Here is a 57,671-nt window from a genome sequence, read left to right on the forward strand (position 1 = left end):
GTCTTTACCTACGAAATCGCAGAAACCAAAGTTAACCAGGTCATGGACCTGGCCCGCCAGAATCAGCATCCGCTGCAGTGTACCTTAGAGAAGGAGTGACATATGCTATCGCGCAATCTTGAGGAAAGCCTGCACCGTGCGCTCGCATATGCGTCGGAGCGTCGGCACGAATATGCCACTCTTGAACATCTTTTGTTGTCACTGACAGAAGATCAGGATGCCCTGGCGGTACTGAAGGCCTGCCGGGTCGATATTGATCGTCTGCGGTCTGACTTGCTGGAATTCGCCGATAGCGAACTTTCCGGCCTGATCAGTGCGCGTCTGGTGGATCCCAAGCCGACCGCCGGTTTCCAGCGCGTTATCCAACGCGCTGCCATCCACGTGCAATCATCCGGACGCGAAGAAGTCACAGGCGCCAATGTTCTTGTTGCCCTGTTCTCGGAGCGGGAGTCGCATGCTGTCTATTACCTGCAGCTGCAGGATATGACGCGTCTGGATGCGGTGAACTACATTTCACATGGTATTGCCAAAGCGTCCGAGATGAATGAGCGTCGCATCCCGCGTGGTGCTGACGAGGAACCGGTTTCGGGCATGTCGCCAGAAGGCGAAGAAAGCGGCCCGGCCGAGGGCGAGGCGCTCAAGGCCTATTGTGTGAACCTCAATGTCAAAGCCCAGAGCGGCAAGATTGATCCGCTGATCGGGCGTCAAAGCGAAATTGACCGCACCATTCAGGTGCTGTGCCGCCGGACCAAGAATAACCCGCTTTACGTTGGGGATCCGGGTGTTGGTAAAACCGCCATCGCCGAAGGTCTTGCGCGCCGGATCAATGATGGTGACGTGCCTGAGGTCCTGGAAAATGCCACGATCTTTGCGCTTGATATGGGCGCACTTCTCGCCGGTACGCGTTATCGCGGCGATTTCGAAGAACGCCTGAAGGCAGTCGTCAAGGAACTCGAAGAGTATGAAGGTGCTGTTCTGTTCATTGACGAAATCCACACCGTGATCGGTGCAGGTGCGACGTCGGGCGGGGCCATGGATGCCTCGAACCTGCTCAAGCCGGCACTGGCAAGCGGATCGCTGCGGTGCATCGGGTCGACGACCTATAAGGAATTCCGGGGGCACTTTGAAAAGGACCGCGCCCTTGTCCGTCGTTTCCAGAAAATCGATGTCGAGGAGCCGTCCGAAGCAGATACCGTCAAGATCCTCAAGGGGCTCAAGCCCTATTACGAGGAGCATCACCAGGTCAAATACACCAACGAAGCATTGCGTTCCGCTGTTGAGTTGGCGTCGCGTTACATAAGTGACCGCAAGCGGCCTGACAGTGCGATTGACGTGATTGACGAGGTTGGTGCATCCCGCATGCTGATCGCGCCAAGCAAGCGCAAGCGGACTGTTGGTAAGCGTGATGTCGAGGAAATCGTCGCCAAGATTGCCCGCATCCCACCAAAATCGGTGTCGACCGACGACCGCAAAACGCTCGCCAATCTTGAGCGTGACCTTAAAACGGTTGTGTTTGGTCAGGACGGCGCGATCGAGGCACTTTCCAGTGCGATCAAGCTTGCCCGGGCAGGTTTGCGTGAGCCTGAAAAGCCGATTGGCAGTTATCTGTTCTCGGGCCCGACCGGTGTCGGTAAGACCGAGGTGACCAAGCAACTGGCAACCGTCATGGGGATCGAGTTCATCCGCTTTGACATGTCCGAATATATGGAACGTCACAGCGTCTCGCGTCTGATTGGGGCACCGCCCGGCTATGTCGGGTTTGATCAGGGTGGTCTGCTGACTGATGCTGTCGATCAGCACCCCCACGCAGTTGTGCTGCTCGATGAAATTGAAAAGGCCCATCCGGACCTGTTCAATATTCTTCTACAGGTCATGGATCACGGCAAGCTGACCGACAATAACGGCAAGACGGTCGATTTCCGCAATGTTGTGCTGGTGATGACGACCAATGCCGGCGCGTCGGATATGGCCAAGCCGCCAATCGGCTTCAAGCGGGAAATGCGCACCGGCGAAGATGAAGAGGCAATCAAACGCACCTTCACACCGGAATTCCGCAACCGTCTGGATGCGGTCATTCCGTTCGCCAACCTTAAGCCGGAAGTCGTCAAAATGGTTGTCGACAAGTTCATCCTGCAGCTTGAGGTGCAGCTGGCTGATCGCAATGTTTCGATCGAGCTCACCGAAGCGGCGCGGAGCTGGATGGCTGAACGCGGTTACGATGTGGCCTTTGGGGCACGTCCGTTGGGACGTGTCATTCAGGAGCATGTCAAAAAGCCGCTTGCCGAAGAGTTGCTGTTTGGCAAGCTGTCCAAAGGCGGTGCTGTGCTGGTTGATATTGAAGACGACGCGGTCATCTTCCGCTATCCGGAAGATGACAACGGCGAAAAACAACAGAAAAAAGATCCCGAGATGGCAGGCTAACAGAAGCCTTTTGCTGTTCTCAGGTTGTTGTTAATGATTGGCAGTATAGATTGGTGCCCGGAGACTCAGTTTCCGGGCACCGTCATTTGAAGAATGCCAGAATGTTATGAGCCAAGCAGCACAACGAAAATACAGAAACGAGGTCGAGGAGTTTCTCTCCCGGCTGGAATTGCGTGCGCGCAAGCTGATTGTGCTTGCCGAAGTGCTCGAAAAGAATGCCGACAAGTCCGACGTGACCGGCTACCGCCCGTTTCGCGAAGAAGTCGACAACTTCAAGGCGTTGTCGCTGGTGATTATGGAGCGGCTGAACAAGCTCGAAAGTCATCCCAAGAAAGAAGAACTCGAAGAGCAGTTTCACAAGCTGCAGGTCCTGATGCTGCGTATTGTGATCAAAACCAGTCTAAAGTTCTTCTTTATCATGAGTGCCAAGGAAAACCTGCCGCTTGGCGCCCGTGAGATGTTTCAGAGCGAGTTGCGTACCCTCTATGAGGCAGAACGCATGATTTCTGACCCGCGCTATATCCGTCAGCTTGACGACTCCGCCAAGGAAGATCTCGATACGGCCAAAGACATCCTCGAAGAAATCATCGAAAAGGCGCCAGCGTTGCTGAATCTCGGTGCTAGCAAGAAAAAGAAAAAGCGCAGCAGCTAGGCGCATTAAGTTGCGTGAAAATAACTCAATGTTCTAAATTAGAAGTATATATTTGCGAATTGCAAAGCGCAATCTTTGCAATTTGCAATCTTTGCATTTTGAAATGCAAAGATTATGGGAAAATATTTCTGTGTTCACCGAAAAGCGTGTTCACAATCCCCAAAAACATAGGGTTTCCGGGGATTTATAAAGTTGGCACGTTTCCTGCTTAGTCTAGGGTGGACAGTTGTTCTTTGCAGGGGCGCGTCTCGCGTCTGGAACAACGTAATCTTCTGCAGTTTGCTCGTGTCCCAACCAAACTCAGCGGCGGTTTTATACCGCCGCTTTTTTCTTGCCTGAATTTCGGGTTTCCCGTTTCCCCAACTTCTGTTGATCGCACTGTTGTTTTAGGGCGCGCAATCCACATATGGAAAATGTGGAAGTTCCTCTCATACGGCTCCACGTTTCCTTGGATTCTAAAAAAGGTTGTATTCGAATTATATCCTTTGTATAAGTCATTATACTAAGAGATAGTCCACTTTAGCCGTCGGCATAGACTAAGGGAGTAAAACGAATGAAATCCAAGTGTTGTGTGGCTTTGGCCGGGATGCTAGCAGCAGCAGTGCTTGCTGTGCCGCATGTCGCGTTTGCCAAGGCAGAGTTGCCGGGAGATCCCAACGCACTCATTACAGATCAGTTCATCCGCGATATCCGGGAATGGCTTGCCAATCCGGTTGTGGCGCTGTCCATCACGTCGCAGAACAAGCTACGCAAGGATATGGCGCAGGTTCAGATTGATGCTGCAGACCAACAATGGCGTGCTGAACGTGAAGCCGAGGACCAGCCGCTGGTTGCGGCGATCCTGACCAACCCGCTGTCGAGCTACCTCACCCAGGTGCAGGCGCGCTCCGGCGGGATGTATGCCGAAATCTTTGTGATGGATGCAGTCGGTCTCAACGTTGGGCAAAGCTCCATCACGTCGGATTTCTGGCAGGGGGATGAGGCGAAGTTTCAGAACACCTATCCGAATGGCCCTGATGCTGTTTTCATCGATGAAGCCGAATACAACGAAAATTCTGACGCCTGGCTGTCGCAGCTCAACATGACCATGAGCGATGCTGATCGTCAGCCGATTGGTGCCGTGACCATCGAGGTCAATCTCAATGAACTTGCACGTCGTCGTGGCCTGTAGGGAGAATAGCTATGAAATTTTTTGAAAACCTTTCTATCCCGGCAAAGCTGATGACCTGTTTTGCCATCATGATCGTGGTGATTTTGATGGTGGCTGGTGCAGGCATCTTCGCGACGATGAAGGTTAACAGCGCAAATGTTGACCGCGAATATCTCTCTGAATTCGAACGTGATTACCATGAACTTGACCGCTCATATCTTTTGGCACGTCAAGGGCTTATATACTTCCTTACGACCGGCGACCGTACTGGCCTGAAAAGCTATCAGGAGTCGCTTGAGCACATTGACGTCGAAACCGACAAGCTCAAGACTTACGAGTCAATCAACTCGGAAGTTGCGGCCCTAATCGAAGAGATGGACGCGGCGATTGATCGTTGGGAAGAAATAGCAGCACAGCAGGCGCAACTGATGCGTCACTACCTGACTGTCAATCATGCTCGCGCAATTGAGGCCTCCGGCGAGCCGCGTGAGCTCTCTGATCGGGTTACAATGATTGCCGGAGAACTGGCAAAAAACATTGATCAACTAGTGGCTGAGGTTAAGGCAGACGTTGATCAGGCGATGACGATCTTCCAAGTGACACTGGGGATAGGTGTTGTTTTGCTTATTGCGATGGCGGCTCTGTTTGGGGGTACCCTGTCGCGCATGATTGCAACCCCGATCCGCAAGATGACGGAAGCGATGGGTAACCTAGCGGCCGGTAACCTTGATATCGAAACGCTTGATATGAAGCGTGCAGATGAAGTCGGCGCGATGGCCAAATCGCTTGAAATCTTCCGCGAAAATGCCCGAGAACGAGCCCGCATGGCAGAGCAGGAAAAAGTCGAAGCCCAGCGTCAGGTTGAACGCAGCCAGCGCATGGGTAGGTTGACCGAGGGCTTTGATGCGAAAATCCACGACGTTCTGCAGGCGGTGAATGCTGCACTTGATGATGTCCGCTCGGCCTCCGAGACACTGACCTCACACGCGCAGCGCGCCAACCAGGACGCACAGAATGTGGCCGAACAGGCCCACGAATCCTCGACCAACATCGAAACGGTTGCATCTGCAACCGCACAGTTGTCGGCCTCGATTTCGGAAATCTCGTCGCAGATTGCCCGCGTGACCGAAATTACGCAGGTCGCGGTTGGCGAGACCGAACGGACCAACGAACGTGTCGAGAAACTCAATGATGCCGCGCAAAGCGTTGGCGAGGTTGTCAACCTGATCAGCGACATCGCCGATCAGACCAACCTTCTGGCGCTCAACGCAACCATTGAATCGGCCCGTGCGGGTGAAGCTGGTAAAGGTTTTGCGGTGGTGGCTGGTGAGGTTAAAAACCTTGCTTCCCAGACGGTCAAGGCGACCGAGCAGATCACTGCCAAGATTGCTGAGATGCAAAGCGAAAGCGGCGCTGCTGCCGAGGCCGTGCGTGGCTTTGCCGACACCATTACCAAGATTGATGAGCTGATGTCGGTCGTTGCAAGCGCCGTCGAAGAGCAGGGCGCTGCAACCGAGGAAATCTCGCGCAGTGTCGAGGGGGCGGCCAACGGTAACGTTGCCATCACCAGTGCTGTGAAAAACGTCGCGGACGCAACGACGGAAAGTGGCGACCTGTCAAATGGCCAGCTCGATAGCGTCGGTCGACTGGCGGCAGCCAATGACGAGTTGCGCATCCATGTTAATGGCTTTCTTGACGACGTTCGTACCGTCTGACGCATCCGATATCTTAAATGAAAAGGCGCGGGGAAATCCCCGCGCCTTTTCTTTTTGTCTTGTGTCTGAGGATCAGCTTTTCGGGTTGGGCTGATCCTGGCGATAGGGGCTGTGTTCCGACAGGATATAATCGCGATCCTGATCAATATGATCGCGTTCCTGTGCCAGAAACTGCGCAACAGCACGCTTGAGACCCGGATCGGCAATCAAATGGGCTGAGTGGGTAATCACCGGCTCGTAGCCGCGCTGAATCTTGTGTTCGCCCTGTGCCCCGGCCTCGACCGTTTTAAGGCTATGCTCAATCGCAATATCAATGGCCTGATAGTAACAGGTCTCGAAATGCAAAAGCGGGGTGCGATCATTCGTGCCCCAGTTGCGGCCATAAAGCGTTTCCGACCCGATCATGTTAAGCGCCCCGGCCACCATTTCCCCGTTATTGAAGGCGCAGACCAGAACCGTACGGTCGCGCATGCGTTCATGAAGCAGGTCAAAAAATTCGCGCGTTAAATAGGCCTGCCCCCATTTGCGGTCCGATGTATCGCGATAGAAATGATAAAATCGGTCCCAATGATGGGGTTTCAGATCATCTCCGCGCAGTGCCTCAAAACTGTACCCGGCTTCAAGAATCTGTTTGCGTTCCTTGCGTAGGTTTTTGCGTTTGCGCGAATTAAGCGCGCCGAGAAAATCATCGAACTTCTGATAATCACGGTTCAGCCAATGGTACTGCATGCTGGTGCGTGGCAAAAATCCGGCCTGCTGCATCTGCCTGCTTTCATCACCACTGCAGAACGTCACATGCAATGTCGCCATGCCAAGCTTTTCTGGCAGGATCGTCATGCCATTGATAAGCGCGCCACGAACACCATCGGGATCTGGATGACCCTTGGCAACAAGTAGCCTCGGGCCGGGGACCGGGGAAAACGGCACGGCTGATTGCAGTTTCGGGTAATAGCGCCCACCAGCGCGTTCATAGGCATCTGCCCATGCCCAGTCGAAAATATATTCGCCGTACGAATGGGCTTTGACATAAAGCGGCACAATGCCGATCACAGAACCTGTTTCGTCTTCGGCCACCAGATGAAAGGGCTGCCAGCCGGTTTCGGCCGTGGCCGAGCCGCTGTCTTCCATGGCTGAAAGAAAGGCAAAACTGACAAACGGGTTGTCGTCCCCCGTACAGTTGTCCCAGTTCTGTTGTCCGATTTGATGGATATCGGTGACGGTTCTGATTTCGACAGGCAAAGCAAGTTCCCCGAAGCGGGTCCCCAAAGGTGATAACGGCCCGTTGGAGGGGCCTGGTTTTCATACGCATTAGCCGGTATATGCGTTCAGAAGATAGGCGCAATGCACATTTACGCAAGGGAAAGCCTTTGACGGACGTGCCGTGAAGTCCTATTTCATTGTGCCACAGGCCGTTTTAAACGGTTTGAAAAAACGGCTCGGGGATTTTCCCGTGTCGCCCTCGCGAAGAAAAGGATGGTGCGCCGTGAACAGCAAACTTTCGTTGGAGAAGGACAAGATCAAGGTTGTCCTGCTCGAAGGAATCCATGAAAACGCTGTAAAGATGTTCAAAGAGGCCGGCTACTCAAATGTCGACCATTACCCTGCTGCGCTCGACGCGGACGAACTGAAGTCCGTTGTCTCCGAAGCGCACTTTTTGGGCATTCGTTCCCGTACCAAACTCACCGAAGAAGTCATTGATGCCGCATCCAAGCTGACCTCGATCGGCTGTTTCTGCATCGGCACCAATCAGGTCGATCTGCAGGCCGCTGCCATGCGCGGCATTCCGGTGTTTAATGCACCGTATTCCAACACCCGTTCGGTTGCCGAACTGGTGCTGGGCCAGATTATCATGCTTCTGCGTGGCATCCCGCAGCGTAATGCGGCTGCCCATGAAGGTGGCTGGCTGAAAAACGCCCATGGTTCCTATGAGGCACGTGGCAAGACGCTGGGTATTATCGGCTATGGCCATATCGGCTCGCAGCTTTCGGTGCTGGCGGAATCACTTGGCATGAATGTGATTTACTTCGACGTGGTCAACAAGCTTGCCATGGGTAATGCCAATTCCTGCTCGTCGATGGATGAACTTCTGGAAAAGTCTGACGTCGTATCGCTGCATGTTCCGGCCAACGAGCAGACCAAGAACATGATCACCGCTGCCGAAATCGCCAAGATGAAAAAGGGCGCGCATCTGATCAATGCCGCACGCGGTAATGTGATCGTGATCGACGACTTGGCAGCCGCCCTTGAAAGCGGTCATCTGGCCGGTGCGGCGCTTGACGTGTTCCCGGTCGAGCCGGCCGGCAAGGATGAGCAGTTCGAAAGCCCGCTGCGCGGCATGAGCAACGTTATCCTGACCCCGCATATCGGTGGTTCCACCCAGGAAGCGCAGGAAAATATCGGGATCGAGGTCGCGGACAAGCTGATCACCTATTCCGATAACGGTTCGACGCTTGGGGCAGTGAACTTCCCGGAAGTGTCGCTTCCGGTCAAGGACCGCAGTCATACTCGCTTCATGCACATTCATCGCAACGTTCCGGGCGTGCTGCTTAAGATCAACGACGTGTTCGCCCGTCGTGGCATCAACATCAGCGGCCAGTACCTGCGTTCCGAAGGTGGCGTTGGTTATGTGGTTGTCGAAGTCGACAAGGAAATCAAACCGGGCGAGGGCGTTCGCAAGGAACTCTCCGCCATTGACGGCACGCTTCGCGTCCGCTTCCTGTTCTGATCCGAACAGATTGCTTTGAAACAGAAAAAGGGCGGGGACCATATGGCTCCCGCCCTTTTTGTTTTCGGGAAGCCGCCAGACTTAAAGTTTGCGATACATCACCAAGGCGTCGGTCTCGCCAAGCGTCGGATGCATGAAGGCACCGGGCAGGCGTCCAACCACCTCAAAGCCAAGCTTCGGCCAAAGGTGAACAGCGGCTGCATTGCTGGCGATCACGAAATTGAACTGCATGGCGCGATATCCCAGATCCTTGGCGCGCACCAGTGAATCTTCACACATGCGCCGCGCAATGCCCCGGCCACTGGCCGCGGGCGAGGTCATATAACCGCAATTACACACATGCGATCCACCGCCGCCCTGGTTCTGGCGGATGTAATAGGTGCCAACGACCTTGCCGTCTTCCTCGGCCACCAGGGTGACCTTGTCCTTTCCCATCCAGTAGCCAATGACTTCGTCGTCGGTCATGTCGCTATCGATGGCATAAGTGTCACCGGCCCTAAGGATCGGGGCGACGATATCAAGAATGGCGGGAATGTCTTGTTCGGTGGCGGGGCGAATGTTCATGTGGAACTCGTCTTGGTGTCGTAGGGGTGGTGGCAATCACGACGGCAGAATTCAGGATCGCGGATGTGCCTCACTATCGCCGCCTGTCAGCGTTTCTTCAAGGATTTCCGGCTCAACCTCAAACGGAAGGTTGGCGCGTCCTGTCAGGGCCTTGGCCAGTTCGTTGCGATATCGTTCGCGTGGGATTTCCTCGACCCCGAACTGTTTGAGGTGATCATTGACAAACTGGGTATCAAGCAGGCTGTAGCCGCCCTGACGCATCAGCGCGACCAGATAGACCAGAGCCACCTTTGACGCGTTTGTTGCGCGCGAAAACATGCTTTCACCAAAGAACGCTTTGCCGAGGCTAACACCATAAAGCCCACCAACCAGTTCACCGTCTTTCCAGGCTTCGATCGAATGGGCGCAGCCCATCTTGTGAAGCGCGCAATAGGCATCAAGGATGTTTTCGTTGATCCAGGTGTCATCGCGGGTGTCGGTCGGTTCTGCACAGGCACGAATGACGTCGGGAAAGGCCCGGTCGACATGGATTTTATAGGTGCCCTTGCGCACGGCCTTGCGCAGGCTGCGCGGAACATGAAACCCGTCAAGCGGCAAGATGCCGCGCCATTCCGGATCAATCCAGTACAGGGTCGGATCATCGTGGCTTTCGGCCATGGGGAACAGGCCGACGGAATAGGCTCGGATCAAAAGATCAGGGGTCAGCTGGTTTGACATGATCGCAGTGATAATTGCTTCGGTCCTGTTTTCTGGTGTCTGTTTACATATGAGATACCCGGTCGGTAACGACAAGGTCATCACATCACCCAGTTTGTACCGGACTTTGATAATAGGGAAGCTTGATTAACGCTTTGATGTGGATCGCAGATAAAAAAACGGGAACCCGAAGGTTCCCGTTTGAAATTGATTTAAGCGCTGATCACAGCGTTTTTTTCATGCCCATGAACTTTTCCAGCCAGTGGATGTCATAATCCCCTTTCTGGATGTCCGGGTTGGCAAGAAGTGTCTGATGCAGCGGAATGGTGGTTTTGATGCCGCCAATCGCATATTCCGCCAGCGCACGGCGTAGACGCATCATGCATTCTTCACGGTCACGACCATGAACAATCAGCTTTGCGATCATGCTGTCATAATAGGGCGGGATCGAATAACCGGCATAGATGCCACTATCAACGCGCACGCCCAAGCCGCCCGGTGCATGATATTCCTTGATCTTGCCCGGTGACGGAACAAAGGTTTCCGGGTCTTCGGCATTGATGCGGCATTCAATGGCATGACCATGAATTTCAAGGTCTTCCTGCTTGAATGACAGCTCAAGACCGGCAGCAACGCGGATCTGTTCACGCACAAGGTCAACACCGGAAATCATTTCCGTAACCGGGTGTTCCACCTGCAGGCGGGTGTTCATTTCAATGAAATAGAACTCGCCATTTTCATACAGGAACTCGATGGTGCCGGCATTGCGATAGCCCATACCAATCATGGCATTGGCAACCGTGGAGCCGATCCGTTGGCGTTCTTCCGGTGTCAGGGTCGGAGACGGGGCTTCTTCAAGCACCTTCTGGTGACGACGCTGCAAGGAGCAATCGCGTTCAAACAAGTGAACGGCGTTGCCATGCATGTCGCCAATGACCTGCAATTCGATATGGCGCGGTTTGCCAAGGTACTTTTCCATGTAAACGGCGGCATTGCCAAAGTTCTGCAATGCTTCCTTACGGGTCATGGAAAATGCTTCGGCGAGATCTTCTTCGCGATCAACGACTTTCATGCCACGACCGCCGCCGCCGCCAGATGCCTTGATCAGGACTGGATAGCCGATCTCCTTGGCGCATTTGCGGGCTTCGTCAACGGTGGTGATTTCACCATCAGACCCCGGAACACACGGAATACCGAGCTTTTCGGCCGTCTGTTTCGCCGTGATCTTGTCACCCATGGTGCGGATATGTTGCGGCGTCGGGCCGATGAAGGCAAAGCCGTGTTCTTCGACTATGGATGCGAAATCAGCACTTTCCGACAGGAAGCCGTATCCCGGATGGATGGCCTCTGCCCCGGTGATTTCAGCAGCCGAAAGGATGGCCGGAATATTCAGATAGCTGTCTTTGGATGCTGCCGGGCCGATGCAGACCGATTCGTCGGCCAGACGCACATGCATGGCGTCCGCGTCAGCAGTGGAATGCACCGCGACAGTTTTGATGCCCATTTCGCGGCAGGCGCGCTGGATACGAAGCGCGATTTCACCACGGTTGGCAATCAGGATTTTGTCGAACATGCGGTTGATACCCCGACTTATTCAATAATGACCAGCGGCTCGTCATATTCGACCGGGTGGCCGTCGGTCGCGATAATCTGGGTGACCTTGCCCGATTTCGGGGCGCGGATCGGGTTGAAGGTTTTCATTGCCTCAATCAGCATCAGGGTCTGGCCTTCGGAAACCGATGCGCCAACCGAGATGAACGGTGCTGCACCCGGTTCCGGTGCGAAGTAAACAACGCCGACCATCGGCGATTTGACAGCACCCGGATGGGAACCTGCATCTGCCGGTGCGGCAGGGACCGGCGCCGCAGCAGCGGGTGCCGTAGCCGGGGCAGCCGCCGGAGCGGCAGCAACCATGGTGCCCTGACGGGCTACACGAATACGGTTGTCACCTGCGGCAACTTCAATTTCGGTCAGATTGGTGTCGTCCAGCAGCTCTGCGAGCTGGCGAATGGCGTCATTGTCGATGTTGAACTTGCTCATTTCGATATCTTTATGATGGTGTGTGGATCAATCCGCGCATGGCATCCAGGGCGTTTTTGTTGCTCCGGGAGCCAAAGCCATAGATCATGCCGTGTAAAGCTTTCGAGACGTATGGATCGTGTCTAAATGCATTCCGCTTTTGAATGTTGGACAGATGAATCCCGAATTTCGCCATGGTCGATGCGGCGAAAGCTTCAAGGATCGCAACCGATGTGTGCGTATATGCCTTAGCATTACCAAGAATGCCAGAGTCTTCTTGTCGGTTTTGTCTAAAACCAGTCAACCCGTTCACTTCCATTCTTGTTTCGAAGCATCCGTCGCTTGTCTGCCCGCGATGTTTGTCGATCGTCACGCAAACGTCCGAACCGCGCAGCAGCAGCGATCTGCATGCCCAACATTTGGAGTTGCGTTTATAACACGACTAAAGTCTGACGCAACTTTGCAGTGGCCTTTGCAACGCTGCCTTGATGCTTAGCCTGCATGGCAAATCTAGGCTCAATTCGTCAGCCAATGCGACCAAACCTAAAAAGCCGCGTAACACGGCTTGCCTCAGGCAAAGGTGCTGCGCATACTGCGCGGCAATTGTGAAGATTTTGATACCACAGGGATGAAGCAAAAAGATGCGTCTGACGATCAACGGTGAAGACCGCACAATCGAAAATGCCGGAAACGTTGCCGACCTTCTTGGCGAACTTGGAATCGCCCAGACCAAGGTCGCAGTCGAACGTAATCTGGAAATCGTTCCCAAGACGGCCTACGGCGAAACCGCGCTTGCGGATGGCGACAAACTTGAAATCGTTCACTTCATCGGTGGCGGTTCGCAGGAAGCTAATCTGGCGGCGGCCGATGATGACGGCTTTGTGGTTGCGGGCAAGAAATTCTCGTCGCGTCTGCTGGTCGGGACCGGCAAATACAAGGACTTCGAAGAAACCAAAATCGCGATCGAGGCATCCGGGGCCGAAATCGTCACCGTTGCCGTACGCCGTGTGAACCTGACCGACCCGAACCAGCCGATGCTGGTCGATTATGTCGACCCAAAAAAATACACCTATCTGCCCAACACGGCGGGGTGCTTTACCGCCGATGATGCGGTGCGCACGCTTCGTCTTGCGCGCGAAGCCGGTGGCTGGAACCTGGTGAAGCTTGAAGTACTGGGCGATCAGGCGACGCTTTATCCCAATATGCCTGAAACGCTTGTCGCGGCCGAGGCGCTCATCAAGGATGGCTTTGATGTCATGGTCTACTGCAGTGACGACCCCATTCAGGCCAAGATGCTCGAAGACATGGGCTGTTGCGCGATCATGCCGCTGGGCTCGCTCATCGGATCGGGTATGGGGATTTTGAACCCCGTTAATATCGCGCTGATCAAGGAAAACGCCAATGTGCCGGTGCTGGTCGATGCCGGGGTTGGCAGCGCATCGGATGCGGCGGTGGCCATGGAGCTTGGCTGTGACGGTGTCTTGATGAATACGGCGATTGCCGGGGCAAAGGATCCGATCCGTATGGCGCGTGCGATGAAACACGCGATCATTGCCGGGCGTGAATCCTTCCTCGCTGGCCGGATGTCGAAAAAGAAATACGCTGATCCGTCCTCGCCACTGGCCGGGATCATCTAGGCACTATTACCTGCCAAAATCCGCAATACAAAAGGGCCGTTTCGCAAATGAAACGGCCCTTTTGATGTTTTGTTGAGATGTCGAAACCATCAAACTGCAGATGTAGGCAGCTTGAGGGTCAACAGGCTTTCCGGATCAGGATGCGTCCTTCAGACCCGCATCAACCAGTGCGTTGACGCGGTCCATATCCGCACCCGAGACCATGGTGCCATTGATCAGGAAGGCCGGGGTGCCGGAAATACCAACCGCACGCGCCATCGAGGAATACTGTGCCAGCATGCCGCTGATTTCCGGTGACTTCATGTCGGCCAACATCTGGTCGACATCAACACCCGCACCGGCGGCCAAATCATTGATGGTGTCCTGATCAAGAACACCACGGCTACTCATAAAGGCTTCGTGCACTGCCATATATTTGTCTTGCTTGGCCGCGGCCAGTGCAGCGCGCGCGGCAAGGCCGCTTTCTTCACGCAAGATCGGGAATTCGACAAAGATGGTCCGCACCTTGCCATCACTGTTTTCGGCGATTTCCTTTACGCCATCAAAGGCGCGCTTGCAGTACCCGCAGTGATAATCAAAAAACTCGATCACGGTCACCGGCGCATCAAGCGGGCCGACGGACGGAACGGAACTGTCGGCAACCAGTGCATCCCAGACCGGGGTGATTGCCTCTGCCTGCTGGCGGGCTTGTTCCGATGCTTGCCAGGTCTGAACATTCTGAATGGCGCGCAAAAGAACGTCCGGATTTTCAAGCAGGTACTGTTCGATAACGCCTTCGATTTCAGCTTTCTGGTCGGTGCTGAGCGCATCCTGCGCCATCGCAGTCTGCGACCCAAGCAGCATGCCAAAACCAAGTGCCGTACCGGCAAGAAAGCGCTTTGCGATCTGGGAAGTCATAGGGCGTCCTTTTGTCTTTGGTGAGTCGATGACGTCTTGGTCCTGACCCTGATTACATGTGATGGTTTTTGATACGTGATCAGGCTGCTAACGGGAAAGTAAAATATGCGTTAGATGTGTGACACTGTTCTCGCTTGCGACGTGATCTTTGCCTGAAACAAGCCCGATCCAGACAAGCCGAACTTCATCGGCTGCCGTTTCGGGCCAATAGCGGCGATAAAGCGTTGCCAGGTCGAAATATTCGCGCTGCCATTCGCCGTAGCGCACCGAATATTGCCCAACGGCAATCCGTACTTCCTGATCCATTGTCGGTTTGCCCGACCCAAGATCACTTTCCGTCCAGCTTCCTTGACCCTGACGCCGGAAGCCAAGAACCAGCTCAACGTCTCCGACCTGGGCGGCGCTGTTGAACTGCCAGTCAAACGACAGGAATGGCGAGGCCAGCACAATCACATTGGTCCTGCGCCCGATTTCAAATGCGCCTAACCCCGGGCGCGCGGCAAGCGCGATGCGCCCGTCCTTGTCTTCCCAGGCCAGCGGGGCTGGTGTGGTGTTTTGTGCTTGGTGAACCTGCCAATAGCGCGGCGGCTTGCTAAGCGAAAACGGCGCATAAAGCAGTTTCAGATCACCACTGACATCCACGCCCGCATCGGGCAGGGTGCAGCCCGCCAACCCCAGAGACCCGATGACCATCATCAAAGACGCGACACGCCGTGCTTTTGTGAGAGTCCGGGTCGGACACAAACGTGCGCGCAGGGCGGCCTGCGTCCTCAATTGGGTTTATCCTTACCTGGCACCCCATCAGGATTGGTGGCCTGCAGGATATCTTGTGCCCGAAGCCACGCGGCCGTTCCTTTTTCAAGTTTCCGGTCCGCCTGAACCGCGTGATAGCTTGCGGCCTGCCTATCCCCGGTCAAAAGGCTGTATTCCGCCTGTGAAAGCGATGCTTCGCCTTCATTGCCCAAACGACTTTCGACAATCGCACGGAATCGCCATGCCGACGCATTGCTGCGTTCGCGTGACAATACACCGATCAGGTTTTCTTTGGCGGGTGCAAGATAGGCCTCATCACCGGTTTCGATCATCGCATGCGCCAGAAGCAACCGAATCAACGGCGCACCGTTGGAAAGATCAGTTGCCTGCTGTAACGGCGGGATGGCTTCGCGGGCACGGCCGAATTCCAGAAGAATCTGGCCTTTCAGTTCTTCGAAATAGGCGTTCGACGGTTCCTCGGCGATCAGGCCTTCGATGATTTCAAGGGCCGGATCAAGCTGGGAATCGCGATAATAGGCGATGGAACGGGCATAGCGCGCCGGAATGCTGGTATCGCTTTCCGGGTAGGTGCGCATCGTGTTCTGGATATGATTGGTAAAGGCAAACAGCTTGGCGCGCATGCGGGCATGGCGTTCGTAAAGCTCCGGGCTGACTTTGGCATCCTTGAGCGGCGAGTTGGCCACATAATTCTCAAGAAAATCGACACGCTCAACGGTGAGCGGGTGGCTTCGCAGATACGGGTCCTGGCTGGCGGTGCTCAGCAATTCCTGACCTTCGAGCGTCTCCATGAATTCCATCATGCCGCGCGCGGAAATACCGGCTTCTGTCAGATACTTCACACCGGCCTGGTCGGCACTGCTTTCCTGGGTCCGCGAATAGGCAAGGAAGTTACGGGTCGCAACGCTCTGACCGCCCAGAATGGCGGCGGTGCCAACGTCAGATCGGCCCGCAGCAACACCTGCGGCGACGCCGGCAATGGTCGACAGAATCGAGATCGCAGACGCGTTGCGCAACTGGTCATGAACACGCGAAAGGTGGCCGCCCGAAATGTGACCGGTCTCGTGGGCCATGACGCCGATAACCTGTTCGGGAGTCTCTGCTTTTAACAACAGCCCAGTATTGATAAAAAGCTTTTGGCCCCCGGCAACAAATGCGTTCAAGCTGTTGTCGGATACGATATAAACTGACACGCCATTCGGATCGAGGCCCGCCGCCCTGAAAATGGGCGTGGCATACATCCGGAGGGTTTCCTCGATCTCTGTATCGCGGATAAAAGAACGACCCTGTGCGAAAACCGTGCTAGGCAGGGCAACAAGGAAAATGGCAGTGAGAGTAATAATGCGTCTGAGCAAAATGTGCGTTCCATATTTTCGTTCGACTGATGTCGGTTCCATGCCGACGCGCAAGCCATCATGGCGGATCGCGTTCGCAATCGCAATGACTGCCGGTCTTGCTGCATGTAGTGCTAATAAAACAGAAAATATTGGTCAAATAGGGGCAGTTTCTGGCTATTTCGGCGGCGTTGTTGCCGATGAGCCGCGCGCGGTGCGCAATGCGCGCGATGTTCTGTCGGCCGGCGGGACGGCGGCGGACGCGGCTGTGGCACTTTATGCCACCATGACCGTGACCAAGCCATCGGTTGCCGGGATCGGCGGGGGCGGTGTTTGTGTGGTGCATGATCGCGCGACGCAAAAGGTCGAAGTTCTTGATTTCTGGCCACGTCCGGGGACCCGTACCGGTTCCGATCAGACCGCAACTACCATTCCGACTGTGCCGCGCGGCCTTTATGCACTCAGTGCACGTTATGGCCGTTTGCAGTGGGGCTCTTTGATCAGTGCCGCTGAGCAATATGCACGCCTTGGCGTGCCGGTTTCACGCTCGCTGGTCAAGGATATCGAGGCAAACCGTGCCCGGATCGAAGCCAGCCCGGCGCTGCGCGCAACCTTCATGCCGGATGGCAAAATGCTTGAGGTCGGCGATCGTATTCGCGCGGTTAACCTGGCAGCCCTTCTGACCTCGCTTCGCGTCAAGGGACCGGGCGAGTTTTATAACGGTGTATTGGGGGCGGATATCGCCAATGCGGTGACGGCAGCCGGTGGTACGTTGACCGCCGAAGACATGCGCAGCTATCGCCCGCAATGGAAAACCGCGGCCGAGGTCAAGGTGGGCAACGAGACGCTGTATCTGGCCTATCCGCCGCGATCTGATTCCGGTGCGTCCGTGATTGCGGGGGGCAGTGAGCTTGCCGATATCCTCAACCGTTATCTGGCCGATATCGCATCAGGGACGGAGGCCGCACAAGCCAATGCCGGACGCAGCGGCTTTGTTGTCGTTGACCGTGCGGCCAATGCGGTTGCCTGTGTCACCACTATGAACACGCCGTTTGGTGCGGGGCTGGGGGTTGATGCCTTTGGCCTTAACCTTGCTGCGGGCGATGCCGCCATGGTCTCGACACCTCTGATGGGGCCGGCCCTGGTGGTGAACCCGTTTGTCTGGGAATATTATTACGGTATTGCCGGTACAGGTACGCCAGCTGGTGCGACCAAACAGATCACCACCATGGCCGAAGACCTGATTGGCAATGGTGCGGCATCCGGTGTGGCGCTTAATTCCGATGGGGCGTCATCGGTCAATGTGATCAAGTGCCTCGAAGGTACGCCACCCCATCCGGAAAGCTGCCAGTTCCTCGCCGATCCGGCAGGCGGCGGTATGGCCGGAACCCGGTAATCAAAGACCAACCAACAGGGCAGGGAACAACCTGCCCTGTTGTTCTTGAACCCATGTCAGGACCCCACAAATGGCATTGAAACAATCCCTTCGCGGCGCAATTTCGCCCTTTATCGTGATGGACGTCATGCGCGCGGCCAATGCCCGCGAAACGGAAGGCAAGGCTGTCTATCACCTCGAAGTCGGTCAGCCCGGAACCCCCGCCCCGCGCAAGGTGCGCGAAGCCGCCGCCAAGGCGCTCGAAAGCGATCTGATTGGCTATACCAACGCCATGGGCATAGATCCACTGCGCGACGCCATTGCCGGGCACTATAAAATCAAATTTGGCGTTTCGGTCGATCCAGCACGCGTCTGTGTCGCCAGTGGGTCGTCTTCGATCTTTGTGCTGGCGTTTCTGGCGGCCTTTGATGCGGGTGATCGTGTTGCGATGGCAGCGCCCGGTTATCCGGCCTATCACAACATTCTAAGCGCGCTTGGCATTGATACGGTCAACTTGCCAGCAGCGCCGGAAACCCATTATCAGCCGACCGTACAGATGCTGCGTGATCTGGATGAGCCGGTTGATGGCCTGATCGTTGCCAGCCCGTCCAACCCGGCAGGCAGCATGATTGATGTTGAAACCTATCGGGAACTGGCAACCTATTGCCGCGACAATGGCATTCGCCTGATCAGTGACGAGATCTATCAGGGCATTTCATTTGGTGATGTTGCCGAATGCACCGCTCTTGAATTCGGCGATGAAGCGATCATCATCAACAGTTTCTCGAAATACTTTTCCATGACCGGCTGGCGTCTGGGCTGGGCGATTGTGCCGCCCGATTTGATGCGGGCGGTCGAATGTCTGCAGCAGAACCTGTTTATCTCAGCCCCTGCATTGTCGCAGTTGGCTGCGGTGGTGGCCTTTGATTGCGAGGACGAGCTGCAGGCCAATATCGCGGCCTATGCGCGCAATCGTGAAATCCTGCTTGATGGTCTGCCCAAGGCAGGCTTCACCAATTTTGCCCCGGCCGATGGCGCGTTTTACCTTTATGCCGATGTCCGCGAACTGACCACTGACAGCGAAGCCTTCTGCAAACAGATGCTCGAAGAAACCGGTGTTGCGACCACGCCGGGTACTGATTTCGACCGTCTGCGCGGCAAGGGCTATGTCCGCTTCTCATTCGCGCATAGCGAAGAAACCATGATTGGTGCAATCAAGGCGCTTCAGAACTGGAAGCGATAAGTTTTCTAGTGTCCGTCGCAGTCACATGAGCCGTAGTACCCTGGAGGTATGTCTCTAAAAAGTCTGGGCATGGGTAGTTCGCGGCAGTTGTCGTGTGTGATCTCAATTGTAACAGTACCATCAATATTGGTCGCGACGATGTCGCCGCAGTACCCTCTTCTTGCATTCCCAAAGTCACGGATGAGCTTTACATGAGGCACGGTACATTCCTCGCGTTATTTAAGGCTTTCTTGCGTGAGCTGCATAAGTGCTGCATAACCCTCGAGTTGCGCGGCGATGCGATCATATACCGCATTTTTATCTGCGCTGCCGGGCAGCTCGAGGATGGCTTTTTGAATATCAAGCTCGATTGCTGTTCGAATTTTGCTGCGTAAAGGCGTCAGCTCGGCAATTCTTGCTCTTCGAATTGTTATGGAATCAGAGGACTCGGTTTGTGCAGTAGGCTTGGTATCGCTTGAGGCAGAGGTTGGTGGCAAAGACAAATTAACACCAGTCGCCGCACTTAAGACTTGGGTTGTTGCATTGGCAATGGACCGGCTAATTTCAAGCTGCCCCTGCACCAGTGCAGCCGGATTATTGGTTCCACGTTGAACCCGGAAATGTCCGGGACGGTCACGAATGATAACGATATCGGAATCACCTTCAGCGTAGAAATAAGTTCGCGAAAAGGTGGTTCGCCAATTATTTTCATTTTCCGGCATTAATATCTCATCCCATGCCGGGTCCGCAGGGTTCTGAAGGCGGTCAACCTGTTCAAAATAGAAGCCCTGCCCAATTGCCAGATTGCGGATGTCTGTTCGTGCACTTAGCCCTGCCTTTATACTTTTTGGCTGTTCAAACAGGCTGGTTAAAGCAGCGTCAAGGCTCCGCGCATATTCGCTGGCTGATTGGCTTAAGTCCGCGTTAGAATCACTTGATACGCTGTTGAAGGATTCCTTGGTTGATGGAGCTATATCTATGCAGGTAGCAAAAAGTCTCGTGAATGATGCGCCTACTTCGAACGACTTGGTATTGAAATTTTGAAGTTCTGTGGCTAACGATCTCTTTTCGCTGTCTTTAAGGCTTTTAATCGCATTTTCCGCTTTATCAAGAAATGTTTTTGAAGCATTTGCACCATTTGCGTACGTTATTGCATTGGGGTCGGATAGTGATTTTCTGTCTGTTCGCCAAACGTCAGCAAACACCTCCATTGATTGATTAATATCAGATAAGTTTTGTTTGAGGTGATGCTTTGCTTCGATCAGTTCCATTTGCTGTTTTGGTGACAGAGCTGATGCCTTATCAGACAATGCTACGATTTTTTCCAAGTTATTAAGTGCTGTTTCCGAAGTTTCCGTAATATCCTGTACATAGGTGTCAAGTACATCCTTGAAATGGGTATTGTCTGGCGCCGTTCTAGTGCTTGTCCCGCCGGTTACAGATGTTGCGATCTTGTCGTATATGACATCAAGTTCATAAATTTTCTTTGTGGCGGCTATCGTCTGGTCTCGGCAAATAGGTGCCGTGTCCCGGATCGCAAAAACCTCTGTTGCAATATCATTAAACTTCGCGTCAATCACCGCTCCAGATTCTGCTATCACCTCCCCCTTGTAGAGGTCAGTTTCAACTTGCAAGCTGGCGGAAGCACAAGCAGAGAGAAGTAAAGGAGCAATCAGAGTCACAAGATTCTTTATCATTGTGCTGCTCCGATCATGGTCGACAGTTGGTTCAGCAGTGCAATTGCAACGTCGTCATCGGCGGGGTGCTCTTTTAGAGCCTCCGCAGTCGCGATCATTTGATCAGCAAAAAGTTTGTCCGTCAGCACTGCAACATCAACCTTGGCGAGGTCTTCCGCGGCGCGTGTTTTGAAGCTTTCCGCTACTATTGCGGAGAACTGCTGGATGGATGCCTTTGTTTCGTTGTCATTGGCGACGCGATTAATTGACTGGATCACTTCGTTTGGGTTGGCAGCTAGTACAAAAATCAGTTTTTGACCAGAACGCTGTGTTTGGATCGATTTGCCAGGGTCATACTCGGATACAACTGCACCATCGATCTTGCTATCAGAAAAGCCCGGCATATAACGTGCCCGTGCCCACCGCAGCAGTGCATTCTGGACTTCTTCTGGTTTGGCATTTTGGTCCAACGCTGCTGCCAGATAATCTTGCTGTGCTTTTTTCAGTGCTGCGATAAGGGCATTTTTCATCTCATTGCGGGCAGCTTGGGTCATACCATTGGCGTCTGCTGAAACATTGCCGAATGCGACATCGACAGCGTCACCATCAAACCACCCACTGTGATACTTCGCATCGTTTAGGGCAGTATGTGCTTTTACCCGAATACGCAAATAGTTTGTATAGTTCCCGTCTGTGACCTTGAGATAGTAAGTTTCGTCAACCTTCATTGTCCCGGAAGAGCAGGCTGCCAAAAACAGCAAGCTTGCCGCAAGTACAGTGGTTCTCAACATTTGCATAGCAACTTCCCCTTGTCGCATATATGCGACACCGTTTGAGCTGAGAGCAGTAAAACTATGGGGCGTTGATCAGTTGGCGTGATTTAGAATTGCCTTATTTTAAATATAAATCAATCATAAATTGCAACGGATCATTTGACCTGATATGTGGAAAAAAAGAAAAGCCGCTGATTGTTCAGCGGCTTTTTCAGATTTGAAATTTGGCTAGAAGCTTAACGACCAAGGCTCCACCAGCCGCGTTTTTTCGGCTTCGGCTTTTCATCCTTTGCCGGCTCGGGCGCAGGAGCTGCTTCCGGTGCCGGTTCGGATTTCTCGGTTTTGACCGGTTCAGCTGCTTTCGGCTCAGTCGGTTTTTCTGCCGGGGCCTCTGCCTTTGGAGCTTCCGGTTGCGCAGCCGGGGCACTGACTTCTGCCGGGGCAGGGGCCGGAGCGCTTGCTGCTTCCGGTTTGGCTTCGCTCGGTGCTTCCGACGGTGCTTCCGGGGCCGGACCAGACTGGATCGGGATGTTTTTCACATCGCGCTCGTTGCTACCGTCATTGTCGCCGTCACGATTGTTCGGGCGGTTGTTACGGTCGCGACGATTGCGGCGGTTGTCATTGCGATCACGGCGCGGACGGGCCGGTGCCGGGGCAGTCGTGCTGCGCGAACGACCCGCACGAACACCTTCCTGATCGAAGCTATCGGCATCCTGACCTTCGCTATCGGCGTCGATCACGGTGTCTTCATCCGTGCCGTCCGGTGCTTCGTGATCGCGGTTGCGGCGTGCTGCCGTCAGGGCCGGATCATCCGCAGGCGGACGGGTACGGTTGCCATCAAAGTCCTGACGGCGCGAACGACGGCGACCACCACGCTTGCCACGACGGCGGCGCTTGCGGTTGCTGTCATCATCATCGTCGTCATTGTTGTTGTTACGATCATTGTTGTCAGACGCATCCTCGCTGTCGCCCGATGCATCCTGCTGCTGATCGTTGTTGCGATCATCGCGGTCATCGTTGCGGCCACGGCGACGACGACGGCGACGACGGCGCTTACCGCCCTGATCGTCATCTTCGTTACGCTCAGTTTCGTCTTCGTCATCCGTATCAACCGGATTTTCAATCGCGGTCAACGAGACGCTATCGGTATTGAGAACCGGTGCGGCATCGTCGGATTCGTCACCCTTTTTCGCGCGGGTCCGCTCGATGCGGTGATCAGGCGAAATCAGGCTGTCATCACCAAAGATCATGACGCTGAAGCCATAACGGCTTTCGATCTCGCCAAGCGAATCACGCTTGCGGTTCAGGATATAGAGCGCAACTTCACTGGCAACATGGACGGTCAGCGCGCCGGAACGGCGACGCATGCCTTCTTCCTCGATGACGCGTAGCAGATGAAGGGCTGCACTTTCAATCGAACGGACAAGGCCGACACCACGGCAGTGGGTGCAAACTTCAAACGCGCTTTCCACCAGCGACGGGCGCAGGCGCTGACGCGACATTTCAAGCAGGCCAAACGGGCTGATGCGACCGATCTGCAGACGGGCACGGTCGTTGCGCATCGCTTCTTTGAGCTTGCGTTCGACGGATGCCTGATTGCGGTGGTCTTCCATGTCGATAAAGTCGACAACGATCAGACCGGCAAGGTCACGCAGGCGCAGCTGGCGTGCGAGTTCTTCGGCTGCTTCAAGGTTGGTCTTGTAAGCGGTTTCTTCGATGTTGCGTTCACGGGTCGAACGGCCGGAGTTCACGTCAACCGCGACCAGTGCTTCGGTCGGGTTGATGACAAGATAACCACCGGATTTAAGCTGTACGACCGGGTTGAGCATCGCATCAAGCTGGCTTTCCACCTGGAAACGGTGGAACAGCGGCACGCCCTGATCCTTGTAGGGTTGCACACGCTTGGCATGCGACGGCATCAGCATCTTCATGAAGTCTTTGGCAACGCGATACCCTTCGTCACCTTCGACCAGAACTTCATCAACATCACGTGCATAAAGATCACGGATGGAACGTTTGATCAGATCGGCTTCTTCGTAAATCAGGCACGGTGCCTGGCTCTGAAGGGTGGTTTCGCGGATACGATCCCACAGACGCATCAGATAATCGAAGTCGCGCTTGATCTCTGCCTTGGTCCGTTCGGCACCGGCCGTACGAACGATAACTGCCATGCCATCGGGAATCTCAAGCTCTGCCAGAATGGATTTCAGGCGCTTGCGGTCCTTGGCATTGGTGATCTTGCGCGAAATGCCGCCACCACGCGGGGTGTTTGGCATCAGAACGCAATAACGCCCGGCCAGCGACAGGAAGGTCGAAAGCGCTGCGCCCTTGTTCCCGCGCTCTTCCTTGACGACCTGAACCAGAATGATCTGGCGGCGTTTGATGACTTCCTGAATTTTGTAGCGTTTCTGAAGCTGACGGCTGTGCGATTCGACGAACTCGTCACTGTCATCGCCACCAAGGTCTTCGATGTCTTCTTCGACGTCGGCATTGGTATCAAGGGCGGTGACTTCGGTGTCGGTGTCGACATCAACGTCCAGCTCGGCGACTTCCGCGGCCATTGCGGCATTGCCACCGGTTGGCGTGTCATCACCGTTAGAACCGGTGTCGTCATTGCCTTCGGAAGAGGTACTTACATCTGCATCCGAACCGGCTGCTTCGACCTCATCGCTTTTCTTGCGACGGTTGCGCGGGCGACGGCGACGCGGCTTTGCGTCTTCTTCTTCGCCGGAACCGGTGTTCTCGGATGCCGCATCAGCCGTGGCAGCGGCATCGGTCGATGCGTCTGCTTCCGTGGTTTCTGCTTCTGGCGTGTCGGATGTTTCGTCCTTTTCCTTGGCGCGCGGTTTGCGGCGCGAACGGGAATGTGACGGTTTCTTTTCTTTTTTCGGGCTGTCTTCGCCGTCGCCGATATTGTCTTCGACGATTTCGGCGTCCTTGACCTGCGTATTGGCCTGGGCATTGCCCTGCGCAATCGCTTCGCGGTCAGCAACCGGAATTTGATAATAGTCGGAGTGGATTTCGCTAAAGGCAAGGAAACCGTGACGGTTTCCGCCATAGTCAACAAAGGCCGCCTGAAGCGACGGTTCTACCCGCGTGACTTTCGCGAGATAGATATTACCCTTGATCTGTTTTTTCGTCGATGTTTCGACGTCGTATTCTTCTAGGCGATTTCCATTAATAACAACGACGCGGCTTTCTTCCGCGTGCGTTGCATCGATAAGCATGCGTTTGACCATTCGGAACCTGTTCCTATGGGCCCCGCCAGTTCAATGCTATGGGCGCAATTGCGCTGATATGCAAACAAACCGGCATGTCCGGAGGCGCCGCCCATAAAGGTCGCGATATGTCCTGTATGTGTCTGGGTCATCGCGTGTCGGCTGCTCTTCCGGTTGGACCTGGTTTTGGTGTTGAAACAAAAGAATTAGATTGCGTGTCTTTCGAGCGCGCCAAGACAGCCTTTTTGAGGAGGGCTCTATCGGGAGCGGGAATTGCCGCGTCACCGAGACACCGACCGTAAGAACTGCACTCGTCGCGTCCTCAGCCTGGTGGTATTTTGGTTGCTTACCACAAAGCTATTAGGAATCTCGGGTGCAACATATCCCTTTTATGCGTTTGCTACAAACAGTTTTGTTGCTGGATGTGACGACTTTCTGACAGACCTGTTCAAAAACACAACGAAATCCGCGTGAATTTGCGCCGGGCGATTAATTTCGGGCAAATATATGAAAAGACACTGTTTTTATCCGGTCGACAATTTGACCTGCCGTCGCGGAAAGTTGATGATGGGGACTGACAAGTTCCGGCTTTGGTCAATTGCCCGTTAACCAACGCGTTGCTATAAGCGGTTTATAGATGCTCTTGCAGGGTAACAGGCGCCGAAACGACAGATGATTTCACAGCAGGCAATTTCACGTTCCATGACGAAAAACGCCCCGCCGCGGTCGATCTTTACCAAGATTGCCAAAACGGTGATGGTGCTGTTTGCGCTGCTGTTCACATCCCAGATGATGACGTCGACCGCATCCGCCGAACCGGCCAAGGTGCTTGGTGCGCGTTTAGGTGTTTATCCTGATTACACGCGTTTTGTGATCGATCTCGATCAGGACGTCGATTTCACCTATTTCCTGCTGCCTGACCCATACCGCATCATCATTGATATGCCCGAAATTGACTGGAATGCCCCACCGGGCAAGGTGACTTCGGGTGGTGGGCTGATTTCCGGTCTGCGCTATGGCCTGTTTAAACCGGGCACGTTCCGTGTCGTGCTTGATGTTGCACAGCCATCGCTGGTGTCGAAGATTTTCTCACTCCCGCCCGGTGGCGGCAAACCCAACCGTCTGGTGGTTGACCTCAAACCGACGCAGCGTGACGCCTTCCTGACGGCATCGCGCCAAAGCATGGAAGCCTATTCCGCGCGCAGCCGAAATGACACCAGTGCCACCGAACAAAGCGTTGATGTCGCTGTGAAGTCCGGCCGTGGTGGTGATGAAAAACCGTTGATCGCCATCGATGCGGGCCATGGCGGGGTTGATCCCGGCGCAATCGGGGTTGGCAATGTCTATGAAAAGGACCTTACCCTTGCCGCGGCCCGCCAGTTGGCCGAGACCCTGACGGCATCGGGGCGTTATCGCGTGCTGCTGACACGGGACAAGGACGTGTTTCTGAAACTGCGTCAGCGCGTCGAAATCGCGCGCAAGAATGGCGCGGACCTGTTTATTTCCCTACATGCAGACTCGATTGCCAACCCGAAACATCGCGGCGCATCGGTCTATACCCTGTCTGAAAACGCATCGGATAAAGAGGCCGCCGCCCTGGCATCGAAGGAAAACAAGGCCGACGTCATTGCTGGGATTGATCTTTCTGATGAAAACACACTGGTGCAAAGCATCCTGATCGATCTGGCCCAGCGTGAAACCATGAACCTGTCGGCCACCTTGGCGGCCAACATGGTCACCCAGCTGGCCCAAAGCATCGAGCTTCAGCGCCGCACCCATCGCTTTGCCGGGTTTGCGGTTCTCAAAGCGCCCGATATCCCGTCTGCCCTGTTTGAAATGGGATATCTTTCAAATGCGACGGACGCCAAGCTGTTGCAAAGCCCGGCCCATCGCAAAAAGATTGCCGAGGCCGTCATGCGGGCAATTGATATCTATTTCGAGAAGCACAAGTTTTAAAAGCTGGGCGGCGCGTTTGCGGCCTTTGGGATCAATCCGGCCTTTGCGGCGTTGATTGATGGTGGTTGTGCGCCGCTTTTGGAATAAAACCTGCCGGGCGTGGCGGCTGTCACAACCTCGTCATTATTTTGCCGCTATAATGCGGGCAAATCCGGGTTTTCGGCACAGACGGGCGAAATGTCTGCCCGGACATTGCATTTCCGATAAGAGTGCATGAATATGCCCCTGATCGGATCAGGCCAACAAAATGAAAAAGACCTGCTTACATGCGCATTTTACTTAGTATTTTCGGCTTTCTGTTCTTGATGGCGGTTGCGGGCGGTGCCGGTATGCTGGCGATCTTCTGGCATTTTGGTCAGGGACTTCCCGATTACACCCAGCTTGAAAATTACGAGCCCGAGGTCATGACACGTGTGCATGCATCTGACGGGGCCCTGATTGCTGAATATGCCCGCGAAAAGCGTGTCTTTGTGCCGATTTCGGCCATCCCGCACAAAGTGATCGACGCCTTTGTCGCGGCTGAGGACAAAAACTTCTTCTCCCACCCGGGGATCGATTTTGCCTCTGTCCTGCGCGCAGCGGTGACCAACGTGGTCAATTTGGGCACGGGCAAACGCCCGGTTGGCGCGTCAACCATCACCCAGCAGGTCGCCAAGAACTTCCTTTTGACCAACGAAGTGTCTTATGAGCGTAAGATCAAGGAAGCCATTCTGTCCTTCCGCATCGAACGCGCCTTTTCCAAGGAACACATCCTTGAGCTTTACTTAAACGAGATTTACCTCGGCAGTGGCAGCTATGGTGTGGCTGCGGCCGCCTTGCGCTATTTTGACAAGTCACTTGATGAGCTTGATGTCGAAGAGGCCGCCTATCTTGCCGCCTTGCCAAAGGCACCCTCTAACTATCATCCGGTCCGCAACCATGACGAGGCCAAGGCACGCCGGAACTGGGTGATTGGCCGGATGCTGGAAGAAAAATACATTACCGAGGCCGAAGCACAGGCCGCATGGGCGTCTCCGCTTGAAGGCAAAACCCGTGAATCGGTTGATACCTATCAGGCCGACTTCTTTGCCGAGGAAGTCCGTCGCCAGCTTGTCGACCGTTACGGTGAAGGCATGCTGTATGACGGTGGCCTTTCGGTGCGCTCCACCGTGGTGCCAAATTTGCAGGATATCGCCGACAAGGCCCTGTTTGACGGGCTGGTCGAATATGACCGTCGTCACGGATGGCGCGGTCCGATCACCAGTATCGATCTTTCCGGCAACTGGCAGCAGACCCTGCGCGAAGTTGAAACACCAGCCGACATCCCGTGGGATCGTGCGGTGGTATTGGATACTGATGCCGATGAGGCAAAACTTGGCCTGATGAATGGTGAGCAGGGCCGTATTCCGCTGCGCTTCCTGACATGGGCACGCCCGTGGCAAAAGGGCCAGACATTGGGGGCGGTGGTGAACCGCCCGTCGGATGTCCTTTCACCTGGGGATGTCATTTACGTCAAACATTTTGCCGAGCTTGATGGTGAACAGCTGCCGCCAAACACCTATGGCCTGCGTCAGATCCCCAATGTGAATGGCGGTCTGGTGGCGATGGACCCGCATACCGGGCGTGTCTTGGCGATGTCGGGTGGTTTTTCCCATGACCTGTCGAAATTCAACCGTGCGACACAGGCCCGCCGTCAGCCAGGCTCGGCCTTCAAGCCGTTTGTCTATCTCGCCGCCCTTGATCAGGGCTTTACCCCCTCGACACTGGTTCTTGATGCACCGTTCGTGATTGATCAGGGACCGGGGCTGGGCAAGTGGAAGCCGGGCAACTATAGCGGCAAGTTCTATGGTCCTTCGACCATGCGCCTCGGCATTGAAAAGTCACGTAACCTGATGACGGTGCGTCTGGCGCAAACCATCGGCATGCCGACCGTGGTTGATTATGCCGAACGCTTTGGCGTTGTCGATGAAATGCCCGATGTTCTGTCGATGTCGCTGGGGGCCGCGGAAACAACCGTGATGCGCCTGACCGCGGCCTATGCCGAGCTGGTCAATGGTGGCAAGAAAATCACCCCGACCCTGATCGACCGCATTCAGGACCGTCGCGGCAATGTCATTTACCGCCGCGATGAGCGCGAATGCGCCCAATGTCAGGACGTGGCGTTTCGTAATCAGATGCCGCCGGACCTGCCTGACACCCGCGAACAGCTGACCGATCCGGCCAGCGCCTTCCAAATGGTGCACATCATGGAAGGTGTTATTACGCGCGGGACCGGTCGCCGCATTGCAGAGCTTGGCTATCCGCTGGCGGGAAAAACCGGAACGACCAATGATTCCCGCGATGCGTGGTTTGTTGGCTTCTCACCGGATTTGGCGGTTGGTGTCTATGTCGGCTTTGATGACAACCGATCCCTTGGTGACAAGGAACAGGGTGCGAGTGCAGCAGCCCCGATCTGGAAGGAGTTCATGCGCGGTGCGCTTGCGGGTACAAAGGCCATTCCGTTCCGAACCCCGCCGGGTATCCGCATGGTGCGCGTTGAAGCGCGCACCGGTCTTCCGGCCCGCCCGGGCGATCAGGACGTGATCTGGGAGGCCTTCAAACCCGGCACCATTCCGGCCTCAAATGACAATGTCATTGATGGTGGGTATAGCGGGTCTGGTGGATCAGACAGCGGGGGTGGCTCTGTCGCAGGGCCGGGTGGTATCTATTAGAGTTATCAGTTTTCCCTCATGAAAAACGTATGAACCCGGCGCATCAATCGCGCCGGGTTTTTGCATGGTTGCGGGGGTTTCAAGTGTGGCAAAAACTGTTATAAGCCACGCCGACATTGCCGCGTCATCCATGCGGCGAAACAGATTTTCAGACGAATAACGGAGACATCAATGCGCGCCGAAGCACAGGCATTGGTCGATGAAATCAAGCAGTCGATGGCACTGCTGAGGAGGCATCTTTGACTGGGATAACGCTCTTAGACGCCTCGACGAACTGAACGCACTTGCCGAAGACCCAACCCTTTGGGATGACGCGGCAAATGCGCAGAAAGTCATGCGTGAACGTACCCAGCTTGATGACGCCATCAATGGTTATAAAAAGCTTGCCCAGGAACTCGAAGACAGTGTCGAACTGATCGAGCTTGGCGAAGCAGAAGGTGATGGAGAAACGGTCGAGGAGGGCGAAGAAGCCCTGCGTTCGATCCGCGAAATCGCCGCGAAGCGTGAACTTGAAAGCCTGCTTTCGGGCGAAGCCGATTCCAATGACGCCTATCTTGAAGTCCATGCCGGTGCCGGCGGGACCGAGGCGCAGGATTGGGCATCCATGCTGGCGCGCATGTATTACCGTTGGGCAGAGTCCAAGGGTTACAAGCTCGAGATGCTTGAAGAAAGTGACGGCGAGGAAGCCGGTATCAAATCGGTGACCTACAAGATCACCGGTCATAATGCCTATGGCTGGCTCAAGAACGAAGTGGGCGTGCATCGTCTGGTGCGTATTTCGCCCTATGACAGTTCCGCGCGTCGCCATACCAGCTTCTCGTCGGTCTGGGTGTATCCGGTGATTGATGACGATATCGAAATCGAAATCCTTGATAAGGATCTTCGTATTGATACCTATCGTGCATCGGGTGCCGGTGGTCAGCACGTTAACAGAACCGATTCTGCGGTGCGTATGACCCATATTCCGACCGGTATTGTTGCCCAGTGTCAGAACGACCGTTCACAGCACAAAAACCGTGAAACGGCGATGAAGATGCTCAAAGCCCGCCTTTATGAGGCAGAGCTGCAAAAACGCGAAGCCGAGGCACAGGCGGTCGAAGACAGCAAAACCGATATCGGTTGGGGCCATCAGATCAGATCCTATGTCCTGCAGCCCTATCAGATGATCAAGGATCTGCGTACCGGCACGGAAACGTCTGATACCCAAGGCGTTCTGAACGGCGATCTTGATGCCTTCATGGCTGCCGCCCTTGCCGCCAAGGTCACGGGTTCTGCCGGTGAAATCGAAGATATCGATTGATTTCCTGCGGGTAGCTGCCTGATTTTACAAACACCCCGCTTGCAAACAAGCGGGGTGTTTTTCTTTGCCCGCGTCAAAAAGACAAGAAAAACGCCCCAGGTCTGTAAAAATCCCATTTCTGTCACAGAATTGCCGGATAGCTTTGCAACAGTGAGATCAAGCGCGGCCTGTCAAAAACAACAAAGCACCGGCACAGCACGGGGCACTGGCAGGGCGTGTGGAGCAAACATCCATACTCTCACGGGAAGATCCAAATGGCCCATCAGTCCCATGGTCCGGTCGCGGTTGGCGACCAGTTCAAACTCGCGACACCCAACGGTCCGATTTTCGAAGTCATCAAGATCCGCGAAATGGCGCCGGTCGATCATGCGCTGATCACCAAGGTGCGCGATACCAAATCACCAACCCTGATTTCGATCTCGACATTGCTTGACCGTGATTTTTACATTCCGGTTCCGCCGGAAAGCCGTCAGATGCCTGATAATGATGGCATATTGCGCGGCCTTTGATTGTAAAGCCTATCGATAGGCTGTTTTGCGTATTGGAAGACGAAAAACAGGTTGGCTTGGCGGCCCGGACGCGATGAAATGGCCTGATGTGAATTCACCGCCATCCGGGGCCGCCAACATGTCCGATACCAAAACCGATCAACAAATCCTCGAGCGCCTGTTTTCCGTGCTGGAAGACAATATTCTGCCAAAAACGCGTGCCGGGGTGTCGGGCGGAAACAAGCTGTTCGGGGCGGCAATCCTGCGCAAGGATGACCTGTCACTGGTCATTGCCGAAACCAACAATGAAACCGAAAACCCGCTTTGGCATGGTGAGGTTCATTGTCTGAAGCGCTTCTATGAAATCCCCGCTGATCAGCGCCCGGCAACCTCGGAGCTGATCTTCCTTTCGACTCATGAGCCATGCTCGATGTGCCTTTCCGCCATCACCTGGGCCGGGTTTGATAATTTCTATTATTTCTTTTCCTATGAAGATTCGCGCGATGCCTTTGCCATCCCCCATGATCTGAAAATCATGAAAGAGGTCTTCACGCTTGAAGACGGCGAATACAACAAATCCAACGCGTTCTGGGACAGCCATTCCATGATGGGCATGGTCGCAGAGATGCCGGGCGACGAAAAAGAAGCCTATGTCGCCCGGGCCAAGGCGATCTCGGATGAATATGACGCGCTTTCTGCGCAGTATCAGGACAGCAAGGCAGATAACGATATCCCGCTAAGCTAAACCCAGCGCAGGTCCGGTTTCGAAACCAAAAAAACGTGCCCCGTTATGAAACGGAGCACGTTTTGGCTTGGGCGAGAGATTTGATCAGGCGGCTCGCACTGTTGCGATGAAGCTATCGACTTCCTTGCCAAGCCGGGTTGCAGATTGTGAAAGCTCTTGTGCGCTGGCAAGAACCTGCGCTGCGGAATGGCTTCCTTCGGTTGCGGCCTTTGTAACATCGGTAATCGCGGTGACTACTTCCTGTGTGCCATTGGCGGCAAGGGCAATGTTATGGGTGATTTCGTTCGTGGTCGCGTCTTGTTGCTCCACAGCCGCGGAAATCACAGTCGAGCTTTGCTTGTTGTTTTCAATAACGTCACTGATCTCATCGACGGCGGTTACCATGGTGTTGGTGATGCGCTGTACCTTTTCGATCTGTCCTGTGATGTTTTCGGTTGCACGGGCGGTCTGGCTTGCAAGGTTTTTGACTTCCTGTGCAACAACCACAAACCCCTTGCCCGCATCGCCTGCGCGCGCCGCCTCAATCGTGGCATTGAGCGCGAGAAGGTTGGTTTGTTCAGCGATGCCCTGGATCAATTCCACCACGCTGGAAATCTCCCGAACAGATTCAGCAAGCCCGGTCGCGGTTTCACGGGTCGAGCTGGCGGTTTCGGTGGCACGGGTCGTGATATGGGTGGCGTTTTGAACCTGCGCACTGATTTCGCGAATAGATGTCGCCATCTCTTCGCAGGCAGATGCCACTGTTTCGACATTGGCACTGGCAAGGCCCGACGCATTTGATACCGAATTTGCCTGCGTGTTGGTCTGTGCCATCATCGCGGTCAGGCTCTGAGCGGTTGCTTCAAGCTCGGTCGCGGCGGATGCCACAACCCTGACGATGGATCCGACATTGTCCTGGAACGCATCGGCAAGCTTGTTCATCTGCTCGCGCTTTTCGGCCGCAGCACGTTCCGTGGCCTTTTCGGCCTCTGCTTCGAGTTCCTTGGCCCGGATCATATTTCTTTTGAAGACTTCCGTTGCCTTGGCGATATCGCCAATTTCATCGGCGCGGTTGGTACCAAAAACCTCGGTATCAAGTTTGCCATCGGCAAGCTGGCCAAGATTACCGACAATATTTTCAATCGGTTTGGTGACCGAGCGGGCAAAGACCATGCTTCCGCCAACGCCAAGGGCCGTCACGATGGCGACGATCACTGCCGCGATCATTAAGGCGCTATAAACCGGCTCAAATGCTTCGGCGGTATCGATTTCGCCCAGTACAATCCAGTCAACGCCATTGAAGTGGACCGGCATATAGGCCGAAATCACCGGGATGCCACGATAATCAAGAATTTCATGAATGCCGCTATTGCCAGCCAATGCATCACGCGTTGCAGCCTCGTTCACCCGGGTTTTGAGGATGGTGCTTTCTTCGGAAAAGCGCGAGTCACTGCGCATCAACCCGTTTTGACCGACAATATAGGTTTCACCACTTTCACCCATGCCGACGGAGACATTCATGATGCTGTTGATGCGCGATATCGGCATCTGGAAGATCAATATGCCCAGCAAAGCACCTGCTTCGTCGCGAACCTGATGGCCGATGAAACTCGCCGGTGCGTCTGCACTTGGGGCATAGGGGCTGAAATCGGTAAAGGCGATGTCTTTGGGGGAGTTCAGCGCCATCGTATCGCGAAATACGCGTCCAAGATCGGTATCTGCCCACTTACCGTCATTGAGGTTGGTGGCAAAGTCCGCTTCCTTGAAGACGGAATAGACAAGTTCGCCATCCGGACGGATCAGGAAGATGTCGTAATATCCCTTAAGCTCAAGGAACTCGCGGAAATGCGGGTGATAGGTGCGGTGCGCCTGGCTCCAGTCGGATCCATCCCCGGCATCGGTCAGAAGGTGCTTCTCGCCAAGCGGATGCTTATTGTCCGAGATATAAAGCGTTTGAAGCTTTGACATCGGATTGCCATCCAGACGGTCCCAACCTTGGGTGAATGCGTTCAGGGCATCACGCGTAAAGCCACTGTCGGCTTCGATGATCAGGTCTTCTTCAATCGATGTCAGATAGGATTGAATAGACTGTTTACGAGCATCTGTGAGCGCGAGAAGTTTGTTATGGACTTCTGTTTTCTGGGTCACCCAGAGTTCAAAAGACAAAATGCCACCAGCGCTCAGCGCGGTCAGCAGGATAAGGCACGCAATGATCGTCGGTAGCTTCACCGAAATACGTTTCATGACATTTCCTCTCGCAGTGCCCGTCGCCCGTTGGCGAGCTCGGGGTGGCTTGCGCACATGTTTCGACAGCGTCAAAATTAACCGTTGGTATAGTTTTTACTTTTGTTGACGACGCGAAAATATCCCCATTTAGGGATATTCGTTGTTTGTTGAGTATTTGGTGATTGAACGCCAAAGTTGAAGTGCGCGCTGTATGTGCTTGCAAACGGTGTTTGGAACGTCTGAGTCCGAATCTGGCGAGTTTTATTGAGCGGTTCTGTTAAACTGCCCGGCATGGAACAGCTCAATAACGATATCTGCTATCAGGCACTCAAAACCCGGGACCGTCGGTTTGACGGGCGGTTTTATACCGCCGTTCGGACCACCGGGATTTTCTGTCGCCCGATCTGCCCTGCCGTGACGCCCAAGCGTGACAATGTCGAATTCTATCCCAGTGCCGAGGCCGCCATTGCGCACGGCTTTCGCCCGTGCCTGCGTTGCCGGCCCGAAGCTGCACCGGGCAGCCCGGCAAGTGCGGGTGTGCATGCCACCGTGGCCCGTGCGGTGCGCCTGATTGATCAAGGCGCGCTACAAAACGGATCGATCGCGGATCTCGCAGATCGGCTTGGTGTTGGAGACCGGCATTTACGTCGCATCTTCAAGGATCATACCGGCGTCACGCCGCAGGAACATGCCAAGGCACGGCGACTACTCCGTGCGCGTCAGCTGATTGTCGATAGCAACCTAACCATGACCGAAATCGCCGACTTTGCCGGGTTTGGCAGTTTGCGCCGCTTCAACGACGCGATGAAGCAGGCCTATGGGCAGGCGCCAACCGCCTTTCGACGCGGCATCAAAGCCAGCACACGGAATACATCGGGCACGGATGATCCGTTTGCGGCCCGACGTGATGATTTGATCTTGCGGCTGCGGGCGCGCCAGCCGTTTGATGCGGAATACCTTCTGGCCTTCTTCCGGGCGCGGGCCATTCCTGGCCTTGAGACAGTGCGCGACCGCATTTATGTGCGCGGCTTCAAAATTGATGGGCAGCATGGCTTGATGATCTGCCATTTCAGTGAAGATCAAAGTGGTGTGGATGTCATCCTGCGCGGCCCGGCGCGCGAAGCGGTTCTTGAAATCGGCGCCCGGGTACGCCGGCTGTTTGATCTTGATGCTGATGTGCCCTCGATCACCGCGCAATTTGCCGAGGATGCATTACTGGCCCCGCTGGTGGCAAAACGCCCCGGCCTTCGGGTGCCCGGATGTTGGGACCGGTTTGAACTGGCCCTGCGTGCCGTGCTGGGCCAGCAGGTCTCGGTCGCAGCAGCGCGAACTTTGGCCGGCCGGCTGGTCGCGCGCTTTGGGGATGCTTTGCCAGATGATCTGGTGGACGGAACCGGCATCACGCATGTCTTTCCAACCTCGCAGAGCCTGATCGGGCAGGAACTGATCCCGATTGGCCTGACCACACGCCGGGCGCAAACCCTTGCCGATGTGATTGATCTTTTTGCGAGCCCCGACTGCGATCAGAAATCCGGCGATGAGCTGATTGAGGCCATGACAGCGATCAAGGGGATTGGCCCATGGACGCTGAATTACTTTGGCCTGCGCGGGCTTGGTGATCCCGATGCCTTTCCTGCGGCCGATCTTGGCATCCTCAAGGCATCAAACATGGGCGGTGGCCCAGACAAACCCAAGGCGCTTGAAAGCATTTCGGAAAACTGGCGGCCATGGCGGGCCTATGCCGCGCAGTATCTTTGGTCCGCATTGGAGGGAGAATGACGATGTCCACCCAGATTAATGTCGTGCGCTACGTAAGCCCGATCGGGAAACTCTCGCTTGCGAGCATTGGCTGCAAGCTGGTGCATCTTGATTTCGAAGACAATGACGAACGCCTGAAATCCATTCAGACCCGTCGTTTCAAGGACCTTGAATGGCAAGAAGGCGGCATCGCTCCCGCGGCCGTGATCAAATGGCTGGATGGTTATTTCGAAGGCGCTGTCGGGCCATTGCCGATGGGCTCAATCAACATGGTCGGCACCGCGTTTCAGAAATCAGTCTGGGATGCGCTGATCACGATCCCGAGTGGTCAGAGCCTGTCTTATGCCGGGTTGGCTGATCAGTTGGGCAACCCCAAGGCGGTGCGGGCCGTGGCGCGCGCCAATGCGCTTAATCCGGTTTCGATCATTGTGCCATGCCATCGGGTGATTGGGTCAAATGGCACCCTGACCGGCTATGCCGGCGGGCATGAGCGCAAGAAATGGCTGCTCGATCACGAGGCCGCCATGCGGGCCAAGGCGGCCTGATATCAAAAGAAAAGGCTGCCCGTTGGCAGCCTTTTTGTTGTGGTGGTGGGGTTGTCGATCAGATCGACATGACGATACGGCCATCGATCTTGCCATCGCGCATGCGATCAAAGATCGAGTTGATGTTTTCCATCGGCTCGGTCGTGAAGTGGGAATGCACTTTGCCATCGCCTGCGAAATCAAGCGCTTCCTGCAGATCCGCACGCGTACCAACAATCGACCCACGGATGGTTTTTCGCGACAGGACGGTATCGAAGATATCAAGCTCGAACGTTCCCGGGGGCAGGCCGCACAGCGCCATGGTGCCACCACGGCCCAGCATGCCAACGCCCTGTTTGAAGGCCGCGCGCGAAACAGCGGTGACCAGAACGCCATTGGCGCCACCCATCTGCTTTTGGACTTCGGCGACAACATCGGCCTCGGCCGCATTCAGGGTCCAGTCCGCACCAAGATCCTTGGCGAGTTTCAGTTTCTCGTCGGCAATGTCAACGGCGATAACTTTCATGCCCATGGCCTTGGCATATTGCACGGCCATATGGCCCAGCCCGCCGACACCGGAAATCACCACGGTTTCGCCGGGTTTGCATTCGGTTTCCTTGAGCCCCTTATAGACCGTTACACCGGCGCACAGGACCGGGGCGGCATTGCCAAATTCAAGCGGGTCGGGCAGGTGGCCAACATAATCCGGATCAGCCAGAACATATTCGGCAAAGCCGCCATTGACGGAATAACCGGTATTGAGCTGCTCACCGCAAAGCGTTTCCCAGCCGGTGATGCAGTGATGGCAATGACCGCAGGCCGAATGCAGCCACGGCACGCCAACACGATCGCCTTCCTTGACCGATGTGACACCTTCGCCAACTTCGGCAACGATGCCGACGCCTTCGTGACCGGGGATAAAGGGCGGGTTCGGTTTGACCGGCCAATCGCCTTCGGCGGCGTGAAGGTCGGTGTGGCAGACACCGGATGCCTCGATCTTGACCAGGACTTTTCCCGGTGTGACCTTGGGGACGGTGACTTCTTCAATCGACAGGGGATCGCCGAAAGCGCGAACAACGGCGGCTTTCATGGTGGAGGGCATGGTGACAACTCCTTGCTGATGACAGTGAAAAGATCTTGCTTTTCGTCAAATATCGCGCTTGGGAGTGTCGATGATTTAGAGTACCACCACCATGAGCTGTATCAATTGTCTGATGATTTAATTGTGACGGTTTGCGCTGTTTATGCGCTTTCGCCGTCAATATCGGGCAGTTCAAGAACATAGTCCTGATAATAGTCGGGTGGCATGCCGGCTTCGTAGCGTGCTTCGTCATTAAAGGGCGGTTTGAGTGGCCCACGGAAATGTTTGCGCAGCATGTCATGCCAAGTGGTGTAATAGGGCAGCCCGCGCTGATCGCAAATATATTCGTAGTATTTTCGACCCGCCGCGACATGGGCGATTTCGTCATGGGCGATGATTTTAAGAATACGCGCACTTTCGGTATCGCCATGGGCCAGAAGCCGTTCAATGGTCGGCGGGGTGGCATCAAGGCCGCGTGCCTCAAACACCATCGGCACGACGGCGAGACGCGGCAAAATGTCATAGGCCGTATCCATCGATGTCTGCCAAAGCCCGTCATGGGCTGGCAAATCGCCATAGGCCGCGCCAAGTTCGCCAAGCCGCTTGCTGATCATTTTGAAATGACGGGCCTCGTCATCGGCCACCAGAACCCAGGCATCATGAAAATCACGCGGCATGTCGGCCTCGGGAAAGCGCACACACAGATCCCACGCCAGATCAATCGCGTTAAGCTCAATATGGGCCAGAGCATGCAAAAGTCCGATGCGGCCCTGAACGCTGCCTTTCTTGCGCTTGGGCATCTTGTTGGGCGGCAGCAATTCCGGTTTTGCCGGGCGACCGGGGCGGTCGGGCAGGTCGGTGGAGCCGACTTCGCTGATCTCGCCGCTGCGCCACATGGCGGCCATTTCGGCGGTGACATTGGCCTTCTCGGCGGCGTCTTCGGTCAGAAGGGCCTTTTTCGCGGCTTCGGCAAGGGTCAGCTTGGTCATGATCAGTCTGGTCTAATGTGATGAAATCTGCACTTTGTCTGCCATCTGGGCGACGTCGGGTCAATTGGCAAACAAAAAGGGCGGCCCGACTTCCGGTTCGGACCGCCCTTTGAAATCTGTAAGCGCGCGCAATCAGGTGATGTTAAAGCGTGCCAGTGCCTCTGCCAGGTCCTCGCCAAAGGCATTGCCCTTGCGGATGATCGCGGTTCGGCATGGCAGGTCCTGAAGCGACGGGTGGTTCGGTGCATCCGAGGTCAGAACGGCGGTCGGAATGCCGCGCGTTTTTGGCATCGCCTGCAGGGCGTTGGCCAGGTCAACACCGCTCAGCTCATCGATGGTTTTGGCAACGATGATGAAATCCGGGCGGGTGCGCACAGCCAGTTCGATCGCTTCGAACGAGGTCTGCGTGACCGAGCTGCGATAACCACAAGCGGCCAGTTCGCGCTCGAGAATGGTTGCCATTGATCGTTGCGGAATGACCAACAATGCTTCGACATTGGCTTTCTTCAACCAAGCCGGATCAATATCAGGAGCCCGTTTCGATGGCAGCTCACGCACAAATTCGGCGGTGTCGGTGCCACCAGCCTTCATGTCACCTTCAAGCAGGGACTGGATTTTATCGACAAAGGCCTGGATGTCCTCAATCGAGCCATCATTCAGTTCCTTGCAGGTCGTGACGTAATCGGCCAGACGATGACTAGTCAGGTTGATCAGCGGAGCAGCAACCGACTTGCCTTTGTACCGCAGATTGAATACTTCGCGCTGGATAGCTGTCAGGTGGGCAGGATCTTTTTTACCGCGTGCATTTTGCAGATGAACGTCAATCGAATTGATGATGTCATTTGCTTCGTCGCGAAAATCTGCCAGCATCTGATCGTCGAGATCGACAACATTGTTACTCATTGAAATACCCGCTTTGCCGGCATGCCGGTGAATTTTCATCAAACAGGTGAGGACAATGCATCACCTATCACTCCCATATTCGAATTTTTATCCCGACAAACAAGTGATGGCAACAAAATCAGCAAATTGCGATATTGCCATCAGCCTGAAAGAAAACACTTTTGAGCTTAAAAAAAACAAAGGCCCGGCACTGAAACGCCGAGCCTTGTTGATATAAAAGCTGAACTCAAAGGGCTTTGACGGCTTCAAGCACTTCGGCGACGTGGCCTTTGACCTTTACCTTGCGCCAGGCATTGCGAATGACACCATTGCCGTCAATGACAAAAGTGGACCGCTCGATGCCCATGAATTTTTTGCCATACATGTTCTTTTCCTTCCAGACACCGTAATCCTCGCAGGTGGTGCCGTTCTCGTCTGAAGCGAGAATGAAGTTCAGGTCATGCTTGGCCTTGAATTTGTCGTGCCGTTCCGCGCTATCCTTGGAAATGCCGATAATCTGCGCATCGACCGCGCTGAAATCGGGTTCTGCATCGCGGAATTCGCAGGACTCAGTCGTGCAGCCCGGGGTCATATCCTTGGGATAGAAATAGATCACCACCGGCTTGCCTGCCAAATCAGACAGTTTCACGCTGCCATTGCCATCGGTTGGCAGTTCGAAATCCGGGGCCTTGTCACCAACATCAACTGTCATGGTCTATCCTTTATCTGATCGAGGCTGCTTGGATGCATCATGTGCAGCCATGAAAATACAAAGCCTTATAAGCTTGGCAAGGGCTGTTGGATCATTGTGGTGCGTCTGATGGCGCAACCTTTTCGGCGGGCGCCGCAATCACGCGGTCATAGATCTCCTTGATGCGCGTTGCCGTGCTTTCCATTTTGTCCTGCAGGCTTGCGAAATCATCGCACTTGCCGGCATTGGCCAGCATCTTTTGCAAATCCTCGCTCGCACTTTCGGGATCAAACGGGCCTTCGGTCGTCAGGCGCAGCATTGCCTGAAGGGCCAGCCAGAATGAGCTGCCATTGGCCAGAAATTCTGCTTCTTCTGCCTCCATAATGCCCGCTGTGCCGAGGTTTTTGAAAACCTCGCGGGTGGTGGGTGACAGGATTTCGGGGTGATCATGGGCATGGCGCAGCTGCAGATATTGCGCAATGAATTCCAGATCGACCAACCCGCCACGGCGCATCTTGATCGCCCATGGGTGGTTGTCGCCTTTGCCCGCTTCCATGCGGTTGCGCATGTCATAGACCGCCCGGACTAACTGGTCGGGATCGCGTTGTTTGCTCAGCACGTCATTGGTGGTCGCCAGCACCTTGTCACACAGCGCCTTGGGGCCATAAACCGCCCGCAGGCGGGTCAGTGCCATATGCTCCCACGTCCAGGCTTCGTTGTTCTGATAGGCCTCAAAGCTTTTGAAATGGGTGGCAAGCGGCCCTTTGGACCCACTGGGTCGCAGGCGCAAGTCCGTTTCAAACAGAACCCCTTCGGCGGTGGGGGCGGACAGGGCGTTGATGTAACGCTGGCTCAGCCGGATGTAATAATGGCCGGGCGACAGGGGCCTGTTGCCATCAGATTCTTCGGCGTCTTCGGGGACCTCATAGATAAACACCATATCAAGGTCCGAACCGGGCGAAAGCTCCTGACCGCCATGCTTGCCAAGCGCAAAGACCGCAAGCCCGCCATCGGCAAACTTGCCGTGCTTGGCGGCAAAGTCATCGGCAATGCGCGGGAACAGGGCGCGAATGGCAACGTCGGCGACATCGGCCAGAGCCCGGCCAGCTTCGTGCGGGGTTTGACGGTTCTGGATGGTTTGCACATCAATCTGGAATTTCTGGTCATTGGCCCAACGCCGCGCAGTATCCAGCCAGTCTTCAACCATGTCTTCGCGCGACAGGCGGGCATCAAGTTCGGCCATCATCGCATCGGCATCAGGCAGTTCTTCATGGAAGCCCGACATCAGAACGAAATCAAGCACCGCGGCATTCCGCCCGATATATTTCGCCATGCGCGGCGCGGTGCCGGCAATCTGGGCCAGAAGTTCCAGCAATTGCGGGTTGGCGGTAAACAGCGAAAACAGCTGTACCCCGGCCGGAAGCCCTTTGAGGAAATCATCAAAGGCGCGAAACGCCATATCCGGATTGGTGGTTTTGCCAAGCGCCCCCAAAAGGGTCGGCATCAATTCGGTCAGGATTTCACGCGCCCGGCGCGACCGGGTCGCGCGATAACGCCCATGGTGCCAGCCACGCACAGTGACCGAGACATTCTCGGCATTTTCAAAGCCCATTTCACGTAGATTTTTCAGCGTATCGGGATCATCTTCGGTGCCGGTGAAAACAAGATTGCCCGAAGTGCCGGCCAGGGGCACATCATCCTCGAACAATTCGGCATAGTTGTTTTCAACATTGCGCAGATGAAGCAACAAATCCGCCTTGAAGGCATCAAGCGTGTCATAGCCAAGGAAGGTCGCAAGGGCGAGCAAGCCGTCATCGGTATCGGGCAGGGTCTGGGTCTGCTGATCATTGATCATCTGCAGGCGGTGTTCGACCGTGCGCAGGAAATCATAGGCGGCCAGCATTTCATCACGGACTTCTTCGGATACTTGACCGAATTCGGTCAGCGTGCGCAAGGTATCGCAGGTCGCCTTGCCGCGTAGCGCAATTTCGCGCCCGCCCCAAATCAGTTGCTGGGTCTGGGCAAAGAACTCGATCTCGCGGATGCCGCCACGGCCAAGTTTCACATTGTGGCTAGGAATGTTGATCTTGCTACCGCCCTTATGGGCGTTGATCTGGCGCTTGATCGCATGAATGTCCTGAATGGCAATGAAATCAAGATGCTTGCGCCAGACAAACGGGCGCAGGATTTCAAGGAACTCATCACCTGATTTGCGATCCCCGCCAACGATGCGCGCCTTGATCATGGCCGCACGTTCCCAGTTCTGCCCGACGGTTTCGTAATAGGTTTCCGCCGCAATCATCGACAGGATCGGTGGGGTGGATGCCGGATCAGGGCGCAGCCGCAAGTCGGTGCGGAAGACATATCCATCACCTGTGCGTTCTTCCATGATCCGGGTGATGTCGCGCACCATACGCACCAGATCCTGCTGAATGCGATCCGGGTCCAGATAGGTCACCACATCCTGATCATACAGGAAAATCAGGTCGATATCGGATGAATAGTTAAGCTCGCCCGCCCCAAGCTTGCCCATGCCAATGGCAAAGATGCCCGATCCTTCAAGCGGGTTTTCCGGGTTCGGCAGATCATATTTGCGCAGGCGCGCCATGGCGGACAAACAATGCGCCATAGTGAAATCAAGTGTGCGTTCCGCCGTTTCGCTGATGGCCGAGGTAATTTTATCGAGCGGCCAGGCCTTGCAGATATCGGCCATCGCAATCACCAGCGCCGCCTTGCGTTTGGCAACACGCACAGCGGCCATGGCGGCAGCCTGATCCAGATCGCGTGCATTCGCACTGATATGGATCGGCTCAAGTGCATTGCCAAAGGCCTGATCAAGGCCGCGATCAAACACATCGCAAACCGTATCAGGATCGCGCAGGCACAAATTGGTCAGATAGGGGCTGTTGCCAAAAAGTGCTTCCAAAACCGCACGTTTTTGGGGATTGGACGCAATCTCGCCAATTTTGTCTGACAGGCTTTCAAACACTGGTCGATCACCCAGCGCGTTCCAGCGTTCGAACGCATTGGCGACACGGTCGGAATCGAAGGCTTTGGGCAGGTCCTGTGAAATCCAGGAAAGAGACACTTTTTGCGTTCCTTGTATTGCGAAATGGTCACAAACCGCGCTATGCAAAGGGTTGCACCTGATTGCATAATCTCTGCAAGGAGTTGGACGTCCTGATCAACAGGATGACTTATCTGTTTCTAGCTTTTCTGTGATCGGACAAAAAGGGGTATAGATCAATAACGGTCTGGTACTTTCAGATAATATGGTTGTCAGTCACGTATCGACAACCATGCCAGACATGACAGGTTATTGATATTGCAGCATATGACATCGGGAACACAGGGTACAAAGAGTGCGCCACGTTAAGACTTTTGCCGGATGGCTGGCGCTGACTTTATCAGCCATCGTCCTGTTTGTCGGCGTGTTCGCAGCAGTCACGATCTGGCGGCTGTCCCAAGAACCCGTGTCCCTGCATCGCCTGACCCCGTATCTGGTCGACCATCTCAATCAATCGATGGGCAATAACCGGCTGGCCGTCGACGATGTCGTTTTGCGTTGGCGCGGCTGGGATGAAAAGTTTGATGTCGGCTTGCGCGATGTCAGCATCTTTGGCCCGGACGAACAGGAACTCCTCCACGTCCCCGAAGCCGATGTTGTGTTTTCCAGCAAGGCGCTGTTTGAAGGCGTGCTGGCCCTTCGTGAACTCAATCTGATCGGCCCGCGCATTCGTCTTGAACGCGCTGCTGATGGCACGATTGATGTCGGCTATATCGCCGAAGAGGCGGTGGAAGAGGTTGCGACCCTTCCTGAAACGGACGGCACGGTTGATGGTGCTGAGGCACCCGTCGGTGAAACCTATGAAAAGGGTCGCGGATCATCGGTCGTGATTGATCTGCCAGATGCCCCGGATGACGCAGCCAGCGAGCCGGTGCGTGAAACCCAAAATCCAGAAGACGAAACCGCGCTTGTCGAGCAGTCCGGCAATCCGGTTTTACATGATGTGATTGCCATCCTGTCGGGTGAGCGCACCGATATTCCGGCCGCGGCCTATTTCGAAAGCTTCGGGATCGTCAATGCCGACCTTGAAGTCCGTGACGAGAAAATCGGTATCGTCTGGGCCGCGCCGCAGGCCGATATCCTGCTGTCGCGTCGTGCCTTCGGGATCGGGGCAGAGGCCTCCTTGCAGGTCAGCGCGGGTGATATTGCGACCCAGGTCCGGGTGACCGGGGATTACAGCATCGAAACCGGCGAGGTGGACCTTGAAGCCGATATTGGCGAGGTCGAGCTTTCAGATCTTGTCAGCATCTCTGATCTGTTTGAAAAGCTTCGTGATGCCTACGTCCCGGTTTCGGGCAAGGTGCAGGCCCGCCTTGATGCCAATGGGGAGCTGATTTCGGCATCGACGGATATGGCCGTTGGCAGCGGGGTGATTACCTTCCCTGAAGAATTGCGTGCGACCTATCGCGTGACAGACGGGCAGATTGTCACAAGCTTTGTGCCCGGTCGTTTCAGCATTGATAATGTTGTTTTGAATGTCGGTGATGCTTCGGCGAAGCTGCAGGGCGTTGTGCTTGATCCGTTCGGGCAATGGCAGGTGAACCTTGATGTTTCTGCCACCGATGTCGCGACCAACGATCTTGATCGGCTTTGGCCCGAAGGCGTTGGCCATGATGCGCGTACTTGGGTTGTCACCAACCTGTCCGAGGGCATTGTCCATCAGGCAACCATGCACACTGAACTGCATCAGGACGATACCGGCGAGGTTGTTCTTGATGATCTCGGTGGTCAGATGACCATGTCGGGTGTGACGGTGCATTACCTTGGTGAAATGCCCGAAGTGCTCAATTCCGCCGGACGTGCAGAGTTCGATGAAACCAGTTTCAGCATCTTTGTAAATACCGGCGAGGCCGATGGTCTTGAGGTCACTGATGCCAGCATCATCTTTTCGAAACTCGATGAACCGGTTCCCTCGGCTGATATCGAAATCGTCGCGCAAGGCAGCGCGCGCAAGGCACTTGAACTGATTGAGGCGAAACCACTTGGTTTTGCCACGCGGCTTGGCATTGATCCGGCCCGGATCAGCGGCGAACAGGCCACCCGGGTGCGCCTGAATTTCCCGCTTTTACGCGCTGTGACCTTTGATGATGTTGATGTTGCGGCCGCCTCGCGGATTGAAAATGCGGCGATTACATCGGCATTTCGCGGCATGGATATCGCCGATGGCAGCTTTGAATTGCAGGTCAATACCAAGGGGCTTGAGCTTGGCGGCACCGCAACAGTTGGCCGTGGTAAAACCAATATCAACTGGGTGGAAACATTCGACCAGCAAGCCGATGTCAAAAGCCACTATAAGCTGTCAGGCGATCTTGATCTTGCGCTTCTGCCCGATATCGAACTTGACCCCGGTCCTTACCTGAACGGGATGGCAAAGGGCGATCTTGATATTCGGGTTGCCTCGGACAAGGTGCGCGTGATCGGCGATGTCGATCTTGCCGATGTCGGGATTTCCATTCCCAATGAAACGGTGGGCTATCGCAAGGAACCGGGGGCTTCTGCATCTGCCAAGTTTGATGTTGCAGTGCAGTTTGATGGTGGCGGTGTGGTTGACAGCTTTGCCATCTCGGCCCCGGCACTTGAGGCCAGCGGACGCGCAAACTGGCGCGGTGATAACGCCATGGCCGACAAATGGTTGGTCGAACTGCAAGACACCCGTTTTCGGGAGAATATCGATCTTGCCGGCACCGTTCGCATGGAAGACGGCGACCGTCTGCTGGTCGATCTACGCGGTGCTCAGTTTGATCTGCGGTCCTTCATTGAAAGTGATGCAGCCGAAGACAGTACGCCGGACGCTGAACCCGAGATGCAGAACTATCTCGTGACGCTTGAGGCGGGTGGTTTCCTGCTGAAAGGTGAAGAGCCGCTTTTGAATGACGGCAAAATCACCCTGCGTCAGGAAACCGATAACCGCGAACTTGAAATCACCGCCCGCCAACTGATCGCAACCCCGTGGATCGTGGATGACGAAGGCGAGGCTGACGATACGCCACGGGACCTTTCGGGCGCCAATAGTGGCGGCATTGGCGAACGCGCCGAACGCACGGGCGGCACGACTGAAGTGTTCCTCAATATCGAACAAATGGTCATGGCCAATGGCGAATTACTCGCCGATGTGCGCGGGTCCATCCATACGGTCGGGCAGGAATGGGATCGTCTTGTTCTGAATGGGGCATTTGGTGACCGGGCCAATGTATTTGCACAAGTCACCCGTGAGGATTTCCAGACCCGCACGGTGACCCTGACCAGCGAAGATGCGGGCCGTTTCCTGCGCGCAGTCGATATGTATGACAATCTTCTGGGCGGACGCCTGACGATTGAGGGCACGGTTGATGAACGCGACTTTGCCCAACCGTTTAGCGGTCAGGCTAGCATTGATGAATTTCGTGTGGTCAATGCGCCGATTGCCGCCCGTGTGCTAAGTGCTGCATCGCTCACCGGTCTTGGCGATGTTTTGCAGGGCAATGGCATTTCCTTTAACGAGCTGAATGGCGAATTCACCTATGTGAATAATGTCCTGTCGCTTTCAAAGGTCGCGGCAAACGGTTCTGCCGTCGGGGTGACCGCAAACGGATCGATTGATCTGGCGAAATCGGAAATCCGTCTGGCGGGCTCGATCGTGCCGATATATGCGCTGAACTCGGCACTCGGTGCGATCCCGATCCTGGGTGATATTCTGGTGGGCGAAGAGGGCGGTGGCATCTTTGCCCCGACCTACACGATTGAGGGCGACCTGGATGAGCCTGATATTACCGTCAATCCGCTATCGACCTTCGTGCCCGGTGTCTTCCGTAATCTGATTACCGGGGCCGAGCCGGGCTAGGCTCGAATGCGAACACAAAAAAGCAGCGGTGTTAAGTGTCAAGGACCGCTGCATGATATATGCGCATCCTTGCGTTTGCCCTTACAATGATTTTGCGCATGACGGCGACAAGCGCGACCTTTCCGGGTTTTCCCTTTTGTTTGAGGCGTTGGTAGAAGGCTTTCATCTCCGGATCGAAGCGAATAGCAGGTAGTGCGGCGACATAGAGAACGTCGCGCACCTGTTGTCTGCCGCCGGCAATCGTTCTTTTGCCCCGCATGAGGCCGCTATCACGATTGAGCGGTGCCACACCAACCAGTTTGGCAATCTGGCCTTTGTCCAACCGTCCGAGTTCAGGCAATCCAGCCAGCAGGAAGCAAGCGGTTCTCATCCCGATACCTTTCAGCGACATCAGAACATTTGCTCGGGCCTGCAGGTCCTCATCTTCGGCCAGGCAGTTTTCCATTGCCATGATCACCTCGCGGCGCTGCTCAACAAGAAAGTCGAGCGTTTCCTCAATCCATCCCAGCGTTTTATCGATCTGCTTTTCCCTGCGATTCTTTTCCTGAACGATCATGTGGGGAAAGTTGGCGATAGCGTTGTACGAGGTCGGACAGTTCAGACTGCCGTGCTGAAGGGGACTCGAGCAAGCGGGTTTCCATGCGCCTGCCGTAATCTGCGATAACGAAGGCGTCAATCCGGTCGGTTTTGGACAGTTGGCCGCTGGCGCGGGCGAACTGGCGGATATATTTCGCATTCACCTTTGCAACGGGCCGGCGTGCCGCCAGCAAGGCTTCAACAATTGATCGTTCATAGCCTCCTGTCGGTTCAACAAGGATACGCTCAACATCCTCATACCCGGCAAGCCAACCAAGAAAGCTGGCAATGCCCGAAGGCGTATTGGCAAAAGTTTTTGTCCGGTTTTCAGGTAACAGGCAAATATCAAAGGTGGATTTCGATATATCGATCCCCACAAAACGCGTAGTATAAGTCATTGGCTTTGTCCCTCTTATACACGAGCGTAAAAGCTCTCTCAGCGGTTCGACGAAGCCTCAGGGTGCGCAGAGGGTTCTGCTTTTTTACGACCGTCAAGGGTCCTGCCCGCAAGGGCTCAACCGCTCTGTGCTCCGTGAACGGGTGGTGGCCACCACCCGTTCAAACAAAAGAGGCAGAAGGATCATAACAAATCCTTCTGCCTCTCAATGTATAAGCCCCGCTCGATGATTGGCGGGGCTTTTGTTTTTTTGCGGGTTTGACTTGATCAGACCGGCTTGATCAGGACGTGGCGTTTCTTGCCTGCCGATACCTTGATCACGCCATCTGAATTTACGGCATCGGCTGTGATGTTTGCGTTTTCATCGCTGACCTTCTCGTCATTGATCTTCGCACCGCCACCCTTGATCAGGCGGCGTGCTTCACCGCCCGATTTGGCAAGTTCCGCACGACGGAACAGATCGAAGGCCGGAATGCCGGCATCAAGGTCGGCCTTGGCGACTTCGACGGTCGGCAGGTCATCGGCCAGAACACCTTCTTCAAAGGTCTTGCGGGCGGTTTCGGCCGCTGCAAGGGCGGCTTCTTCGCCGCGGCAAAGCTTGACCGCCTCAAATGCCAGAACCTTTTTGGCATCGTTGATCTGCGAGCCTTCAAGTTTCTCGTATTCGGCAATCTGATCAAGCGGCATCTCGGTGAACAGACGCATGAACTTGATGACGTCGGCGTCTTCGGTGTTGCGCCAGAACTGGTAGTAGTCATAAGACGACAGGCGTTCTTCATTCAGCCAAACGGCACCAGCCGCAGTCTTGCCCATCTTGGCACCCGATGCGGTGGTCATCAGCGGGGTGGTCAGGCCAAACAGCGATTTGTCATCAACACGACGGCCAAGCTCTACACCATTGACGATGTTGCCCCACTGGTCGGATCCGCCCATCTGAAGCGTACAGCTGTAATTGCGGTTCAGTTCGACAAAGTCATAGGCCTGCAGGATCATGTAGTTGAACTCAAGGAAGCTTAGTGACTGTTCGCGATCGAGGCGCAGCTTGACAGAATCAAAGCTCAGCATGCGGTTGACCGAGAAATGGCGACCGAAATCACGCAGAAACTCGATGTAGTTCAGCTTATCCAGCCAGTCGGCATTATTGACCATGACCGCGTCGGTCGGGCCATCGCCAAAAGTCAGGAACTGCTGGAAGACCTTTTTGATGCCCGCCATGTTGCCTTCGATGATTTCATCGGTCAGAACCGGGCGCGCATCATCGCGCCCTGTCGGGTCACCAACGCGGGTCGTGCCGCCGCCCATCAGGACGATCGGCTTGTGGCCGGTTTTCTGCAACCAGCGCAGCATCATGATCGAGACAAGCGATCCGACATGCAGGCTGTCTGCAGTGCAATCATAGCCCACATAGCACACCACCGTGTTATCCGATGCATAGGCATCAAGCCCTTCAAGATCAGTACATTGGTGGATGTAACCGCGGTCATTCATGACGCGGAGAAAATCAGACTTCAGTTCAGTCATGGTTTTTGCGCTATGTTGGTTGTGATAGAAATTTCGAGCCGCCATTATGTGCGGAGGCGATGATCTAGCACAGAAAACATCCGCTCGGCAACGCATCGGCGAACAGATCTGCCATCCGGGTAACGAATTCGCGATAATTTCCCGTTAGGCTGCGCCAAACCAACAGTTTTCGCGGCACGGAGTACAACATGACACAGGGCTGGATCACGGCAATCGGCATGATGAGCGGCACCTCCCTTGACGGGGTGGATGCAGCGCTGATTGAAACCGATGGTGTTGAAGTGCGCCGCACCGGCCAGTCCGTCTTTGTGGCCTATGCCCCAGAACTGCGTGAACGCATGCGCGCATGTTTTGGCAATCGTAGCGCGACCAACAGCGAACATGTCGTTGCCGATGAACTGACACAGGTGCATGTTGATGCTGTTAATATGTTGCTGGATAAAGCCGGTATTGCGGCGGGCGATATTGCTGTCATCGGCTTTCACGGCCAAACCGTCTTTCACGAACCGGGCAATGGCATCACGCGCCAGATCGGAACGCCACATATGTTGGCGGAGCAAACCGGCATTCCGGTGGTCGCCGATTTCAGGCTGGCCGATGTGGCGGCCGGTGGGGAGGGCGCACCACTCGCACCCATCTATCACGCCGCCCTGATCAAAAGTGCCGGTGTCGATTTACCCGTTGCGGTCCTTAATATCGGTGGTGTGTCGAACGTCACCTACATTGACGTCGATGATGAATTGCTGGCCTTTGATTGCGGGCCGGGCAATGCACGCCTTGATGACTGGATGCTGCGCCATACCGGCAATCCGGTTGATCTGAACGGGGCGACGGCGGCATCGGGTACGGGTGATCCGATGGTCGAGGTCAAATTCCTTGAAGACCCGTATTTTGACCGCACCCCGCCCAAGTCGCTGGATCGTGAAGATATGGCCGCACGCATCGACGGGCTGGTGGTTGAGGCCAAGCTAAATGTTCCGGATGGTGCGGCAACCCTTGCCAATTGCACGGTGGCGGCCGTCGTCGCCGGGGTCAATCACCTGCCACGTGCCCCGCAAAGCTGGTTTGTCTGCGGTGGCGGGCGTCATAATGATTACATCATGGCAACGCTGGAAAATCGCCTTGCTGTACCTGTGCGATCAGTCGATGAGTTGGACTGGGATGGGGATGCGGTCGAGGCGGAATGTTTCGGCTTCCTGGCCGTGCGCCATCTGCGTGACTTGCCGCTCAGCTTTCCCGGCACGACTGGCGTGCCTGAGCCCTGTTGCGGTGGCAAGCTTTACACAACAAAAAAGCAGCGGTATTAACCGTCAAGTATTAAAGCATAGTGGTCACGCATTCTCGCATTGAGGATCGTGACCATTTTTCTGACGACGGCAATGACAGCAACCTTTCCTGGTTTTCCGTTTTCAGTCAGGCGCTTATAGAAGTCGCGCAGCAGCGGGTCGAAGCGTATTGCCGGTAATGCGGCGTAGTAAAGAGCATTGCGCACTTCCATACGTCCGCCGCCAATCATTCTTTTGCCCTGGAACAGACCGCTATCCCTGTTGATTGGGGCGACACCGACCAACTTTGCAATCTGCCCTTTTTCAAGCAATCCGATCTCGGGCAATTCAGCGATCAGCACACAAGCCGTTACAAAACCCACTCCCTTCTGGGTCAACAGAACATGTAATATCGCCGTCAATTCCGGGGATGAGTCTACACACTCGCGCATCAGCTTCTCGACCTCCTGTCTCTGACGGGTGAGGAAGTTGACGGTTTCCTCGATCAGGGCCCGAGCCGGATTATCAGGCTTCTCAAGCCGGTTCTTCTCCTGGATCAGCATGTGTGTAAGTTGGCGCCGACGGGCAACAAAATCAGCGAGTTTATAGCGGGCTTCATCTGTTCTGGCCATCAGGCGCGGCGACATGCGTTGGCCGTAATCAGCCAGTACAAAGGCATCAATCCTGTCTGTTTTGCTCAGGGTTCCTGACGCTTTGGCAAAGTGGCGGATCAGAAGGGCATTGACCTTTGAAACAGGTAATTGTGCAGCTTGCAAAGCTCGAACCAGAAGGCGTTGATAGCCGCCGGTTGGCTCCAGAACAATCCGCTCCAGCCCCGGGAAAGCCTGCAGTCTGGCGATCAGGTCTGCAATCCCGGTTTCTGAATTGGCAAAGCGCAGGGTGTGTTTGTCTGGTAAAATGCACAGATCAAGCGAGGATTTTGATACATCGATACCAACAAAACGGGTAGTATAAGACACGGCAATGTCCTCCTTATACTCGAGCGTCAAAGCTCTTCCAGCGGTTCGACAATGCCTCCAGAGACCGTGAGTGTTCAGCTTTTTTACGGATGTAAAAATCCAAGGCCGCATCAACACCTCACGGATCCGGGAGTCTGCGTATACGCAGGCTCCCAAATGAAAAGAGGCACGAACATCATACCAAATGTTCGTGCCTCTCAATGTATAAGGCCGCCTGATCAGGCGGCCTTTCGTTTGTTCGTCTCAGCAAGCAGTGCTTAGGCGCCGCGCTTGTCGAGATAGGCAGCCGAATGCTTGATCACGTCATCTTGCTGTTTGGCAAAATAGTGATCGGCACCGTCAATCGCGCACATGTCAACTTCGATGCCTTTCTGGGCATTGAGCTTGTCGGCAAGCTTGTTGACGGATGCGACCGGAATGTTGGTGTCCTGGCTGCCGTGGATCAGAATGCCGGATGACGGGCAGGGGGCCAGGAAGGTGAAGTCATGTTCACTTGCCGGGGCTGCAACCGAAATAAAGCCGTCGATTTCCGGGCGGCGCATCAGAAGCTGCATCGCGATCCAGGAGCCAAACGAATAGCCAGCCACCCAGGTTGCGCGCGCATTGGCGTTATATGTCTGCATCCAGTCAAGGGCGGATGCCGCATCCGAGAGTTCGCCGATGCCCTGATCGAACACACCTTGTGAACGACCCACGCCGCGGAAGTTGAACCGCATGACGGAATAGCCGCGATCCTTGAACATGTTGAACATGTTAAAGCACAACTTGTTATTCATTGTGCCACCCTGTTGCGGGTTCGGATGGAGGATGAGTGCGATGGGCGAATCGTCAGCGCCGTTATGATGGTAGCGACCTTCAAGGCGACCTTCGGGGCCGTTAAAAATGACCTCAGGCATGGATCAGACTGCTCCTGTCCACGAATGGAAAGATGTGTGTAACAAAAATATCCGAGTGTTTTTGTGAGTTTTTTCGTGTTTGCGCATAAATTGCTTTGGGCAAATACTTGACCAAGTTACTCGGTTATCCTATATTCCGGCTAACCCGATGGTGCCTGTCCCACCCGCTTTCGCGATCTGCGCGAGGCCGGGCATGGACTTGGGTGCCGGGAATCGAAGCTACTAATTACACAGTGGACCGCCCCATGTTCAAGCTAATTCGTCAGGAAATTGACGCGATGATCGCCCGTGACCCTGCTGCGCGATCCCGTTGGGAAGTCGTGATCAGCTATCCGGCGTTTCATGCGATCATGGGATATCGCGGCACACACTGGCTGTGGCAACGCGGTTTCCGCCTGACGGCACGGTTCCTGTCGCAAATTCTGCGCTGGTTGACCGGGATTGAAATTCACCCGGGGGCCAAGATCGGCAAACGCTTCTTTATCGACCATGGCATGGGTGTCGTGATCGGCGAGACGGCCGAGCTTGGTGATGATGTCACGCTCTATCAGGGGGTTACCCTTGGCGGGACGTCGCCCAGCGTCAATAGCGACGGTCAGCGTGGCCTGAAACGTCACCCGACCCTTGAGGACGGTGTGATTGTTGGCTCCGGCGCACAAATCCTGGGTCCGTTCACCGTGCACAAGAACGCCCGTGTTGGCGGCAATGCGGTTGTACTGGGCGAAGTACCCGAAGGTGCTACCGTGGTTGGTATTCCGGCCAAGATGGTGCGCCGCGAACAGGATGACCGGTTCTGCGCTTATGGTACGCCGCTTGGCGATCTGCCCGATCCGGTGGCGCGTGCGCTTGATGAACTCGGTCGTGAAGTCGAGAGCCTGCGTGACAAGGTTGTCGCACTTGAGGCCGAAAAAGCTGGCAAAGACGATACGCCTGAGAAACCGCGCATTGTCGCATCATCGGAATAGAATTTGCGTGTCATACCGCGCAATGTAAACGAACAAGCCCGCTTATGGGGTAACCCGAAAGCAAGGCAGGAGGACGCACCGTGAAGCTGAGTACCAAAGGCCGCTATGCCGTTATGGCGATGGTCGATCTCGCTGAAAGCAGCAAGGACCGACCGGTCGCACTTGCAGACATTGCGGACCGCCAGGAAATTTCACTTTCATATCTCGAACAGCTGTTTGGCAAATTGCGCAAGGGCGGTCTGGTCCGTTCGGTGCGCGGCCCGGGTGGTGGTTATCTGCTTGCGCGCAATGCCACGGAAACCCGTGTTGCCGATGTCATTCTGGCTGTTGACGAGCCGATCCGTGCAACCCGTTGCAAGTCCGGCTCGCCCAAGGGTTGCAAGGCCAACCGTGGTCGCTGTCAGACCCACGAATTGTGGGAAGAGCTGGGCAACCAGATTTATCTCTATCTGGCCTCTGTCAGCCTGGCTGATGTGGTCGATCGCAATGTGGCGGGGACGCTTCGGACGTTCCCGGGTAAAACAACCCAAATCGAAGAGCCGTCACAGGTTGCGGCACAGTAAATGCTCCTCTATATCGAGGGCAGATGCGAATAAGGATGATTTTAAACTGATGACCGAGCAGGTTTATCTCGACTACAACGCCAGCGCGCCGCTTTGCGAGGAAGCAAAGCAGGCCATGATCGCTGCGATGGATGTGGCAGGTAATCCGTCTTCGGTTCATGCCAGTGGCCGTGCGGCCCGCAAGATTGTTGATCATGCACGTCGCACCATTGCCGACCTGGTGGGTGGCGATTCCGAACGGATCGTTTTCACCAGCGGCGGGACAGAGGCCAACAATCTGGCTCTGAACGGTTTGGAAGATGTCACCGTATTTACCAGTGCGGTCGAACATCCCTCGGTCATCGAAGCAAGACCCGATGCCAAACGCATCCCGGTGGATGCCAATGGCGTGATCGATCTGGCTGCCCTTGAAGCGATGCTCAAAGACGCATCGGATGCCGGGCAAAAGGTTCTGGTGTCGGTCATGCTGGCCAATAACGAAACCGGCGTTATCCAGCCGGTTGCCAAGGTCGGCCTGCTGGCCCGTGAATATGGTGCCAAGGTCCATTGCGACGCTGTTCAGGCGCTGGGACGTGTGCCGGTCGATATGGGGCGGATGCTGGTCGATATGGTGTCGATTTCGGCCCATAAGATTGGCGGCCCGAAAGGTGTTGGTGCCCTTGCGATTGCGCAGGGCGTGATGCTGGTCCCCCAGATCCGGGGCGGCGGGCAGGAAAAATACCGCCGTGGCGGTACGGAAAACGTTGTCGGGATCGCAGGCTTTGAAGCCGCTGCCAAACGTGCCGAAGCCAACATGGCGAAAATGGCGGATATCGCGAAGTTGCGCGATCGCCTTGAAACAGAATTGGCATCCGAAGCCCCAGAGCTTCTGATCGCCGCAAAAGGAACGGAGCGACTGGTGAATACAAGTTGCCTGATCCTGCCAGGAGTGCCCGGGGAAACCCAGGTCATGGCACTGGATCTGGCAGGTGTGGCCATCAGTTCGGGATCAGCCTGTTCGTCAGGCAAGGTACGTGAAAGTCACGTGCTGAAAGAAATGGGTGTTCACGAGCCGGGCTCGGCCATTCGGGTCAGTCTGGGGCTGGAAAGCACCGATGAAGATATTGATACATTTGTCCGAGTTTGGAGCCGGATGAGGGGTAACGCAGCGCGCAAGAAAGCGCGTCACGCTGCCTGAGAAAGAGTGAGTGAGGAAGCCTTTAAAATGAACGAGCTTAAAGCAAAGCCGATCTATCTGGACTACCAGGCGACGACGCCGACCGACCCGCGGGTCGTGGAGGCAATGCTGCCATACTTCACCGAGAAATTCGGTAACCCGCATTCGCGCAACCACAGCTTTGGCTGGGAAGCAGAAGACGCGGTTGAAGTGGCACGTGGCCAGGTTGCCAAGATCATCGGTGCATCGGCCAAGGAAATTATCTTTACCTCGGGTGCGACCGAATCGAACAACCTCGCACTCAAGGGCGTGATGAAGTTCTACGGCAAAAAGAAGCCGCACCTGATCACGGTTGTCACCGAGCATAAATGCGTGCTCGACAGTGCCCGCCACCTTGAGCAGGAAGGTTACAAAGTGACCTATCTTGGCGTTAAGGAAAACGGCCTGATCGACCTTGAAGAACTCAAGGCGGCCATCACCGACGAAACCGCACTCGTGTCCGTCATGGGTGTGAACAACGAAATCGGTGTTATTCAGCCGCTCAAGGAAATCGGTGAAATCTGCCGTGAACGCAAAGTCTTCTTCCACACCGACTGTGCGCAGGCGGTTGGCAAGATCGACCTTGACGTTGATGACATGAAAATCGACCTGATGTCGATTTCCGGTCACAAGATCTATGGACCGAAAGGCGTTGGTGCGCTTTACGTTCGCCGTCGCCCGCGTGTGCGTGTCATTGCACAGATCACCGGTGGTGGTCAGGAACGTGGCATGCGTTCGGGTACGCTGCCGACCCCGCTGATCGTGGGTCTTGGCAAGGCGTGTGACATTCTGTCCAACGAAATGGCTGAAGAAAACGCCCGCATCGAAGAGCTGCGTGACTACACGCTCAAGCGTTTCCGTGACCGTCTCGAAGACATCTATGTCAATGGTGACGAACACGAACGTGTTTGCGGCAACCTGAACATTTCGTTTGCCTATGTCGAAGGTGAAAGCCTTCTGATGGACATCAAGAACATTGCCGTGTCGTCGGGCTCTGCCTGCACCTCGGCGTCGCTGGAACCGTCTTACGTTCTGCGTGCTCTTGGTGTTGACGAAGAATTGGCCCATACATCCCTTCGCATCGGCATTGGTCGCTACACCACCAAGGAAGAGCTCGACGAAGCCGTTGATGCCATCTGCACCGCAGTTGAGCGTCTGCGCGAAATGAGCCCGCTTTGGGAAATGGCGCAGGAAGGCATCGACATCAAGTCGATCGAATGGGCTGAACACTAAGCACGGCTGAAAACGAACGTTTGACGTAATCAATCTCGTGAGAGAGACACAGGACTTTTTAGGAGGATTCCTATCATGGCTTATAGTGAAAAGCTGATCGACCATTACGAAAACCCGCGCAACGTCGGTTCCATGGACAAGAACGAAACGTCTGTTGGTACCGGCCTTGTTGGCGCACCGGCTTGCGGCGACGTCATGAAGCTGCAGATCAAGGTGACCCCGGAAGGCATCATTGAAGATGCGAAGTTCAAGACCTTTGGTTGCGGTTCGGCCATTGCGTCGAGCTCGCTGATCACCGAATGGGTCAAAGGCAAGTCGATTGACGAAGCCGGCGCGATCAAGAACTCGCAGATTGCCGAGGAACTCGCACTTCCGCCGGTCAAGGTTCACTGCTCGATCCTGGCCGAAGACGCGATCAAAGCTGCAATCAGCGACTACAAAACCAAAAACGGCGCAGCGGATGTGGACGCTGCTGAATAAGCAGCGCCCACGCCCCACCGTTTTCGGAATTTTGGGAGAATACAATGGCTCTACCGTCACCGATTTCTGTCACACCGGTTGCCCTTGATCACATCAAGGCACTGCTAGATAGCCGCGGGAAACCTTCGCACGGCATTCGGCTTGGTGTGCGCAGCAAAGGGTGCTCGGGCCTGTCCTACACGCTGGAATATGCCGATGGTGCCGATGGCTTCGAAGAAGTCGTCGAACTTGAAGACGGCGTGAGAATCCTGATCGACCCCAAAGCCATCATGTTCGTGCTGGGCACGGAGATGGATTACGAGGTCAACAAGATGGAAGAAGGCTTTGTTTTCCGCAATCCCAACGAAAAAGGTCGTTGTGGGTGCGGGGAATCCTTCCACGTCTGATCAGGCCGGGCTTTCCCTGCTTTCTGAATGGTTATGGCCCTGGCGATATCGCCGGGGCCATCGCCTGAAAAAGGGTGATTTGACCGAATGCCGGTCACTTTGCGCCTTTTCGATTTGATTTGTTTTTGTCTTTTAATCCTCGGAAGTGCATCGCGTGAGCAACACCGAACAAT

The 57,671-nt window shown here is 55.1% G+C and carries 46 protein-coding genes and 1 pseudogene (2 of these 47 only partly in view); 25 read left to right on the forward strand and 22 right to left on the reverse strand.

All coding sequences use genetic code 11. The features are described 5' to 3' along the window. The 5 genes from clpS to ACXAF0_RS09220 form a co-directional block, all read left to right on the forward strand. Positions 1-99, forward strand: partial view of an ATP-dependent Clp protease adapter ClpS gene (gene clpS / locus ACXAF0_RS09200; RefSeq protein ID WP_008890601.1) — the final stretch only. The gene continues 228 nt to the left of window position 1, outside the view; 99 of the gene's 327 nt are visible here — the last part of the coding sequence; the start codon falls outside the window, past its left edge; it ends in the stop codon at positions 97-99. A 3-nt stretch (positions 100-102) separates the two neighbouring features. Then, entirely contained in the window at positions 103-2,421 is a 2,319-nt protein-coding gene (gene clpA, locus ACXAF0_RS09205) for an ATP-dependent Clp protease ATP-binding subunit ClpA (protein WP_475345578.1), read from the forward strand. A 106-nt stretch (positions 2,422-2,527) separates the two neighbouring features. Next, positions 2,528-3,073: a hypothetical protein gene (locus ACXAF0_RS09210; protein WP_475345579.1), complete on the forward strand. Its 546-nt coding sequence runs from the start codon at positions 2,528-2,530 to the stop codon at positions 3,071-3,073. 553 nt (positions 3,074-3,626) lie between these two features. Beyond that, positions 3,627-4,244 carry a hypothetical protein gene (locus ACXAF0_RS09215; RefSeq protein WP_475345580.1) on the forward strand — a complete coding sequence of 206 codons (618 nt, stop codon included), beginning with the start codon at positions 3,627-3,629 and terminating at the stop codon, positions 4,242-4,244. An 11-nt stretch (positions 4,245-4,255) separates the two neighbouring features. After that, complete coding sequence (locus ACXAF0_RS09220) at positions 4,256-5,938, forward strand: methyl-accepting chemotaxis protein (protein WP_475345581.1); 1,683 nt, start codon at positions 4,256-4,258, stop codon at positions 5,936-5,938. Positions 5,939-6,010: 72 nt separating this feature from the next. Here ACXAF0_RS09220 and ACXAF0_RS09225 read toward each other — a convergent pair whose 3' ends face one another. After that, entirely contained in the window at positions 6,011-7,177 is a 1,167-nt protein-coding gene (locus ACXAF0_RS09225; RefSeq protein WP_475345582.1) for a GNAT family N-acetyltransferase, read from the reverse strand. A 244-nt stretch (positions 7,178-7,421) separates the two neighbouring features. Here ACXAF0_RS09225 and serA point away from each other — a divergent pair, with 244 nt between their 5' ends. Continuing rightward, on the forward strand, positions 7,422-8,663 hold the full coding sequence (gene serA / locus ACXAF0_RS09230) for a phosphoglycerate dehydrogenase (RefSeq protein WP_475345583.1): 1,242 nt from the start codon (positions 7,422-7,424) through the stop codon (positions 8,661-8,663). An 81-nt stretch (positions 8,664-8,744) separates the two neighbouring features. On the opposite strand, the gene ACXAF0_RS09235 is transcribed toward serA, so the two are convergent. The 5 genes from ACXAF0_RS09235 to ACXAF0_RS09255 all read right to left on the reverse strand — a co-directional run bounded on the left by ACXAF0_RS09235 (position 8,745) and on the right by ACXAF0_RS09255 (position 12,315). Continuing rightward, positions 8,745-9,227 carry an N-acetyltransferase family protein gene (locus tag ACXAF0_RS09235; RefSeq protein WP_475345584.1) on the reverse strand — a complete coding sequence of 161 codons (483 nt, stop codon included), beginning with the start codon at positions 9,225-9,227 and terminating at the stop codon, positions 8,745-8,747. Between the two features lie 51 nt (positions 9,228-9,278). Beyond that, entirely contained in the window at positions 9,279-9,944 is a 666-nt protein-coding gene (gene aat / locus ACXAF0_RS09240) for a leucyl/phenylalanyl-tRNA--protein transferase (RefSeq protein ID WP_475345585.1), read from the reverse strand. Positions 9,945-10,146: 202 nt separating this feature from the next. Further along, complete coding sequence (accC, locus tag ACXAF0_RS09245; protein ID WP_475345586.1) at positions 10,147-11,496, reverse strand: acetyl-CoA carboxylase biotin carboxylase subunit; 1,350 nt, start codon at positions 11,494-11,496, stop codon at positions 10,147-10,149. A gap of 17 nt (positions 11,497-11,513) precedes the next feature. Then, a complete protein-coding gene (accB, locus tag ACXAF0_RS09250) occupies positions 11,514-11,963 on the reverse strand; it encodes an acetyl-CoA carboxylase biotin carboxyl carrier protein (protein WP_475345587.1) in 450 nt (149 codons plus the stop codon). 10 nt (positions 11,964-11,973) lie between these two features. Continuing rightward, positions 11,974-12,315 carry a type II 3-dehydroquinate dehydratase gene (locus tag ACXAF0_RS09255; RefSeq protein ID WP_475345588.1) on the reverse strand — a complete coding sequence of 114 codons (342 nt, stop codon included), beginning with the start codon at positions 12,313-12,315 and terminating at the stop codon, positions 11,974-11,976. Between the two features lie 268 nt (positions 12,316-12,583). Here ACXAF0_RS09255 and thiS point away from each other — a divergent pair, with 268 nt between their 5' ends. Beyond that, a complete protein-coding gene (thiS, locus tag ACXAF0_RS09260; RefSeq protein ID WP_475345589.1) occupies positions 12,584-13,579 on the forward strand; it encodes a sulfur carrier protein ThiS in 996 nt (331 codons plus the stop codon). Positions 13,580-13,714: 135 nt separating this feature from the next. On the opposite strand, the gene ACXAF0_RS09265 is transcribed toward thiS, so the two are convergent. The 3 genes from ACXAF0_RS09265 to ACXAF0_RS09275 form a co-directional block, all read right to left on the reverse strand. After that, positions 13,715-14,476, reverse strand: a complete 762-nt coding sequence (locus ACXAF0_RS09265) for a DsbA family protein (RefSeq protein WP_475345590.1) — start codon at positions 14,474-14,476, stop codon at positions 13,715-13,717. Between the two features lie 87 nt (positions 14,477-14,563). Further along, positions 14,564-15,250 (reverse strand): hypothetical protein, encoded by a 687-nt coding sequence (locus tag ACXAF0_RS09270; protein WP_475345591.1) that lies wholly within the window; start codon positions 15,248-15,250, stop codon positions 14,564-14,566. Then, entirely contained in the window at positions 15,247-16,644 is a 1,398-nt protein-coding gene (locus tag ACXAF0_RS09275) for a M48 family metalloprotease (protein WP_475345592.1), read from the reverse strand. The genes ACXAF0_RS09270 and ACXAF0_RS09275 overlap by 4 nt, the downstream gene beginning before the upstream one ends. Here ACXAF0_RS09275 and ACXAF0_RS09280 point away from each other — a divergent pair. Then, on the forward strand, positions 16,643-17,977 hold the full coding sequence (locus tag ACXAF0_RS09280; protein ID WP_475345593.1) for a gamma-glutamyltransferase: 1,335 nt from the start codon (positions 16,643-16,645) through the stop codon (positions 17,975-17,977). The two genes, ACXAF0_RS09275 and ACXAF0_RS09280, sit on opposite strands and share 2 nt — an antisense overlap. 70 nt (positions 17,978-18,047) lie before the next feature. Further along, positions 18,048-19,199, forward strand: a complete 1,152-nt coding sequence (locus ACXAF0_RS09285; protein ID WP_475345594.1) for a pyridoxal phosphate-dependent aminotransferase — start codon at positions 18,048-18,050, stop codon at positions 19,197-19,199. A 215-nt stretch (positions 19,200-19,414) separates the two neighbouring features. Here ACXAF0_RS09285 and ACXAF0_RS09290 read toward each other — a convergent pair whose 3' ends face one another. The 3 genes from ACXAF0_RS09290 to ACXAF0_RS09300 all read right to left on the reverse strand — a co-directional run bounded on the left by ACXAF0_RS09290 (position 19,415) and on the right by ACXAF0_RS09300 (position 24,866). Continuing rightward, complete coding sequence (locus ACXAF0_RS09290) at positions 19,415-20,875, reverse strand: hypothetical protein (protein ID WP_475345595.1); 1,461 nt, start codon at positions 20,873-20,875, stop codon at positions 19,415-19,417. Beyond that, positions 20,872-21,651, reverse strand: coding sequence for a hypothetical protein (locus tag ACXAF0_RS09295; protein WP_475345596.1), 780 nt, complete (start codon positions 21,649-21,651; stop codon positions 20,872-20,874). Before ACXAF0_RS09295 ends, ACXAF0_RS09290 begins: the two co-directional genes overlap by 4 nt. Before the next feature lie 212 nt (positions 21,652-21,863). Then, a complete protein-coding gene (locus ACXAF0_RS09300; RefSeq protein ID WP_475345597.1) occupies positions 21,864-24,866 on the reverse strand; it encodes an Rne/Rng family ribonuclease in 3,003 nt (1,000 codons plus the stop codon). A gap of 681 nt (positions 24,867-25,547) precedes the next feature. On the opposite strand from ACXAF0_RS09300, the gene ACXAF0_RS09305 reads away from it, so the two are divergent. The 5 genes from ACXAF0_RS09305 (at position 25,548) to ACXAF0_RS09325 (ending at position 32,024) form a co-directional block, all read left to right on the forward strand. After that, positions 25,548-26,801, forward strand: a complete 1,254-nt coding sequence (locus ACXAF0_RS09305; RefSeq protein ID WP_475345598.1) for an N-acetylmuramoyl-L-alanine amidase — start codon at positions 25,548-25,550, stop codon at positions 26,799-26,801. 266 nt (positions 26,802-27,067) lie between these two features. Then, positions 27,068-29,491, forward strand: a complete 2,424-nt coding sequence (locus ACXAF0_RS09310; protein ID WP_475345599.1) for a penicillin-binding protein 1A — start codon at positions 27,068-27,070, stop codon at positions 29,489-29,491. Positions 29,492-29,662: 171 nt separating this feature from the next. Then, positions 29,663-30,791 (forward strand): peptide chain release factor 2 gene (gene prfB, locus ACXAF0_RS09315; RefSeq protein WP_475345600.1). Its coding sequence is split into 2 segments (ribosomal slippage): positions 29,663-29,731 and positions 29,733-30,791, totalling 1,128 coding nucleotides; the frame shifts between segments, so codons are not numbered across the junction. A 254-nt stretch (positions 30,792-31,045) separates the two neighbouring features. Beyond that, positions 31,046-31,300 carry a hypothetical protein gene (locus ACXAF0_RS09320; RefSeq protein ID WP_475345601.1) on the forward strand — a complete coding sequence of 85 codons (255 nt, stop codon included), beginning with the start codon at positions 31,046-31,048 and terminating at the stop codon, positions 31,298-31,300. Between the two features lie 118 nt (positions 31,301-31,418). Then, positions 31,419-32,024, forward strand: a complete 606-nt coding sequence (locus tag ACXAF0_RS09325) for a nucleoside deaminase (protein WP_475345602.1) — start codon at positions 31,419-31,421, stop codon at positions 32,022-32,024. A gap of 84 nt (positions 32,025-32,108) precedes the next feature. On the opposite strand, the gene ACXAF0_RS09330 is transcribed toward ACXAF0_RS09325, so the two are convergent. Further along, complete coding sequence (locus ACXAF0_RS09330; RefSeq protein WP_475345603.1) at positions 32,109-34,247, reverse strand: methyl-accepting chemotaxis protein; 2,139 nt, start codon at positions 34,245-34,247, stop codon at positions 32,109-32,111. Positions 34,248-34,493: 246 nt separating this feature from the next. Here ACXAF0_RS09330 and ACXAF0_RS09335 point away from each other — a divergent pair, with 246 nt between their 5' ends. Next, the gene (locus ACXAF0_RS09335; protein WP_475345604.1) at positions 34,494-36,008 is read left to right on the forward strand and encodes a DNA-3-methyladenine glycosylase 2 family protein; all 1,515 of its coding nucleotides are present in this window, start codon (positions 34,494-34,496) and stop codon (positions 36,006-36,008) included. 2 nt (positions 36,009-36,010) lie between these two features. Beyond that, entirely contained in the window at positions 36,011-36,532 is a 522-nt protein-coding gene (locus ACXAF0_RS09340; protein WP_475345605.1) for a methylated-DNA--[protein]-cysteine S-methyltransferase, read from the forward strand. Positions 36,533-36,590: 58 nt separating this feature from the next. On the opposite strand, the gene adhP is transcribed toward ACXAF0_RS09340, so the two are convergent. The 5 genes from adhP to ACXAF0_RS09365 form a co-directional block, all read right to left on the reverse strand. Beyond that, entirely contained in the window at positions 36,591-37,613 is a 1,023-nt protein-coding gene (gene adhP, locus ACXAF0_RS09345; RefSeq protein WP_475345606.1) for an alcohol dehydrogenase AdhP, read from the reverse strand. Between the two features lie 140 nt (positions 37,614-37,753). After that, positions 37,754-38,581 (reverse strand): ferritin-like domain-containing protein, encoded by an 828-nt coding sequence (locus ACXAF0_RS09350; protein WP_475345607.1) that lies wholly within the window; start codon positions 38,579-38,581, stop codon positions 37,754-37,756. Positions 38,582-38,713: 132 nt separating this feature from the next. After that, positions 38,714-39,484, reverse strand: coding sequence for a PleD family two-component system response regulator (locus ACXAF0_RS09355; protein ID WP_475345608.1), 771 nt, complete (start codon positions 39,482-39,484; stop codon positions 38,714-38,716). A 226-nt stretch (positions 39,485-39,710) separates the two neighbouring features. After that, positions 39,711-40,175 carry a thioredoxin-dependent thiol peroxidase gene (gene bcp, locus ACXAF0_RS09360; RefSeq protein WP_475345609.1) on the reverse strand — a complete coding sequence of 155 codons (465 nt, stop codon included), beginning with the start codon at positions 40,173-40,175 and terminating at the stop codon, positions 39,711-39,713. Between the two features lie 91 nt (positions 40,176-40,266). Continuing rightward, positions 40,267-43,242 (reverse strand): bifunctional [glutamine synthetase] adenylyltransferase/[glutamine synthetase]-adenylyl-L-tyrosine phosphorylase, encoded by a 2,976-nt coding sequence (locus ACXAF0_RS09365; protein WP_475345610.1) that lies wholly within the window; start codon positions 43,240-43,242, stop codon positions 40,267-40,269. A gap of 274 nt (positions 43,243-43,516) precedes the next feature. On the opposite strand from ACXAF0_RS09365, the gene ACXAF0_RS09370 reads away from it, so the two are divergent. Beyond that, positions 43,517-47,041, forward strand: a complete 3,525-nt coding sequence (locus ACXAF0_RS09370) for a YhdP family protein (protein ID WP_475345611.1) — start codon at positions 43,517-43,519, stop codon at positions 47,039-47,041. 31 nt (positions 47,042-47,072) lie between these two features. Here ACXAF0_RS09370 and ACXAF0_RS09375 read toward each other — a convergent pair. Then, positions 47,073-48,015: pseudogene (locus ACXAF0_RS09375) on the reverse strand (IS110 family RNA-guided transposase). Positions 48,016-48,281: 266 nt separating this feature from the next. Next, entirely contained in the window at positions 48,282-49,535 is a 1,254-nt protein-coding gene (gene tyrS, locus ACXAF0_RS09380) for a tyrosine--tRNA ligase (protein ID WP_475345612.1), read from the reverse strand. A gap of 188 nt (positions 49,536-49,723) precedes the next feature. Between tyrS and ACXAF0_RS09385 the strand changes: the two genes are divergently transcribed. Continuing rightward, complete coding sequence (locus tag ACXAF0_RS09385; RefSeq protein ID WP_475345613.1) at positions 49,724-50,842, forward strand: anhydro-N-acetylmuramic acid kinase; 1,119 nt, start codon at positions 49,724-49,726, stop codon at positions 50,840-50,842. On the opposite strand, the gene ACXAF0_RS09390 is transcribed toward ACXAF0_RS09385, so the two are convergent. Continuing rightward, positions 50,839-51,780: an IS110 family transposase gene (locus tag ACXAF0_RS09390; protein WP_475346219.1), complete on the reverse strand. Its 942-nt coding sequence runs from the start codon at positions 51,778-51,780 to the stop codon at positions 50,839-50,841. The genes ACXAF0_RS09385 and ACXAF0_RS09390 overlap by 4 nt on opposite strands. A 257-nt stretch (positions 51,781-52,037) precedes the next feature. Next, a complete protein-coding gene (locus ACXAF0_RS09395) occupies positions 52,038-52,676 on the reverse strand; it encodes an alpha/beta hydrolase (protein WP_475345614.1) in 639 nt (212 codons plus the stop codon). A 245-nt stretch (positions 52,677-52,921) separates the two neighbouring features. Between ACXAF0_RS09395 and cysE the strand changes: the two genes are divergently transcribed. The 7 genes from cysE to hscB form a co-directional block, all read left to right on the forward strand. Beyond that, positions 52,922-53,641, forward strand: a complete 720-nt coding sequence (gene cysE / locus ACXAF0_RS09400; RefSeq protein WP_475345615.1) for a serine O-acetyltransferase — start codon at positions 52,922-52,924, stop codon at positions 53,639-53,641. Positions 53,642-53,721: 80 nt separating this feature from the next. Next, the gene (locus ACXAF0_RS09405) at positions 53,722-54,204 is read left to right on the forward strand and encodes an Rrf2 family transcriptional regulator (protein ID WP_044826596.1); all 483 of its coding nucleotides are present in this window, start codon (positions 53,722-53,724) and stop codon (positions 54,202-54,204) included. Between the two features lie 49 nt (positions 54,205-54,253). Next, positions 54,254-55,381, forward strand: coding sequence for a cysteine desulfurase family protein (locus ACXAF0_RS09410; RefSeq protein ID WP_475345616.1), 1,128 nt, complete (start codon positions 54,254-54,256; stop codon positions 55,379-55,381). 27 nt (positions 55,382-55,408) lie between these two features. Then, a complete protein-coding gene (locus tag ACXAF0_RS09415) occupies positions 55,409-56,632 on the forward strand; it encodes an IscS subfamily cysteine desulfurase (protein ID WP_475345617.1) in 1,224 nt (407 codons plus the stop codon). A 75-nt stretch (positions 56,633-56,707) separates the two neighbouring features. After that, positions 56,708-57,112: a Fe-S cluster assembly scaffold IscU gene (gene iscU / locus ACXAF0_RS09420; RefSeq protein WP_475345618.1), complete on the forward strand. Its 405-nt coding sequence runs from the start codon at positions 56,708-56,710 to the stop codon at positions 57,110-57,112. A gap of 44 nt (positions 57,113-57,156) precedes the next feature. Further along, a complete protein-coding gene (locus ACXAF0_RS09425) occupies positions 57,157-57,498 on the forward strand; it encodes a HesB/IscA family protein (protein ID WP_044826600.1) in 342 nt (113 codons plus the stop codon). A 154-nt stretch (positions 57,499-57,652) separates the two neighbouring features. Next, on the forward strand, positions 57,653-57,671 hold the 5' portion of the coding sequence (gene hscB / locus ACXAF0_RS09430; protein ID WP_475345619.1) for a Fe-S protein assembly co-chaperone HscB. It continues 602 nt past the right edge of the window; 19 of the gene's 621 nt are visible here — the first part of the coding sequence; its start codon is at positions 57,653-57,655; the stop codon falls past the right edge of the window.

Source organism: Thalassospira sp. ABD4_177, assembly GCF_056160125.1.

Bases quoted from the DNA above. Each gene is read 5' to 3' on its own strand.
- accC (WP_475345586.1), bottom strand. From the start codon at position 11,496: ATGTTCGACAAAATCCTGATTGCCAACCGTGGTGAAATCGCGCTTCGT.
- ACXAF0_RS09300 (WP_475345597.1), bottom strand. From the start codon at position 24,866: ATGGTCAAACGCATGCTTATCGATGCAACGCACGCGGAAGAAAGCCGC.
- clpA (WP_475345578.1), top strand. From the start codon at position 103: ATGCTATCGCGCAATCTTGAGGAAAGCCTGCACCGTGCGCTCGCATAT.
- ACXAF0_RS09310 (WP_475345599.1), top strand. From the start codon at position 27,068: ATGCGCATTTTACTTAGTATTTTCGGCTTTCTGTTCTTGATGGCGGTT.
- ACXAF0_RS09395 (WP_475345614.1), bottom strand. From the start codon at position 52,676: ATGCCTGAGGTCATTTTTAACGGCCCCGAAGGTCGCCTTGAAGGTCGC.
- ACXAF0_RS09220 (WP_475345581.1), top strand. From the start codon at position 4,256: ATGAAATTTTTTGAAAACCTTTCTATCCCGGCAAAGCTGATGACCTGT.
- ACXAF0_RS09235 (WP_475345584.1), bottom strand. From the start codon at position 9,227: ATGAACATTCGCCCCGCCACCGAACAAGACATTCCCGCCATTCTTGAT.
- ACXAF0_RS09290 (WP_475345595.1), bottom strand. From the start codon at position 20,875: ATGATAAAGAATCTTGTGACTCTGATTGCTCCTTTACTTCTCTCTGCT.
- cysE (WP_475345615.1), top strand. From the start codon at position 52,922: ATGTTCAAGCTAATTCGTCAGGAAATTGACGCGATGATCGCCCGTGAC.
- ACXAF0_RS09330 (WP_475345603.1), bottom strand. From the start codon at position 34,247: ATGAAACGTATTTCGGTGAAGCTACCGACGATCATTGCGTGCCTTATC.
- ACXAF0_RS09355 (WP_475345608.1), bottom strand. From the start codon at position 39,484: ATGAGTAACAATGTTGTCGATCTCGACGATCAGATGCTGGCAGATTTT.
- iscU (WP_475345618.1), top strand. From the start codon at position 56,708: ATGGCTTATAGTGAAAAGCTGATCGACCATTACGAAAACCCGCGCAAC.
- bcp (WP_475345609.1), bottom strand. From the start codon at position 40,175: ATGACAGTTGATGTTGGTGACAAGGCCCCGGATTTCGAACTGCCAACC.
- ACXAF0_RS09305 (WP_475345598.1), top strand. From the start codon at position 25,548: ATGACGAAAAACGCCCCGCCGCGGTCGATCTTTACCAAGATTGCCAAA.
- ACXAF0_RS09210 (WP_475345579.1), top strand. From the start codon at position 2,528: ATGAGCCAAGCAGCACAACGAAAATACAGAAACGAGGTCGAGGAGTTT.
- ACXAF0_RS09320 (WP_475345601.1), top strand. From the start codon at position 31,046: ATGGCCCATCAGTCCCATGGTCCGGTCGCGGTTGGCGACCAGTTCAAA.
- ACXAF0_RS09350 (WP_475345607.1), bottom strand. From the start codon at position 38,581: ATGACCAAGCTGACCCTTGCCGAAGCCGCGAAAAAGGCCCTTCTGACC.
- ACXAF0_RS09425 (WP_044826600.1), top strand. From the start codon at position 57,157: ATGGCTCTACCGTCACCGATTTCTGTCACACCGGTTGCCCTTGATCAC.
- ACXAF0_RS09265 (WP_475345590.1), bottom strand. From the start codon at position 14,476: ATGACTTCCCAGATCGCAAAGCGCTTTCTTGCCGGTACGGCACTTGGT.
- ACXAF0_RS09340 (WP_475345605.1), top strand. From the start codon at position 36,011: ATGTCCACCCAGATTAATGTCGTGCGCTACGTAAGCCCGATCGGGAAA.
- ACXAF0_RS09410 (WP_475345616.1), top strand. From the start codon at position 54,254: ATGACCGAGCAGGTTTATCTCGACTACAACGCCAGCGCGCCGCTTTGC.
- thiS (WP_475345589.1), top strand. From the start codon at position 12,584: ATGCGTCTGACGATCAACGGTGAAGACCGCACAATCGAAAATGCCGGA.
- ACXAF0_RS09275 (WP_475345592.1), bottom strand. From the start codon at position 16,644: ATGGAACCGACATCAGTCGAACGAAAATATGGAACGCACATTTTGCTC.
- ACXAF0_RS09295 (WP_475345596.1), bottom strand. From the start codon at position 21,651: ATGCAAATGTTGAGAACCACTGTACTTGCGGCAAGCTTGCTGTTTTTG.
- tyrS (WP_475345612.1), bottom strand. From the start codon at position 49,535: ATGACTGAACTGAAGTCTGATTTTCTCCGCGTCATGAATGACCGCGGT.
- ACXAF0_RS09280 (WP_475345593.1), top strand. From the start codon at position 16,643: ATGCCGACGCGCAAGCCATCATGGCGGATCGCGTTCGCAATCGCAATG.
- ACXAF0_RS09415 (WP_475345617.1), top strand. From the start codon at position 55,409: ATGAACGAGCTTAAAGCAAAGCCGATCTATCTGGACTACCAGGCGACG.
- ACXAF0_RS09215 (WP_475345580.1), top strand. From the start codon at position 3,627: ATGAAATCCAAGTGTTGTGTGGCTTTGGCCGGGATGCTAGCAGCAGCA.
- ACXAF0_RS09325 (WP_475345602.1), top strand. From the start codon at position 31,419: ATGTCCGATACCAAAACCGATCAACAAATCCTCGAGCGCCTGTTTTCC.
- aat (WP_475345585.1), bottom strand. From the start codon at position 9,944: ATGTCAAACCAGCTGACCCCTGATCTTTTGATCCGAGCCTATTCCGTC.
- accB (WP_475345587.1), bottom strand. From the start codon at position 11,963: ATGAGCAAGTTCAACATCGACAATGACGCCATTCGCCAGCTCGCAGAG.
- ACXAF0_RS09385 (WP_475345613.1), top strand. From the start codon at position 49,724: ATGACACAGGGCTGGATCACGGCAATCGGCATGATGAGCGGCACCTCC.
- ACXAF0_RS09285 (WP_475345594.1), top strand. From the start codon at position 18,048: ATGGCATTGAAACAATCCCTTCGCGGCGCAATTTCGCCCTTTATCGTG.
- adhP (WP_475345606.1), bottom strand. From the start codon at position 37,613: ATGCCCTCCACCATGAAAGCCGCCGTTGTTCGCGCTTTCGGCGATCCC.